Annotated in this window: 40 protein-coding genes and 1 pseudogene (1 of these 41 cut by a window edge); 19 read left to right on the forward strand and 22 right to left on the reverse strand. The window is 39.4% G+C overall.

Annotated features, from left to right (window positions below; all coding sequences use genetic code 11):
* On the forward strand, nt 1-373 hold the 3' portion of the coding sequence (locus tag AVJ20_RS05300) for a universal stress protein (protein ID WP_078189919.1). It extends 68 nt beyond the left edge of the window; only the last 373 of its 441 coding nucleotides appear in the window; its start codon lies off the left edge, out of view; its stop codon occupies nt 371-373.
* A gap of 109 nt (nt 374-482) precedes the next feature.
* On the opposite strand, the gene AVJ20_RS05305 is transcribed toward AVJ20_RS05300, so the two are convergent.
* The 6 genes from AVJ20_RS05305 to AVJ20_RS05325 form a co-directional block, all read right to left on the reverse strand.
* On the reverse strand, nt 483-800 hold the full coding sequence (locus AVJ20_RS05305; protein ID WP_111884421.1) for an MGMT family protein: 318 nt from the start codon (nt 798-800) through the stop codon (nt 483-485).
* 72 nt (nt 801-872) lie between these two features.
* Complete coding sequence (locus tag AVJ20_RS05310; RefSeq protein ID WP_162689733.1) at nt 873-1,232, reverse strand: type I secretion C-terminal target domain-containing protein; 360 nt, start codon at nt 1,230-1,232, stop codon at nt 873-875.
* 30 nt (nt 1,233-1,262) lie between these two features.
* Nucleotides 1,263-1,484 (reverse strand): Ig-like domain-containing protein, encoded by a 222-nt coding sequence (locus tag AVJ20_RS05315; protein WP_111884423.1) that lies wholly within the window; start codon nt 1,482-1,484, stop codon nt 1,263-1,265.
* Between the two features lie 27 nt (nt 1,485-1,511).
* Nucleotides 1,512-1,709, reverse strand: a complete 198-nt coding sequence (locus AVJ20_RS05320; protein WP_111884424.1) for a BapA/Bap/LapF family prefix-like domain-containing protein — start codon at nt 1,707-1,709, stop codon at nt 1,512-1,514.
* The gene (locus AVJ20_RS18985) at nt 1,684-1,875 is read right to left on the reverse strand and encodes a BapA prefix-like domain-containing protein (RefSeq protein ID WP_416240539.1); all 192 of its coding nucleotides are present in this window, start codon (nt 1,873-1,875) and stop codon (nt 1,684-1,686) included. Before AVJ20_RS18985 ends, AVJ20_RS05320 begins: the two co-directional genes overlap by 26 nt.
* A 386-nt stretch (nt 1,876-2,261) precedes the next feature.
* Complete coding sequence (locus AVJ20_RS05325) at nt 2,262-3,761, reverse strand: cation:proton antiporter (protein WP_111884425.1); 1,500 nt, start codon at nt 3,759-3,761, stop codon at nt 2,262-2,264.
* A 219-nt stretch (nt 3,762-3,980) separates the two neighbouring features.
* Between AVJ20_RS05325 and AVJ20_RS05330 the strand changes: the two genes are divergently transcribed.
* Nucleotides 3,981-4,538, forward strand: a complete 558-nt coding sequence (locus AVJ20_RS05330) for a hypothetical protein (RefSeq protein ID WP_111884454.1) — start codon at nt 3,981-3,983, stop codon at nt 4,536-4,538.
* Between the two features lie 55 nt (nt 4,539-4,593).
* Here the strand turns inward: AVJ20_RS05330 and AVJ20_RS05335 are convergent, their stop codons facing one another.
* Both AVJ20_RS05335 and AVJ20_RS05340 read right to left on the reverse strand, forming a co-directional pair.
* Nucleotides 4,594-5,499: a neutral zinc metallopeptidase gene (locus AVJ20_RS05335; RefSeq protein WP_111884426.1), complete on the reverse strand. Its 906-nt coding sequence runs from the start codon at nt 5,497-5,499 to the stop codon at nt 4,594-4,596.
* Nucleotides 5,500-5,545: 46 nt separating this feature from the next.
* Nucleotides 5,546-6,472: a DUF808 domain-containing protein gene (locus tag AVJ20_RS05340; RefSeq protein WP_111884427.1), complete on the reverse strand. Its 927-nt coding sequence runs from the start codon at nt 6,470-6,472 to the stop codon at nt 5,546-5,548.
* Between the two features lie 202 nt (nt 6,473-6,674).
* On the opposite strand from AVJ20_RS05340, the gene trpS reads away from it, so the two are divergent.
* Entirely contained in the window at nt 6,675-7,688 is a 1,014-nt protein-coding gene (trpS, locus tag AVJ20_RS05345) for a tryptophan--tRNA ligase (protein WP_111884428.1), read from the forward strand.
* A gap of 353 nt (nt 7,689-8,041) precedes the next feature.
* Here the strand turns inward: trpS and lysS are convergent, their stop codons facing one another.
* Nucleotides 8,042-9,568 (reverse strand): lysine--tRNA ligase, encoded by a 1,527-nt coding sequence (gene lysS / locus AVJ20_RS05350; RefSeq protein ID WP_111884429.1) that lies wholly within the window; start codon nt 9,566-9,568, stop codon nt 8,042-8,044.
* Between the two features lie 463 nt (nt 9,569-10,031).
* Between lysS and AVJ20_RS05355 the strand changes: the two genes are divergently transcribed.
* Nucleotides 10,032-10,538, forward strand: coding sequence for a YqiA/YcfP family alpha/beta fold hydrolase (locus AVJ20_RS05355; protein WP_111884430.1), 507 nt, complete (start codon nt 10,032-10,034; stop codon nt 10,536-10,538).
* A gap of 92 nt (nt 10,539-10,630) precedes the next feature.
* Here AVJ20_RS05355 and AVJ20_RS05360 read toward each other — a convergent pair whose 3' ends face one another.
* Nucleotides 10,631-11,176: an adenine phosphoribosyltransferase gene (locus AVJ20_RS05360; protein ID WP_078189930.1), complete on the reverse strand. Its 546-nt coding sequence runs from the start codon at nt 11,174-11,176 to the stop codon at nt 10,631-10,633.
* 526 nt (nt 11,177-11,702) lie between these two features.
* Between AVJ20_RS05360 and rubA the strand changes: the two genes are divergently transcribed.
* From rubA to AVJ20_RS05385, 5 genes are all read left to right on the forward strand, one after another.
* On the forward strand, nt 11,703-11,867 hold the full coding sequence (rubA, locus tag AVJ20_RS05365) for a rubredoxin RubA (RefSeq protein WP_005179369.1): 165 nt from the start codon (nt 11,703-11,705) through the stop codon (nt 11,865-11,867).
* Between the two features lie 77 nt (nt 11,868-11,944).
* On the forward strand, nt 11,945-13,123 hold the full coding sequence (locus AVJ20_RS05370; protein ID WP_111884431.1) for an NAD(P)/FAD-dependent oxidoreductase: 1,179 nt from the start codon (nt 11,945-11,947) through the stop codon (nt 13,121-13,123).
* A gap of 58 nt (nt 13,124-13,181) precedes the next feature.
* Complete coding sequence (gene estB, locus AVJ20_RS05375; RefSeq protein WP_111884432.1) at nt 13,182-14,120, forward strand: esterase EstB; 939 nt, start codon at nt 13,182-13,184, stop codon at nt 14,118-14,120.
* Nucleotides 14,121-14,131: 11 nt separating this feature from the next.
* On the forward strand, nt 14,132-15,037 hold the full coding sequence (gene oxyR, locus AVJ20_RS05380; RefSeq protein ID WP_111884433.1) for a LysR family transcriptional regulator OxyR: 906 nt from the start codon (nt 14,132-14,134) through the stop codon (nt 15,035-15,037).
* 761 nt (nt 15,038-15,798) lie between these two features.
* A complete protein-coding gene (locus AVJ20_RS05385) occupies nt 15,799-16,410 on the forward strand; it encodes a response regulator transcription factor (RefSeq protein ID WP_111884434.1) in 612 nt (203 codons plus the stop codon).
* Nucleotides 16,411-16,494: 84 nt separating this feature from the next.
* Here AVJ20_RS05385 and ppk1 read toward each other — a convergent pair whose 3' ends face one another.
* Both ppk1 and mtgA read right to left on the reverse strand, forming a co-directional pair.
* Entirely contained in the window at nt 16,495-18,576 is a 2,082-nt protein-coding gene (gene ppk1, locus AVJ20_RS05390) for a polyphosphate kinase 1 (protein ID WP_111884435.1), read from the reverse strand.
* Nucleotides 18,577-18,722: 146 nt separating this feature from the next.
* Nucleotides 18,723-19,400, reverse strand: coding sequence for a monofunctional biosynthetic peptidoglycan transglycosylase (gene mtgA, locus AVJ20_RS05395; protein ID WP_078193019.1), 678 nt, complete (start codon nt 19,398-19,400; stop codon nt 18,723-18,725).
* 78 nt (nt 19,401-19,478) lie between these two features.
* Between mtgA and AVJ20_RS05400 the strand changes: the two genes are divergently transcribed.
* Nucleotides 19,479-20,303, forward strand: coding sequence for a rhomboid family intramembrane serine protease (locus AVJ20_RS05400; protein ID WP_111884455.1), 825 nt, complete (start codon nt 19,479-19,481; stop codon nt 20,301-20,303).
* A gap of 128 nt (nt 20,304-20,431) precedes the next feature.
* On the opposite strand, the gene AVJ20_RS05405 is transcribed toward AVJ20_RS05400, so the two are convergent.
* Both AVJ20_RS05405 and AVJ20_RS05410 read right to left on the reverse strand, forming a co-directional pair.
* Complete coding sequence (locus AVJ20_RS05405) at nt 20,432-22,933, reverse strand: ABC transporter permease (RefSeq protein WP_111884436.1); 2,502 nt, start codon at nt 22,931-22,933, stop codon at nt 20,432-20,434.
* Nucleotides 22,930-23,661, reverse strand: a complete 732-nt coding sequence (locus tag AVJ20_RS05410) for an ABC transporter ATP-binding protein (RefSeq protein WP_111884437.1) — start codon at nt 23,659-23,661, stop codon at nt 22,930-22,932. The genes AVJ20_RS05405 and AVJ20_RS05410 overlap by 4 nt, the downstream gene beginning before the upstream one ends.
* An 11-nt stretch (nt 23,662-23,672) precedes the next feature.
* On the opposite strand from AVJ20_RS05410, the gene AVJ20_RS05415 reads away from it, so the two are divergent.
* Nucleotides 23,673-24,302 carry an arylesterase gene (locus AVJ20_RS05415; protein ID WP_078193022.1) on the forward strand — a complete coding sequence of 210 codons (630 nt, stop codon included), beginning with the start codon at nt 23,673-23,675 and terminating at the stop codon, nt 24,300-24,302.
* Between the two features lie 83 nt (nt 24,303-24,385).
* Here AVJ20_RS05415 and AVJ20_RS05420 read toward each other — a convergent pair whose 3' ends face one another.
* The gene (locus AVJ20_RS05420; protein WP_111884438.1) at nt 24,386-25,000 is read right to left on the reverse strand and encodes a carbonic anhydrase; all 615 of its coding nucleotides are present in this window, start codon (nt 24,998-25,000) and stop codon (nt 24,386-24,388) included.
* A 334-nt stretch (nt 25,001-25,334) separates the two neighbouring features.
* On the opposite strand from AVJ20_RS05420, the gene AVJ20_RS05425 reads away from it, so the two are divergent.
* Nucleotides 25,335-26,375, forward strand: coding sequence for an alpha/beta fold hydrolase (locus tag AVJ20_RS05425; protein WP_416240538.1), 1,041 nt, complete (start codon nt 25,335-25,337; stop codon nt 26,373-26,375).
* Nucleotides 26,376-26,421: 46 nt separating this feature from the next.
* Nucleotides 26,422-27,429 carry a hypothetical protein gene (locus tag AVJ20_RS05430; RefSeq protein ID WP_111884439.1) on the forward strand — a complete coding sequence of 336 codons (1,008 nt, stop codon included), beginning with the start codon at nt 26,422-26,424 and terminating at the stop codon, nt 27,427-27,429.
* Between the two features lie 37 nt (nt 27,430-27,466).
* On the opposite strand, the gene AVJ20_RS05435 is transcribed toward AVJ20_RS05430, so the two are convergent.
* Complete coding sequence (locus AVJ20_RS05435) at nt 27,467-29,662, reverse strand: TonB-dependent siderophore receptor (protein ID WP_111884440.1); 2,196 nt, start codon at nt 29,660-29,662, stop codon at nt 27,467-27,469.
* Nucleotides 29,663-29,893: 231 nt separating this feature from the next.
* Nucleotides 29,894-30,532, reverse strand: a complete 639-nt coding sequence (nfuA, locus tag AVJ20_RS05440) for a Fe-S biogenesis protein NfuA (RefSeq protein ID WP_078189947.1) — start codon at nt 30,530-30,532, stop codon at nt 29,894-29,896.
* Between the two features lie 158 nt (nt 30,533-30,690).
* Here nfuA and AVJ20_RS05445 point away from each other — a divergent pair, with 158 nt between their 5' ends.
* The 3 genes from AVJ20_RS05445 (at nt 30,691) to AVJ20_RS05455 (ending at nt 33,503) form a co-directional block, all read left to right on the forward strand.
* Nucleotides 30,691-31,308, forward strand: coding sequence for a rhomboid family intramembrane serine protease (locus AVJ20_RS05445; RefSeq protein ID WP_111884441.1), 618 nt, complete (start codon nt 30,691-30,693; stop codon nt 31,306-31,308).
* A gap of 245 nt (nt 31,309-31,553) precedes the next feature.
* Nucleotides 31,554-31,733 carry a hypothetical protein gene (locus tag AVJ20_RS18625; RefSeq protein ID WP_111884442.1) on the forward strand — a complete coding sequence of 60 codons (180 nt, stop codon included), beginning with the start codon at nt 31,554-31,556 and terminating at the stop codon, nt 31,731-31,733.
* Nucleotides 31,734-31,952: 219 nt separating this feature from the next.
* Nucleotides 31,953-33,503, forward strand: a complete 1,551-nt coding sequence (locus AVJ20_RS05455; protein WP_111884443.1) for a hypothetical protein — start codon at nt 31,953-31,955, stop codon at nt 33,501-33,503.
* A 166-nt stretch (nt 33,504-33,669) separates the two neighbouring features.
* Here the strand turns inward: AVJ20_RS05455 and AVJ20_RS05460 are convergent, their stop codons facing one another.
* Nucleotides 33,670-35,289 carry an inorganic phosphate transporter gene (locus AVJ20_RS05460; RefSeq protein ID WP_111884444.1) on the reverse strand — a complete coding sequence of 540 codons (1,620 nt, stop codon included), beginning with the start codon at nt 35,287-35,289 and terminating at the stop codon, nt 33,670-33,672.
* Between the two features lie 480 nt (nt 35,290-35,769).
* Here AVJ20_RS05460 and metH point away from each other — a divergent pair.
* Nucleotides 35,770-39,460, forward strand: a pseudogene (gene metH / locus AVJ20_RS05465) (methionine synthase).
* Nucleotides 39,461-39,496: 36 nt separating this feature from the next.
* Here metH and AVJ20_RS05470 read toward each other — a convergent pair.
* The 3 genes from AVJ20_RS05470 to AVJ20_RS05480 form a co-directional block, all read right to left on the reverse strand.
* The gene (locus tag AVJ20_RS05470) at nt 39,497-40,087 is read right to left on the reverse strand and encodes a hypothetical protein (RefSeq protein WP_111884445.1); all 591 of its coding nucleotides are present in this window, start codon (nt 40,085-40,087) and stop codon (nt 39,497-39,499) included.
* Nucleotides 40,081-43,863, reverse strand: coding sequence for a hypothetical protein (locus AVJ20_RS05475; protein ID WP_111884446.1), 3,783 nt, complete (start codon nt 43,861-43,863; stop codon nt 40,081-40,083). The genes AVJ20_RS05470 and AVJ20_RS05475 overlap by 7 nt, the downstream gene beginning before the upstream one ends.
* Before the next feature lie 183 nt (nt 43,864-44,046).
* Nucleotides 44,047-45,183, reverse strand: coding sequence for a GGDEF domain-containing protein (locus AVJ20_RS05480; RefSeq protein ID WP_162689735.1), 1,137 nt, complete (start codon nt 45,181-45,183; stop codon nt 44,047-44,049).
* Nucleotides 45,184-45,562: 379 nt separating this feature from the next.
* On the opposite strand from AVJ20_RS05480, the gene dhaK reads away from it, so the two are divergent.
* Both dhaK and AVJ20_RS05490 read left to right on the forward strand, forming a co-directional pair.
* Nucleotides 45,563-47,293, forward strand: coding sequence for a dihydroxyacetone kinase subunit DhaK (dhaK, locus tag AVJ20_RS05485; protein WP_111884448.1), 1,731 nt, complete (start codon nt 45,563-45,565; stop codon nt 47,291-47,293).
* Between the two features lie 225 nt (nt 47,294-47,518).
* Nucleotides 47,519-48,196: a DUF421 domain-containing protein gene (locus tag AVJ20_RS05490; RefSeq protein ID WP_111884449.1), complete on the forward strand. Its 678-nt coding sequence runs from the start codon at nt 47,519-47,521 to the stop codon at nt 48,194-48,196.
* A 304-nt stretch (nt 48,197-48,500) separates the two neighbouring features.
* Here the strand turns inward: AVJ20_RS05490 and AVJ20_RS05495 are convergent.
* Nucleotides 48,501-48,633, reverse strand: a 133-nt coding sequence (locus AVJ20_RS05495) for a zinc ribbon domain-containing protein (RefSeq protein WP_162689736.1), incomplete at its 5' end; no start/stop codon positions are given.

A 48,633-nucleotide genomic window follows, 5' to 3' on the forward strand; every position in this document is an offset into this window, starting at 1 on the left:
TGTCGAGTTTGCAAAAACTTTTGGCAGTAAAATTACTGTGGTTCAAGTACTGACGCTCGATCCATATATTGCTGCAGAGTATATTTCAGCAGCGCAAACCAATGATTTAATTGAACGTGCTCGTGCATCGATTTTAAATACACTTGAAGAAGCAAAAGCGAAATTTTCAACTGAAGGTGTCACTGTTGAAACTCGCTTACTTGAAGGTCAAGTGGTGCATACTGAACTGGTTAAAGCTGCAGAAGAAACACATGCGGACTTGATTATTATTGGTTCACATGGCCGTACAGGGATCAAAAAATTCTTCTTGGGCAGCGTAGCTCAAAGCGTACTAGGTGCTTCAGACATTCCTGTTTTGGTTGTACGCAAATAAGCCATTAGATTTATAGCGTGAAATAAAAAGCCTTCTGATCCTAGAGGGCTTTTTATTGACTACTTCATCAATTATAAAATTATAATTCTATGTTTAAGGCAAGGATTTTTTAAGGTATCCATTGATATTGTTTCAATGAGATGCGTCCATTCACTACAAAGACATTTTCGGCTGTCAATTTCAATTGCTGGATATTTTCGCCTTTTTCATTGCAACGCTGCGTGCTGATTTTTCCCTGAGCATTCACCACCCGATGCCATGGGATCGTTGATGTTGCATCTAGATGCTTTAGTACATAGCCAACCAGTCGTGCATGCTTCGGTAAACCCGCTAATTTGGCAATTTGTCCGTAAGTGGCAATCTTCGCCTGCGGTATCAATTGAATGACCGACAAAATTTGCATTGCCAATTCATCACACTGCTTCATCTGATCTCCTTTGAGCCGCATAAAAAAAGAGAACCCGAAGGTCCTCTTTGATTAATACTTAATTTTGACAGATTAGTACAGTAATTGGTTGTGATCGATTAGATCTTGTAAAGTCACATCGGTATTTTTCAAAGTGAGTAATTCAACTTTATCGCCAAATTTAGACCCTGTTCCATCACGATCAATGCTGATCACAGTGTTGCCCTTGCCATCCGCTTTCACCGAAACAAACTGATCAATATTCGACTGATTGACATTTTGACCTTGTAACAAGGCTCTGATATTCACTTTATCGCTTTCAGACGCATTAAAGTCATTCCAAGTATCATCCCCATTACCGCCCGTAGCATCGGCTTGATCCAATACTTTATGAATAACTGTATCAATGCCCGCTTTGGTGGTGAATTGATCATTGCCTACTTTATCTGTCACAGTGACTTCAATGGTTTCACCATTGGTTAATTAATTTTTAAATTCAACATCAAAATTCCCTGATAAATCCACTGTGCCTGCGCCAATGACTTTGCCATCTTGATCTTTTACTTCTACCGTTGTACCCGGCTCACCTTCACCTGTGACGTGCTCACCATCATCGGTGATCACCACATCTTTAGACGCGTCAGGTTTAATCGTATCCTTAGAACCACCAGAATAATCAGATTCACCAACAATAGCTGCACCCAATAAACCAGCACCATCTGCTCCCGCAATTCAGGGTAAAATTACATCCGTCAATGAATCGTTATAAAGCAGCAGTTTAATTTCTTCTAAAAGTTGATACTGAATAACATCCTCAATATCACCATTGGCTGTTGTAAATTTTGCCCAATACCATGTACCGTCTTCACCCTCAAATACCAAACTATTGTCTGGTGTCGCCTCACTAAAATAGTTTTGTACAGTAATCACTTCCCCATTTTTTTAAGGTGATTATTACGTCAGCACCATTCTTTGTAATTGAAGTAACATCCTCTTTCCGGATTTTGACTACGATGACAGAATTTTTGATAAGCCCAACTTGATTGGATTCAACTTGATACAAAACTTTATGACTTTCTTTAGAAATGACAGAAATTTACGACATAGGTAAAACCTCATTTATTTACATTAGGGCCGTTTTTATGTTTTTTTGGTTTTGTAATGAGTTATTGGTGATTAATAATTTCTTTAATTACAAATCATTAAAACCAATTTTTTTAATTGTGTGCGTTATATCATGCTTTGTGTATTTTTTTGCATAATTGTTTGAATATTTTAATATTTTTATCAATACATTTAGATTTTAGATCCATCTTTATGCAAGTAATAACAAACACTTATTTATGTGATGTAAGTCACAATAACACCAATGAATGACCAGTCATAATTCCCCCCCATTTTGATGTACCATGATGAAACATAACTATAAATAAAAAAAGGAAATGCTCAAGCATTTCCTTTTTTAAGTCAAACAAAACAGTTTTAGAAGTTTTCGGGGTTCTCCAAACGACGAACTTCTTGTACTTTTTCTGGGTTATGCACCGCAGCAACACCATCATCCGCTTTGGTATCTATTAGCGCTTCTGGGTTATAAACCGTAATGGTTTCATTACCATGGATATCTTCACCCACAATATATTGGAAGCCCTTTTTATTCATTTTATGGCACATTCTTTGGTACCAACCTTTGAAGCCTTTGGTTTCTTCATTCGGATTGTAATAAAAAGCATTCATCACAGCAGGTAAACCTAGACCACACACGAGCCCCGACATTAATACCGCAATAAATGTATATCCAATCAAAATACTACTGTATTCACTGAGTTCAGGAATATTGGCAACAGCGAGGATCAAAGCCAATGAAATGCCTCCACGAACCCCACCCCAGGATAAAATCGCAAGACTACCGTTATAGCTTTTTTTACGGAAACTCGGGAAAAATGCGAAAGATAAATAGTTTGCTGCAAAGCGCGATGCATGCAAAATAATAAACGCCACCATGCCGCCTAAAATCAAGCTAAGACTTAAATCTAAGATAAATAACTCAAGACCGATCAGGGTAAATAAAAAGGAATTGATGATTCCTTCCACGGTATGCCAGAAATGATTCACTTCCCTGATTTCTCGCTCTTGAAGAATTTCTTTCCATTTATTCCCAACGATCAAACCACCAATAACACATGCGATTGGTGCAGATGCATGTGCGAATAAAGCGACTAGATAAGAACCACTTGCCAACAACGCTGTGGTTAAAATTAAGGATTCCATTTCATGTTTACCACGGAGTAAACGTAATATTCCTAAACCAAATGCCCAACCAATGATGACTGCGACAACAATTTCATATAACAGTGTTTCAAGCGTACCAATGACGGTAAAATGTTCACCTTGCAAAACATTGAGTAAGGTCATAAACACGGCAATACACATGGCATCATTAAAGAGCGATTCGCCTTCTAATTTCACCATCAAATGATGTGGCGCACGTACAGAACTTAATACACCTTTAACCCCAATTGGGTCAGTCGCACCTAAAGCAGCGCCTAATAATAACAACACCAATAAATCAACATGATGACCAATTAAGAACTGATAACCATATAAAGCAACACCAAAAAACACCGCACAAAGCACCAAGGCAATACTGGCCAAAATACTGATCGGCTTCCAATGCAAACGTAAATCGGAAACTTTAAATTTCAAGGCAGATGAGGTCAAAATAAAACAAATCACGCCATTAATTAAAAAGTCATAAAAGTCGATATGACGAACTGCCTCTTCAATATTGTGTAAATTAATCGTCACAAATTGATTGCCATTGAGCAAACTTGCGCCCCATTGCAAAATAAAGACAAAAATTGCAGAAACAATGGGAACACCTATGGCTTGTGGAAAGCCCAAGATACGTTTATTAAAAATCGTGGTTGCAATCGAAAGTGCAAAAATAACGGTAAAAACCTGTAGAAAAAAATAATTTCCCATTTCGTTCCCAATTTTGGTGCTGTGTCGCCTACAGAGTGAGATATAGGTATTTTAAAAATAAATACTAAATTATTTGGTATTTAAAAATAAAATATTCTAACGAATTTTATCTAAATACCGTGTATAAATTCAGTTTTTTTCACATCTTTTATCAAGATCATTTAACATAGCAAGCCTGCATAGATTTTATGCATTTTCATCATCTACATGATTTCTCCTATGCATCAGACTATTAAAACTGTTTTTCGACTCTTTTTTGCTGCGGTGATCTTTATCATTACGGCGGCCCTCCTCCTCACTTGCTATAGCAAGTCACAGGAAATTTTACGTGCTGAGCACTATTTTAGTCAGGCAAAAACCATCTCACTGGATTCAACGCCCAAAGAACAATTGGTTTTGGTCTCCAATAATGAATCACCCGATCGTGCGATTTTTATCATGCTGGCGAATAATGGTTATCTTGCCAAAATGAATTGTGAAAACTATGCACAAGATATTTGTCTCGATGAATTTAATCAGCAACACACCCGACAAATTCAACACCTCGATTTGCTAAAAATCGGACAATTTCAATATATCCAAAATGTGAGTTTCACCAATAGCCGCACTGGACAAAAACAACAATTACGCTATAGCGATGCCCAATTAAAACAGTTCTATCAAAACGATATTTCAGGCCTTAAATATACTGTTTTTGGCGTAGCTTTATTTGCATTTGCCGCATTGTATGTCAGCTATCGTATTGTTCGAAACTTCAAATCATTTCTCAACAAATAAGCTTCAATCTATTTTTCAATGAAAAAAAGAGGATGTTTTGCATCCTCTTTTTGTTTTAAATGGCTTGACTAAAGGTATCACAGCTATTGATATTGCCTGATTTCAACCCTGTCTGGAACCATTTCATACGTTGTTCACTAGTGCCGTGCGTGAAGCTATCTGGGACCACTTGCCCTGTTGCACTTTTCTGTAAATAGTCATCACCAATCTTATGTGCAGCGTCCATCGCTTCTTCTACATCACCCTGCTCTAAAAATTGGGTACGCTGTTGATTATGATGCGCCCAAATACCCGCAAAGCAGTCTGCTTGCAGTTCTTGCATAACCGAATAACGATTACCCTCAGCTTTAGATGCTTGCGCACGGGCCTGCTGGACTTGCTCAGAAATGCCTAAAATCGTTTGGATATGATGTCCAACTTCATGGGCAACCACATAGGCTTGCGCAAAATCACCCGCCTGATCTTGGCGACTCAATTCTGTTTGATTTTGTTCACCCGTAATGCCCATTTGCGTACGCATATCTTTAAAGAATGCGGTATCAATATAGACCTTCTGATCTGCTGGGCAATAAAACGGCCCCATTGCAGCTTGTGCTGTACCACAACCCGAGTTGACCACACCATTAAACATAACCAACTTAGGCGGTTTATACTGGGCATTTAACTGTTCTTGGAAGACTTTAGTCCATGTATCTTCCGTATCAGCCAAAACCGTTCCAACAAAATCCATCGCTTCTTGTTGTTCAGGTGTTGGATTATCCAGACCTTTGACTTCAGCCGTTTGACCCTGTGAAGTCACTTGTTTGGTCGCCTGATATGCTTGCTGCGGGTCTACCCCAAAAAATTTCCACGCAACAAATGCCACAACCAAACCGAGAATACTGATACCACCCGCTTTTGCACCGCCACCACCGCGACGGTCTTCTACGTTTGAACTAACTCTTCGACCTTTCCAGCGCATAGTGATCTTCCTTATATAAAATAGTTGATATCCGTGCGTTTACAGATTAATCCTTTTGCGACTTTGGCCATACCTTTTGAATTAAAGATACGACGCACAGCACGATTAAACCTGCAATAAAACCTGTCACTAAATTGATTAAAGTCGGTGTTAATGCACCCACAATACTGCCAACTGTAGGAATATGTTCTGCATAATCTACAGAGCCTTCAATAAAATGGTGTAGCAAAGGCACACCATGGGTAATGATGCCACCACCCACTAAAAACATGGCAATCGTACCAACAATGGTCAATGTCTTCATCAACTTAGGTGCAAATGCTAACAAACCTTGTCCAACGGTCTTTTTAAATTGTGATGCTTGTTGAGTGAGATAAAGCCCTAAGTCATCAATTTTGACAATCATCGCGACAAAACCATAGACACCAACGGTCATTAATATTGCAATCACCGAAAGTACCATGACCTTGGTCCCAAATGCCGCAGTTGCAACCGTACCTAATGAAATCACCACAATTTCAGCAGATAAAATAAAATCGGTCCGGATGGCGCCTTTGACTTTTTCTTTCTCAAAAGTCACCAAATCCGTTTCAATATGAGTCATCTCTTCACGAGCAACTTCTTCTGTTTTGGCTTTTTTATGATGCAAACTATGCAGAACTTTTTCCACGCCCTCATAGCATAAGAACAAACCACCAATCATCAATAGTGGTGTAATCAGCCAAGGTGCAACCACACTGATCAATAAAGCAGCCGGAACCAAAATTAATTTATTAACAAAAGAACCTTTGGCCACAGACCAAACAACTGGAAGTTCACGATCCGAACGTACACCACTGACTTGTTGCGCATTCAGTGCTAAATCATCTCCAAGGACACCTGCTGTTTTTTTGGCTGCCATCTTACTCATGACAGCAACGTCATCCAGCACAGTTGCAATATCATCCAGTAAGATTAATAAGCTACTCGCCATTATTTTTATCCTTTAGGCATTTTTTAATATTCTAATTCTATTTACCGCTAAAATTGTATTTAGTTTTTTAATAATTAACAAAATATTCACCCATTTTTCAGTCAATTGTGCTGTGTCAGTAACAATCAAAAATAGAATGCCGTACAATGGTGACATTCTTTGAAAATCAACCGTAGCTTTGACTACCACTTTGGAACAGATAATGAGTACTCAAGATAATCGTCCAGTGATTTTGACTGGCGACCGTCCGACTGGACAATTACATTTAGGTCATTTTGTAGGTTCTTTACGTTCACGTGTAGGTTTACAAGATTCGCATCATCAACATCTTCTTTTAGCTGATGCTCAAGCCTTAACTGATAATGCCGATAACTTCGAAAAAGTTCGTCGCAATATTATTGAAGTCGCAACCGATTATCTTGCTGTAGGAATTGACCCAACCAAAACCACGATTTGCGTTCAATCATGCTTACCAGCATTGAATGAATTGACCATGTTATATTTGAACTTTGTGACGGTTTCTCGCTTAGAGCGTAATCCAACCATCAAATCTGAGATTCAAATGCGTGGATTTGAGCGTGACATTCCTGCAGGTTTCTTATGCTATCCAGTGGCTCAAGCTGCCGATATTACAGCATTTAAAGCATCTGTCGTTCCAGTGGGCGAAGACCAAATTCCAATGATTGAACAAACCAATGAAATTGTTCGTCGTTTAAATCGTCAAATTGGCCGTGACGTACTTCCTGAATGTAAAGCTTTACTCTCTAATGTCGGCCGCTTGCCAGGTTTTGACGGTAAAGCAAAAATGTCTAAATCTTTGGGCAATACTATTGTGCTTGACGCGACTGATAAAGATATCAAGAAAGCTGTTAATGCAATGTATACCGATCCAAATCATTTACGTATTGAAGATCCAGGTCAAGTTGAAGGTAACGTCGTATTTACTTACCTCGATGCATTTGACCCTGATAAAGAAGCTATTGCAGAGCTGAAAGAACATTATCGTCGTGGTGGCTTAGGCGATGGTACTGTGAAAAAGCGTCTTGAAGGCGTGCTAAAAGAGCTCATCGGTCCGATCCGTGAACGCCGTTTAGAATTGCAAAAAGACCCTGACTACATCATGGATATTTTAAAAACCGGTACAGATAAATGCCGTGATATTACCCAACAAACGTTAGATGAAATTAAATCTGGACTGGGTGTTTTCCACTTCTAAATTTAAAAAATTCCGTAAAATTAAGCCTTTCCATTATGAAAGGCTTTTTTACAAGCACTTTTTGTGAAGGTATTCACAAAATCTCCTTAGTTTTAACGTTAGGTAACATCACTTAACGTGAACACCAATGAAATGACTGACCGTTCACTCTATTATCTATTTATGTTTTAGGAATACCTAAATTCATAACATTTCTCCTTTACCGAACCTGTGAAAACAGATTCGTTGTTATACGCAATGAACACCCCAATCATTGCGTATTTTTTGTCTAAAAATTAATGTAAATATTTTAAATTTTTCTATTGAAACAATAAAAAACCCGCATTAAGCGGTTTTTTATTTCAAAAACTAAATTAGTTTTTATGACGCATATGAGGGAATAAGATCACTTCACGAATACTTGCAGCATTCGCAAATAACATCACCAAACGGTCAATACCAATCCCCTCACCCGCTGTAGGAGGTAAACCGTATTCCAATGCTTCAATGAAGTCTGCATCGTAATGCATTGCTTCATCGTCACCCGCATCTTTTTCAGCAACTTGGGCTTGGAAACGTTCAGCTTGGTCAATCGGATCATTTAACTCTGAGAAACCATTTGCCAATTCACGACCACCGATGAAGAATTCAAAACGGTCCGTAATATGTGGATTTTCATCATTACGACGTGCCAATGGTGAAGTTTCCGCTGGATATTCTGTGATGAATGTCGGTTGACGAAGTTTTGTTTCAACAGTTTCTTCAAATACGATGGTTTGAAGTTTGCCTAAACCAAAACCAGGTTTTACTTGCTCTTTCAGTTCATTTTTAACGAAGTTTGCAAGAAACTCACGGTCAGATACATTTTCAGCGGTGAATGTTGGGTTGTGTTCAAGAATCGCATCAAACATCGAAATTTTCTTGAATGGACCTTTGAAACTATACACTTCATCACCATAAGGCACATCAGTCGAACCTAAGATGTCGATGGCCAATTTTTCAAGCATATTTTCTGTCAAAGCCATCAGGTCTTTGTAGTCTGCATATGCTTGGTAGAATTCAATCATGGTGAATTCTGGATTATGACGTGTTGATACACCCTCGTTACGGAAATTACGGTTAATTTCGAACACACGCTCAAAACCACCAACGACCAAACGTTTTAAGTAAAGTTCAGGCGCAATACGCAAGAATAAAGGCATATCCAATGCGTTGTGGTGAGTTTCGAATGGACGCGCAGACGCACCCCCCGGAATCACATGCATCATTGGTGTTTCAACTTCCATGAAACGCTCATTGCTCAAATATGAACGAATACCTGACACCACTTTTGCACGAATTTCAAAAGTTTTACGTGTTTCTTCGTTCATGATGAGGTCTAAATAACGCTTACGGTATTTAACTTCAGTATCAGTCAAACCATGGAATTTGTCTGGAAGTGGACGGAGTGATTTGGTTAAAAGCTCAAAATGTTCAATATGAACATAAAGGTCACCTTTACCAGAACGACCAATATAACCTTTAATGGCAATAATATCGCCCAAATCGAGTGCTTTAATTGTTGCAAGAACATCAGCATCCAACTCTTTACGTGGTACATAAAGCTGGATACGACCAGTCATATCTTGGATTACGATGAATGAACCACGGTTCAACATCACACGACCAGCAACTTTTACATAAACCTTTTCGCCTGCTTCAATTTCTTCTTTTGATTTTTCAGCGAATTGATCTTGTAGGTCTTGTGCATAGTGTTCACGCTTAAATGTGTTAGGCCACGGGCTAACACCTGTTTCCTTGGCGTGCTCTTTGATGTGCTCTAACTTGGCATGACGCTGTGCAATTAAATCGTTTTCGGAAATGGCTTGTTCAGAAGTCGATTGAGCGTTATGTTGCGTCATCTCTGTCTCAAATAGTTAAAAAACGGAAGTTGCATAGCATAGCAGATTTCCTTTGAATTGAGCAGTAAGCAATGCGCGCATTTTTTTAATAAGTAGAAATTTATCGAAGTAAGATGTTTTAATCGTTATAACTTCAGGTAGACATAAAACATACCTTACAAATATGCAGTAGATAAAAAATTAAATACTCAAGCTCGAAAACCTACATTTTAACGATATCAAATGATAACTAAAAGCTTTTAAAAATACTTATAACTATCAATACATTAAAATAAATACCAATAACTTAATTCAACCTTTTAATCTATTTTCTTTAAGACTAAAGTCTTTTAAATGCCTATAAATTAGACCAAAAGCTAAATTCTCTTTTTGACAATTCTCTCTACAATGAAGTCATAAAATTGTTGAAAAATAAAATATTCAACACATCCAAAAATGTTTTAAAACAGTGTGTAGAAAAACAATGACTTCCTGCTTATCGAAAATTCTGTTTTTACATGGATTGGATTCTTCCCGTGAATCTACGAAGTTCCATGCCATCAATGCAAAACAAAAATTCTGCATTGAAGTGGACTATCGCAACTTAAATTTTCAAACTGTTGCGGATTTTTACCACGAGAGTATTGAAACCATTAAGCCCGATATCATCGTCGGGCATAGTCTCGGGGCATATTGGGCATTAAAAATGTCGCTGTTTCATCGTATTCCGTGTGTAATTGCCAATCCGAGTCTGCATCCAGACTTTCGTGACGACTACCCTGCAATTAATGAAATAGATTTGGATAACGATATTCCACAAATTGCATATATCGAACGTGGCGATGAAATCTTGGATATGTATGAGGCAGAAAAACAACTCGAAGACTATATGCAGGTTCAAGTGATGGATGGCGGACACCATCGTCTACAATGCCCTGAAAATATTAATGATTTAATCCAACATCTCGAATTAAATTACTTAAAAAAATAAATCATAAGATTAATCATAAGCAGCAACGTCGTTTTATCAGACATAAAAAAGCCTTGTCGTAGACAAGGCTTTTTACATTTTAAACCTGACGCTTAGGCAGCATCTGCTTCAGGACGTGTTTTATCATCTAAAACAGACCAGATATTTAAACCTAAATCTTTATGCAAGTCAGGCAAATCTAAGAAAATGCTTGCGCCTAAAACTTGGTGTTTACATTTTTCAGCCAATTGTTTCACTGCACGAAGCGTACCGCCCGTCGCCAATACGTCATCCACAATAATTACTTTTTGTGATTCGATTTCAGCCGACATTTCAAGACGATCTAAACCGTATTCAAGGCTATAACCAACACCGACAACAGGTGGTGGTAATTTTCCGGCTTTACGTACCAACACCAAACCTTTGCCTGTACGCTGAGCAAGTAAGCTTGCCAAAACAAAACCACGCGCTTCAACTGCAATAAAGCTATCTACTTCTGCCAATTGCTCAGCTGGAATACTTGCAATTAGGGCATCAGTTAACGATTCGATGTTATTCATAAATAACGGCGTAAGGTCAAAGAAACAAATTCCTGGTTTTGGAAAATCTTGGACAGTACGAATGTTAGACCACAATGCCGCAGCAGTAGAATTACTCATAATAGGAGAAAATAAATTAAGGAAGGAATGTGTGAATTTTAACGCGATTTGAGAGAAAAGAACAGCTAACAACCCTCCAAAATGCATATTTAAAATACAGTGAATTCACATAAGCTATTGATTATTAATATTGTATTTATTCAAAAAATATCAAATATATATTTTCCTAATCATAAAATAAAAGATTTTAGAGATTTTTTCTGCAAGACTTTAGTCTATGAAGATAGAAAAAGCGGTATTTAGAACCCAATTCACGGAAATGAATTCCAATATAGCTTTCAATAGGCATAAATATTGTCAGACAATTTTTCCCAGATCTGGGTTTTGATGATATTTATTGTCCCTCACTGCCATTCTGCTTTTAATTTCACTCATTAAACTCTTAGCCACTTTACTTTATCGTTAGAACTGCGTAAAAATTTAACATAAGAGTCTACTGTATAAGGCTAATTAACCTTAAGGTATAAACTTATACAGTTATGAAGTATTTACTGACTTAATTTTGTGTCAGTTTTTGGAGAATGGAATGAAAAAGTATCAGTGCATCGTTTGTGGATGGATTTATGACGAAGCAGAAGGGTGGCCACAAGACGGTATCGTGGCAGGAACGAAATGGGAAGATATCCCAGATGATTGGACTTGCCCAGACTGTGGCGTCTCAAAAGTAGATTTTGAAATGGTTGAAATCTAATAAATAGAATCTAAGACCATCATTGTTATGGTCTTTTTTTTGTCTTTAAAAAATATGAAATGTGTTTGGAGTTGAGTATGCACCCTATTGTCATTATTGGTTCTGGTATGGCGGGATATGCCGTTGCACGTGAATTTCGAAAGTTAAATACTGAACTAGAACTTATTATGATCTGTGCGGATGATGCCATTAACTACGCTAAACCGACATTATCCAATGCGCTCGTTGGTAATAAAACTCCTGAGCAAATCCCTCTAGGGGATGCCGAAAAAATGTCGGCTCAACTCAATATGCAAATCATCAATAAGAGTTGGGTTAAATCCATTGATGCAGCAAAACATGAGCTTACTATTGAAAGCCAAAATGGAACTCAAACACAACTATATTCAAAACTCGTTTTAGCAGTCGGCGCAAATCCAATTCGCTTAGCTATTTCGGGTGATGGCAGTGAAGACATTCACGTCGTCAACAATTTAGATCACTACAAAGCTTTCCGTAAACAGCTTGCAGCACGTGAAGATAAACGTGTGGTAATTTTAGGAGCAGGTTTGATTGGCTGCGAATTTGCCAATGACCTCCAAAATACTGGGGCCAAAGTATCGGTGGTCGATTTAGCACCGCAACCTTTAGGTCGCCTCCTGCCGTCTCATGTCGCCGCTAAATTCCAAAGCAATTTAGAAGAAACGGGCATTCAATTCGTTTTAGGTACGACTGTTGAAAAAGTCTCACGTATTGAAAATGGTGACTATCAAGTGAGCCTTGCCAATGGTCAAAGCTTAGTGGCAGATGTTGTGTTGTCTGCGATTGGCTTACAACCTGAGATTAACTTGGCAAAACAAGCCGGCATTCACACCAGTCGTGGCGTATTAACCAATAAAAGCTTAGAAACCAACTTGGCAGATATCTATGCTGTCGGTGACTGTGCTGAAGTCAATGGTACCCTTCTGCCATACGTGATGCCAATCATGCAACAAGCGCGTGCTTTGGCAAAAACCCTCAATGGCGAACATACCGCAGTGCATTATCCTGCCATGCCTGTAGCTGTTAAAACACCTGCTGCACCTTTAACTGTCCTTCCTGCACCAATTGATGTAGAAACCCAATGGGAAACAGAAGAACTTGAAGATGGCATGATTGCTCGTGCGATCGATCAAGATGGCGTATTACGTGGATTTGTACTGCTCGGTGCAACTGCTGGGAAGCAACGCTTAACTTTGACTAAGCAGGTTCCGGACTTGATTCCTGCTTCAGTTTAAGGTTTAAATACAAGGACGTCCTGATAATAATAGACGTCCTTTTTAAAGGAAAATAACAATGAATAGTGCCCTTCAGTTTAATATTTCACCTTATGCCTCTTTTATGCATGAAACTCGCGTAGAGTTAGGCAATGGCATTGAACTTCATGTCGAAGTGGGTGGTCATCCTGAAGATCCTACAATCTTATTGATTATGGGACTCGGCGCACAAATGTTGTATTGGCCCGATTTCTTTTGTAAGTCCCTAATAGATCAAGGTTACCGAGTTATTCGCTTTGATAATCGTGATATTGGTTTGTCGAGTAAAATTCGTAGCCCAGGCCCACGTCTTAACACCTTTAAATTGATGGGACGTTTTGCCTTAGGTCTAGAAAATCAAGGTGCGCCCTATGATCTATACGATATGGCAGACGATGTTGCACTGTTAATTGATCGTATGGGACTTGATAAAGTCCATATTTTAGGTGCTTCGATGGGCGGCATGATTGCTCAAATCGTGGCAGCACGCTATCCAGACAAAGTTCACAACTTAAGCTTACTGTTTACCAGTAACATCCACCCCTTACTTCCACCGCCATTTCCAAAGCAATTATTTAGTCTAATTGAAAAACCTGAATCTAACGATGAAGATGGCATTATTAACCATAGCCTGAAAGTTTTTAATATTATAGGCTCTCCAGGCTATATTAATCAGCTTGAAGCGATACAAACTGCACGTAAACTCTATAAGCGGAGTTATTACCCAGCGGGTGTACTTCAACAGTTTTTAGCAATATTATGTACAGGTTCCCTGCTGCAGTTGGATAAACAAATTCAGCATAAAACCATTGTGGTTCATGGAGCTCGTGACCGTTTGCTGCCGCCAAGCCATGGTAAGGCCGTTGCAAAGGCTATTTCAGGTGCTAAATTTGAATTAATTGATGGAATGGGGCATGATATCCCACCGCATTTTATTCCATATCTTAGCGGTTTGTTTGCTGATCACTTTAAATCATAAATTAGGACACTATGGCTGCATTACCATCCTTAAGACAGCTGTCATATCTAGTAACACTGTCAGAAACGCTACACTTTACTGAAGCTGCGCGTCGTTCTTTTGTCACCCAGTCTACTTTGTCTGGCGGGATCATGGAACTTGAGCGTTTACTAGGTGGCGTATTGGTAGAACGCGACCGTCAAAACGTGCGTTTAACTCCTCTTGGCGAACAAGTTGTCGGACGAGCCCGAGTTCTATTGGCAGATGCGCAAGACCTAATGCGTTTAAGTCGTGAAATGAGCGAACCTCTAACGGGTGATTTACATCTAGGGGTCATTCCTACTATTGCGCCGTTCTTACTTGCGCCATTATTAGAAGAAGTGCATAAGCAATTACCAAAAATTCAATTGCACTTACATGAAGCACAAAGTGAAAAAATTGTTGAGAAACTTGAGCACGGTAATCTAGATGTCGTATTACTTGCTCTTCCTTTCGATACACGTAGCTTGAAAGTTGCAGAAGTAAACAAAGAAAAATTGTTCTTGGTGTACAACAAAGCTGACCAAAATGCAGCTCAAGCGAAATCTCTAGACGACTTAGATTTATCTCGTTTAATGTTGCTTGAAGAAGGCCATTGCTTACGTGATCATGCTTTGAGTGCTTGTCCGATTGGTGAACGTAAAAATGACCATCGTTTAAAAGCAAGCTCATTGCCAACTTTGGTTGAAATGGTTTCCGCAGATTTAGGCTTTACCTTATTGCCTGAAATTGCAGTTTATACCAATATGATCAAAGCCAATGAAGATTTGGCTGTGAAAGAAATTGAAGCAAGTCCTACACGCACATTGGCATTGGTAACACGTAAGAGTACACCGCTTCAAAGTGAATTTGATGTATTGCTTCAAATCTTGCAGAAAATCACTAACAATCTGCACTAATTAATCAGTTTGAAAATTAAAGAGAGCCCTGTGCTCTCTTTTTTATTTGGCAGAAATGAATAATGCAGAAGTAATAATATTGAGATGAGTTTAAAATTGAAAATGAAAAATACATTCTCTAGAAAAAAGAAAAGGCTAACCCAAATAGGTAGCCTGATAAGGTAATATATGACTTGATGTATATCTCAATTCATCGCCTCAACAATATCTTCACACTAGCCAGATAAGTAAGAAGATAAATACATCTTAGTAAAATATAACTTTCGTTAAAATCACTAGTTTCAGGTATTTTAGATAAAGTATGTCTGATTCATTTTCAAACGGCTTTTTTTATAATAGTATTTTTGTGCTATAAAATAAACATAGATGAGAAATAAATCACATTATTTTGAAAATTTATTAATATTTATATTTAAAATAACTAAGCAATAAATCAATATTAACTCACAACATAAACAGTTCAATTTATCAGTTGTTAAAATACAGCTTTCATATTTAAATTATTGCTTTTTCAATCCACACCCAACCTTGACTATTATTTAACCAGATATTATAAAATTAAAAACGAAAAAACTATAAATCTTTGCATTCAACATAATGAAAAAGACAAAAAAACATACATAACTTAATTTTCATTATTTTACAATAACTTAATTATACTTTGATATATAAATCACTACTTCTAGGTATATTTTTCTAATTCAATTTCATGCACATTATGGAAATGCAATTTGATTAAAAATAATAAATGAGCGAAATGTATGATGAGTGAATTTTTATTACCAGTGCCTGTTTTGATCATTGATCATCAATCAATGACTTCAAAAACAGTGCTGTTTAACATCTTAGAAAATCTCGGTTATCCTGAAGATCTCATCACATTTACAGAAAACTTAGCAGATGCAGAACAACAAATTTTCAATCAATTACCCAATTTAATTTTTTTTGTGATCACTCAGCAGTCTGATATCTCTTTCATCCATAAAATCAAAAAGATTTATCCTTCGAGTAATCTCATCATTTTAGTCAATGAACAATCTACAGATTTAACCTTGCATGCCATTCAGTTAGGTGCAACCGCCTATATGTTGATTCAACAACCGTTGGAAGACACCTACAACCAATTGAAAACTATTTTAAGAGGTGGCGCTGCATTGCATCCAAGTTTTGCTAAATTTTTATTGAGTGAAACTTTTAGTCCGCAAAATGCAGCACCTAAACAGCTCAGTCTGAATCCAGCTGAATACCAAATTTTAGATATGATCAGCCATAGCGCGACTCAAGAGCAGATGGTCCGTGAGTTAAAACTTTCAACGTATCAAATTGATGGTTTTGTTAAAAATATCTACCGAAAAATTAGTAGCTACAGCTAAATTTAGTTCAGATAAATGATTCAAAAAAACTTATAAATTAAAAAAATAAAGGGAGCACTGCTCCCTCTTACTTTTCTAACGCATTTATTTAAATGCTTCTATAAGCACATGCTGTGAATTGTGTGCTTCCTCACCCTCTTGAACATGCGTACGAATCCAACGCCCATCACTTTGGAGCAACCAAGCTTGCTGATTATCTTTTAAGTAATTCACTAAACCTAATTGATAAATACGCTTTTTCAACGCTGGATCTTCAATTGGGAAACAGGCTTCCACGCGATTAAATAAATTACGATCCATCCAGTCTGCACTTGAACAGAAAATACGTGAATCACCATTATTACTGAAATAATACACTCGAGTATGCTCTAAAAAACGCCCAACAATAGAACGCACGCGAATATTTTCAGACAGCCCCGGTAAACCTGGACGCAAACAACAAATAGAACGAATAATTAAATCAATCTGTACACCTGCTTGTGACGCTTCGTACAGTTTATTGATCAACTGAACTTCTGTTAATGCATTAACCTTGACTATAATTTGCGCAGACTTGCCCGCTTTAGCATTAGTAATTTCATTATCAATATAATTGATGAGTTGAGTATGTAAAGTAAATGGTGCATGCAGCAGTTTTTTTAGCTTCGCCATTTTACCCATACCGGTCAATTCTTGGAAAATACGATGTACATCTTCACAGAGTTCTTTATCTGTGGTTAACAGGCCATAATCCGTGTAGATACGCGCATTTCCCGCATGATAGTTGCCCGTACCTAAATGCACATATCGCACCAATTTATTGTTTTCGCGGCGTACCACCAAAATCATTTTGGCATGAGTTTTATAGCCCACGATGCCATACACGACAACTGCGCCTGCTTCTTGTAATACATTGGCCACAGCAATGTTTGATTCTTCATCAAATCGTGCTCGAAGCTCAATTACAGCGGTGACTTCTTTACCATTACGTGCTGCTTCCGCTAAAACTTGCACAATCTCCGAATCTGCGCCACTTCGATAAAGCGTTTGTTTAATGGCCAAAACTTGTGGATCACGTGCAGCTTCACGCAGTAAATTAATTACCGGTGCGAATGATTCAAAGGGATGGTGCAGCAAAATATCTTGTTTTTGCATCGCACTAAAAATGTTTTCAGATTTTTTGAGTACTTTCGGTATAACAGGAATATGCGCGTCATAACGTAGATGTGGACGTTTAAAGTTTGACAGTAAACGTGCAAGGTTAACTGGTCCATCTACTTTATAGAGTTGCTCTTCTTCTAAATCGAACTCATCAAGCAAATATTCATAAATATGCTGCGGACAATTTTCTGTCACTTCCAAGCGAACGGCGCGACCAAAACGACGTGAATTCAACTCACCTTTGAGGGCTTTAGCCAAATCTTCAACATCTTCATTTAAAGCCAAATCGGCATTACGCGTCACGCGGAATTGGTAGCACCCCGTCGCCGTCATGCCGGGGAACAAATCAGAGACATGTTCATGAATAATTGCCGATAACATCACATGATGCTCTTTGCCACCAGTTAATTCATCAGGAAGCCGAACGACACGTGGCAGCGAACGTGGTGCAGGTACAACAGCTAAGTCAATCTGACGGCCAAACGCATCCTTCCCTTCTAAAGTCACAATAAAATTCAACGACTTGTTGACCAAGCGAGGGAATGGATGTGCGGGATCTAAGCTAATTGGCGTTAAGACCGGAGCAACTTGCTCTTGAAAATATTTTTTCACCCATGCCGACTGTGCAGGGGTTAACTCACCACGACGTAAGAAGCAAATGTCTTCTTCACGCAGTTTGGGTAAAATTTCTTGATTTAAAATACGATACTGGCGCTCAATTGCCGCATGCGCTGTCGCAGAAATTTCATCTAATACTTGTTTTGGTGTTAAGCCATCTGGACTGCGGCTTTCATTACCTAAGTCTAGCTGTTCCATCATTCCCGCAACACGAATTTCAAAAAATTCGTCTAAGTTACGTGAAAAGATCAGCAAGAAATTCATGCGTTCAAGTAATGGATGTATCGGATCAACCGCTTGTTCGAGCACACGCAGATGAAAGTCGAGTATCGATAACTCTCGATTAATATAACGATCATTATAAGTATATTCAGTAGGTACTTGCGCGACTTCAGCTGCAGTATTCATCTCAAACCCATATTAAAAAATGTGTGCTGTACTCAGTTTAGTATGCTTCAAATTTGTGACAATTTCATAAAAAAAGCCCATAAAGATGAGCTTTTTGTTGTAATTCAAATCGCTGCCATGCCATTTGACAAGTGTTTAGATCATTCTTAATCCGGGATATGGCTATAACGCATATATTTTTGGATCATACGTTTACGATAATTCAGCTTACGATCTTGTCGATTTTCATCATAATATTTTGGATTAGGTAAAATAGCCGCAATAAATGCCGCTTGCTCTCGGCTCAAACTCCGTGAACTTTTACCAAAATAGTGCTGAGTTGCAGCTTCTACGCCATAGATGTTGTCCCCAAACTCAACCGAGTTGAGATATACCTCTAAAATGCGTTGCTTCGTCCACATACGTTCCATCATCCATGTTGCAACGGCTTCCTGTCCTTTTCGGATAAATGAACGCTTGTTATATAAAAATAAGTTCTTTGCCAATTGCTGAGAAATGGTGGATCCGCCTGCAACCACTTTGCCTTTATCTTTATTGCGTTCTAAAGCATTTTGCATGCCTTCCCAATCAAAACCTTTATGTTGTAAAAACTTGCCATCCTCAGCAGCAACAACAGCATGTTTGACATAATCACTAATTTGGTCGTAATCACGCCATTCGTGTTTAATCGGTTTGGATGGCTCAGACCAATAATCTAAACGCATCATCATCGTCGATTCCACAGGATGCGTACGCCACCACACTAGACTACCAAAGATCCAAAGCTGCACCAAAAGCACAAGACTGACAAGAATTAACAATGTACGAACAATAAAGGCTTTCATGTCAGTGTGTTACTCCAGAAATTCTGTTTTTTCATGTTAAGCTTATTTTTAAATATTTTGACACAGTACAAGAATAGCATGTCTGAACTCAGCCCTCCTGCTGTATCAACCCGTAAGCTGCAAATCCAACTGTGGTGGATCACGGCACTCTTAATTACCATCAATGTTGGACTCTTTGCCTGGCAAGTGTTGCATGGAATGAACGTAAGCCAACCCGACACACTGGATGCTTTGCGTTGGGGTGCTGATTATGCACCTTTAACCTTTTTAGAGGAACCCATCCGCTTATTCAGCAGTATGTTTTTTCATTTTGGCCTGATTCACTTGATGTTGAATATGTGGGCTTTGTATATTTTTGGCAGTGTTGCCGAGCAAATGTTAGGTCGTTTCTACTTCCTCGGCCTGTATGTTTTAGCCGGACTGATGGGAAGTTTATTGAGTGGGTATTTAACCATTCAGGACAGCTATGCATTATTGGCCGAAGGTGCAGCCAATCAGCAGCTTTTCCCGAGTATTGGTGCAGGTGCATCGGGTGCAGTGATGGGACTGGGTGCCGCGCTGACGATTATTTCGCTGCTCCCCATGTTACCTAAACAGCAATTTTATCTGGATAAAAAAACCTTATTGATGGTGATGGGCATTAACCTCGCAATGGGCTTTATGATCAGTGGGATTAACAATGCCGCGCATATTGGCGGCATGTTGATGGGGGCTGCGTTGGCTTTCATTTGGTATGTGGGACAAAAAGTACATCAATCCCTAATCATTCAAATGATCGGTCTAATCGCCGCGGCAGTCGGATGCTATCTGTTTTATCTACATTGCCAACAATTAATCCAACCGATTTTACCGCTTTGGGAACACTTTATCCTACTGATGAAGCAATCTCTCGCAGCACGTTAAACAGTGGAATGAACCCTGTGGCTATAACACAGACATGTTGAAAACACGTCAAATCATGTCTAAACCTGAACTACGCACTGGGTTCTTGCTCCACTCTTAACTTGCTCAGCTCTTAACCATCTCCACCCTTAACTATTTAGTTCACGTAAACTTTCTAAGGGTGGAATATCGCAAAGATAACTTAAGCGATAACGTCCAATCAATGTACAGACTAAGGTCATTACCAGTGGGAGGATCAACCAAATCTCTGCATGTAGCTGGATGGTCAGTTCCATTTTATAACTGACAATCGCACTGATCACTTCAGCAAAAATACATGCCACAACGCCCGAAATTAGCCCCATCAAACCGACTTCCAAACTCAGCATCGACTTTAACTTTTGCTTGGAACTGCCGAAGGAACGCAGTAATGCCACTTCTTTTTTGCGTTCATCCATAAATAAATTCAAACATGCTACCAAGACCAAAATGCCTGAAATACTGACCAACAGCGCCAAGATGGTAATAATTTGAACCAATACGCTGACGATGCGTTTGATCTCATCCAAAATCAGACTAACATCAATAAACACGGTATTCGAAAACTGCTGAATCAGATCAATTAACTGACTTTTATCTTGCGGTGGAACATAGAAACTCCCCAAATAACTGCCTGCATTTTCATCCATGGTTTTGGGAGAAAAAATAAAGAAGAAGTTTGGACTAAAGCTTTCCCACTCTACACTGCGAAGGTTGATCACCTTGGCTTGCAAAATCCCTTCAGGAAGGCTAAAACTCAGTCGATCTCCAATTTGAATACCGAGCTCTTGTGCGGTTTTCACCTCTAACGATACTTCATTGACTTGTTGAAACTGCTGACTACCCGCGATGATTTGATTATCTTTTGGAAAAGTTGCAGCCTGTGTGAGATTCAATTCACGGCGTAATGAATTATTGCTTTTAATTAAAGCATCCGAAAAAGGGAGATCATTTTTGGCAACTAATCGTCCACGAATATTCGGGTACATCGGCGTCCCTTGCCAACCATGCAGCTTAAGTTGTTGATTAAAATCCTGCAACTCAAATGGCGGTAATCCATAGACAAATTGGTTAGGTGTTCCGTGTGGCAATTGTTGTTGCCAACGTTCCAGTAAATCTGTACGCAATACCGCTAAAACTGTAATCAGACTCAGCCCCAATGCTAATGCAGTAATTTGAAATGCCGTTTGATACGGTGTGCGTATATACGCTGAGATTTTCGTCCCCCAACTTTTCAAGGCCTTTAAACTGAGCCAGACCATCATATATAGGCCAACACATAGGAAGATGATAGCGCAAATCAGCCACAGGGTGAGTTGAAAATTTTCAGTTAAAACCACACAAAACACCACCAAACTGAGTGTACCGAAACTGAGCATCCAAAGCATGGAACGTACAGAACGCTCTTGTTGTCGTATCACCCGTGCTGGCGGTGTCCCTAATAATTGCCAAAGACTTGGAAGAACAAATCCTAATAGAACAATCGCACTGGTGAATATTGCAATTGGAAGCGGACCAAGCAGCATAGACAGGGCTGAAAACTCTAATTGTAAATTTGGAATCAACTGTAGCATCAGTTGCAATAAGCCATAACCCAATCCCAGACCAATCAAACTTCCAAACAGGATTGAAAGCCCGAGTACAACCAACAGTAAAGCCAGATAAGCACTTAATATTTGCTGTTTGGTCGACCCAATACAGCGCATCAGTGCAATGGCATCCTGATTTTGTTGGACATAGCGCTGACTGGTTAATGCGATGGCGATACCACAAAGTAGAATGGTTAAAATATTCGCCAGTTGTAAAAACGTTTCTAGGTTTGCAATCGGCTTCATCAAGCGGGTATTGCCTTCACTGGCATTTCTCAATTTCAAACTGCTTTGAGCTGCATCCGGAACCTGCGCATGATCTGAGTTAGCAGCACGGTCTTCACTTTGATCACCAAATTTCTGCTTATACAGTTTTTCAAATCGCTGGGTATTTTGTGCATCTCCTGCCATTAACAGGCGATATTCAATCCGACTCCCGACTTGGATGGCATTGGTTCTCGCCACCTCAGACTGCGCAATCATAACTGTCGGTGAAAAACCACTGAAACCGAGTTCCTGATTGGTGTCATGGATGATTTTGGCACTGACTTGAAAAGCAGCATCGGCAATATTGATCTGATCTCCAACCTTTACACCCAATAAATCCATGGCACGAGGACTTAACCAGACCTCACCTGCTTGTATAGAACGGTTTAGTTTCGGTTCTGTTTCGAGTTCACCTCGTAATGGAAATGCAGCATCAACGGCTTTGACATTGACCATGACAAATTGCTGATCAGTGTGCGCCATGCTGCTAAATAGCGTGACATTCGATTGTTTTAATTGCTGTGCTTTGGCTTGTTGTTGCCACTCTTGTGGAATTGGTTCATTGGCTGTCAGCACCAAGTCTGCTGCCAACATTTCAGCAGCTTGTAGCGCTACTGCATTTTGAATTTGTACATTGCTAAACTTTAAAGCAGTGGTAGCACTGATCGCCAAGGTCAGTGCGATCAATAATAAATACACACCCGTGGTTTTAAAACTCAGTTGTAAGAGTGGTCGAAACAGTGCCAAAAGATTCATGCAGCATCTCCTGTTCGATGCTCAATCAATTGACCATTGACCAATTCAAAGTGGCGCTGACATTGACGGGCCAAATCGGCATCATGCGTCACCAATACCAAAGTGGTTCCCATTTCACGATTTAACTGAAATAACAGTTGTTCAATTTCCTGTGCCGTCGCACTGTCTAAATTACCTGTCGGTTCATCTGCAAAGATCAGATCGGGTTCACTCACCAAAGCACGGGCAATCGCAACCCGTTGCTGCTCACCACCCGATAAAACTTTAGGGGCTTGATGCGCTTGGCGTTCTAGTCCGACCTTTGCTAACAGTTTTAATGCTTTTTCTTCGGCAGCTTTGACCTGAAAATTTGCTTGTAACCGTAGCGGCAGCATGACATTTTCCAGTGCCGTTAAATGTGGCAACAACTGGAAAGACTGAAAGACAAAACCAATATGGGCCAAACGGACTTGAGCACGCTGTTCTTCATTTAATAGATGAATGTCCTGACCACAGACCCGTAACTGTCCAGAACTGGCCTGATCTAAGGTCGCCAAAATCCCCAACAAGGTGGATTTACCTGAACCAGAACGACCGGTAATCGCAACTTGTTCCCCTGCAAATATTTCAAGATCGAGTTGTTCAAAGATCGATAACTGTTTTTGTGGAAGTTGTATCTTTTGTGTCAATTGCTGTGCAGAAATAATCGCCTGTGGCATGATGTCAACATCTGTCGTGAGTTGGGTCATATCTTCCCTATATGCAAAATCGCATTCAAAATAATCGTCTATTGAGTTACTTGCTGGCTATTGCACTGATGTTCTGCCCGATGCTGCTCTCTGCCAAAACCATTATGATTTTGGGCGATAGCTTAAGTGCAGGTTATGGTGTTTCAGTGCAGCAAGGTTGGGTCCACTTATTACAAAAACGGCTAGACCAACAGTATCCGAAACAACATAAAGTGGTCAATGCAAGTGTCAGCGGTGAAACCACCAGTGGTGCTTTGGCACGACTCCCTAAACTATTGCAAACCCATCGTCCAGACCTTGTGGTGATTGAGTTAGGTGGTAATGATGGTTTGCGCGGACAGCCCCCTGCACAAATTCAAAAAAACTTAGCGCAGCTGATTCAAAAAAGCCAACAGGCCAAATCGAAAGTCATTTTATTTGGAATGAAAATTCCACCGAATTATGGCAAGGCATATAGCCAAGCTTTTGAAAATAACTATCAAGTGTTGAGCCAACAGTACAAAGTCAAATTATTACCTTTCTTTATGCAAGGGGTTGCGGGACATAAAAACTTAATGCAACAAGATCAGATTCACCCGAATGCCAAAGCGCAAACAATTTTGCTGAACAATGCTTATCCATTGATCAAAGCAAGTTTATAAATTTAGTGGGTGAAAATGGATTCGTTAAAAAAGGCGCATCATTTGAGCGCCTTTTTTTAAATCTTGTATTTACTGTAGTTTGCTTAGAAATCGTAGAAGCTTACTTCACCCGTTTCGAGTGAATACTCAGCGCCCACCACTTTTAGTTTGCCTTGCGCAATTAAGTTTTCGAGGACTGCTGAACCATGACGCAGTTGATTTACTGATGCAAAAACGTTTGAACGTACTGCATGCATTGAAAGTTTTTCGAGGTCATCTTTCAATTCAGTTTGCATAAGTATTTCTACAGATGGACGAACGCGATTCACAATCGACATCAAGTTCGCTGATGGTGGTGTCGCAGGGTTAGTTAAAGCTTCAATCGTAGAATGAATCGCGCCACAGTGTGTATGGCCCAATACAATGACCACAGGACAACCGAAGCTTTCTGCTGCAAATTCCACGCTACCGACTTGAGACGGTGCCACAATATTACCTGCAACACGAATCACGAATAAATCGCCTAAGCCTTGGTCAAATACCATTTCAGCAGGAACACGTGAGTCTGAACATCCTAAAATAATCGCAAAAGGTTCTTGGCTTTCGGCCATTTCAGCACGTTGTTGATGCGTCAAAAGCTTTGGGTGATTCGTTTCACCGTCTACAAAACGTTGATTCCCTTTTTTTAAACGATCTAAAGCTTCTGCTGCTGTTAGCATGTTCTAATTACCCTTATCCGAAGTTGCAATATTTTAATCCCAGTCGAATCGATTGTCACTTGCAAAAACAATTGCTGTGAATTTTTTCTACGACGATGCAACTTGATAGAAAATGCTACTCCACATTCATCAAAAAAAATTATTTTTTCTGTAATGGTTCACATTATTAAAACGCAAGTTTAACCACGTCAAAAAAGCAATGGATGACAAAGGTCATTTTTAATTTACAATATATTTCATAAATATACGCTTTTACTATTTCAGCCCATTCTGATAATAGTCATATAAATGATCTAAAAAATATATCGATTCGATTTAACTGGGGTAAACGTCAATGAAAGGACATCATTCACGCGTTTTTGGCTTTTTTAAGCTAGCAACAATTTGCTGTATGACGTTTACTGCCAACCATACTTTGGCTGCAAATCCGTCTCCCATCAGCAAAAACCTGGCTATACCCTCTATCGTGCAAAACTATTTGAGCCAAGAACGTAAAGCGGCTGGTTTAGTTACACATAGCGTTCAAGTCGGCAATGTGAATTGGAGTTATAGCGAAGGCGGTCAACGCTCTAAACCTACCATCTTGCTGATTCATGGTTTAGGCGGCACACGTGATAATTGGAATCGTGTTGCGCATTATTTAACACCGAACTATCACGTGATCATCCCCGACCTTCCGGCCAATGGCGATACACATGTGCCGGTCGATTTTGATGTCTCAGTGCCGAATGTCACGGAACAACTACGCCAGTTTGTCCTTAAAATAGATATTGAAGATAAACTGAATGTTGCAGGTCACTCATTGGGTGGTTCCATTGCCACGGTATATGCCTCTCAATATCCTTTTGATACCCAAAGTTTATTTTTACTCAACAGCGCGGGCATTTATAAACAGGCCAATACCAGTTACACCCGCGACCCGTATAAACTTAAAAATTTAATCGTTTCAAAACCGGGTGATTTAGATGATGTCATGCATAAACTCATGCAAAATCCGCCCAATGTTCCGACACAGCTTAAAGAAGCGCAGGAGAATATCTTAATTGCGCGTGCGCCCTTCACCAGTAAAATGATCGATCAAGTCGTCACGCTCAATCGAATCTACACCCCTGAAACTTTTGCCCGATTAACACGAACGGTGGAAGCACCAACCCTGATCCTTTGGGGCAAACAAGATAAAATCTTTAATGTGGAAGTGGCTGGCGAACTCAAGTCTTTACTGAAACGTGCAGAAACCCCTGTGATTTTAAATAACGTCGGTCATATGCCAATCTTAGAAGCCGAACAACAAGTTGCAGACCATTACTTACCTTTCCTTGCGAAAAGTCAAAAGTTTAAAAACCCTTTGGTAGATAAACTGATTCAGTTAAACTGAGCATTCGCCATTTTTAGATACCCATGACTGGGACTTCAGGGAAAGTATGCAGAAAAACCCGATGATTGAGCAGTTGATTGACGCTCAACTGAACTTTTTAGATCAGAGCTTTTCACACAATGATACCGTAGCCACTGAATTCACCCATTTTTATCAATGGTTTCGTAAACAATCTTTGCAGCAGATTTGGAGTTTTGATCAAATCAATGCTTTGTTGCAGAAACAAATTTTAAATACCCCTGCAAGTCAATTTCTGATTGAGCAAATTGCTGAACATATCAAATTTGCACTGATTCATCCTGCAAATGACAGCACCACGATTGCCGAAATCATTCCTGTGTTGACCATCGATAAAATTGCGCAGTATGTGGCAAGTAAACAAGGACATCGTCAGCGTTTAATTCATACCATGGTCAACAATCCTGCATTTTCAGCCATGATCAGTCAGTTGATTCAACATGCGATACAAGATTATTTAGACAACTCAGTGATTGCAAAATCGGTACCCGGTGTTTCACGATTTATGAAAATGGGGAAATCGGTACTGGAAAATGTCACAGATACCAATTTAGATAATGCTGTCAGCAAATACTTGCAAAAGAATATTTTAAAGCTCAGTCAAATGAGTGAAACCGTGTTAAATCAGCACTTTGATGATCATAAGCTGTACCACTTTCAAGCCAATTTATGGCATAAAATTAAAGCGCTGCCAGTTTCGGTATTAAAGAACTATGTTGAAGTTCAGGACTTGCCGCAAACGGTTGCGATGGGTCATGAAATTTGGGACTTTATGCGACAGTCTGAGTATATGAAACAGCAAGTGCATGATGGCGTATACGCTTGGTACGTGCGTAATGCAGAACGCCCTTTTGATTTATTGCTGCGTGATTTAAATATTGATGAAGCACTGATTCAGCATGAACTTCGAAACTTACTCAATCCTATCGTTCAACAAATGATTGAGTCGGGTTATTTGCGTGAGCGTTCACGTCTCTATTTAGAACAATTCTACTACTCAAGTGAAGCACTGAAAATTTTAAATATCCCAACATAAAAAAAGCCGCGTTAAGCGGCTTTTCTTTTGGAAGTACTTAGAACTGGTATTTCAAACTTGCATAATAAGCTCGACCCGGCTCGTTATATGTTTGGTTGACCGTTTTATCACGCAGTTTTTGCTCATCAAATAGGTTATTCACACCGATACGAGCACTTAAAGCCGCATTAAATTTATAACCAAAGTTAATGCCTGCAATGCCATAACTTTTCACGCTATCCATCGCCAAGCCATTTTTGCTTTCAAGACTGGTTTCTGCATATTGACGTGGTTTTTGACGACCATATTGGGTATAGACAAAGTTACTGTCTAATCGATCCGTGATGTTGTAGTTCAAAATAGAGTTTAGTGTGTAATTCGGAATAATCGAAAGCGGGTTGCCTGTACGTTTATCTTCAGAGTTGATCATATAAGTAACGTTATTGGTCCACGTGATATCACCCCAGTCCAAAGAAATACTTCCTTCAACACCTTCCACCAAGGCTTCTGGCGTATTCATCCAACGCAGTACATTATATGTTGTTCCATTTACTTCTAGTTCTTCTAGACGTGTATCCCCTGCAACGATCTTATTTTTATAATCATTACGGAACCATGCAAAGCTTGCATTTACGATGTCTTTTTCAAACTGTACACCTAATTCTTTATTCACTGAAGTTTCAGGTTTGAGATCGCCATTACCTTGTAATAGACATTGGCTCAGCCCAATCGGACAGCCATTACCGCGAGTGCTTAACAGATAACCTTCCGCATTTTGGTACATATTAGGTGCTTTATACGCCTTAGCTACACCACCTTTTAGTGTCCAATAGTCACCAAGTTTTTGCGTAATATTGAGACTTGGACTCCAGCTATCTCCCGATTTACTATGATTATCATAACGCAGTGCCAAAACAACATCGGTGCTTTCGCCCAAATTCATATTATTTTCAATATAGGCCGACGCAATCCGTGAATCCATTTGTGAACGGTCACCTGAAGTCAGCGCATCACCAAAACCGCCTGCGCCAGCTTGTGTATTAACCGTATCGGTAAAGTCATCTTCGACCCACTCAGCGCCTAAAGTTAATACTTGTGGGACATACCATTGGAACGGCAGATTGGCTTCTGCATTAAAGCGAATGGTTTCTAGATGTGACGTTTGTTTATTCTCGAGATTATTAATTTGTCCCTCAGTACTACCGCCTGTCCCTTCAGGTAGGCGTTTATTTTTAGTTTTATCATATTGCGCAATGAGTTTACTATCACCCCAACCCCACGTGCCTTCATGGGTTAATGCAAAACTATCACGATAAATGGTATTGGTTTCTTCACCGATTAAAGCCGATAGAATAGGCGCTTTGTTTGGATCGGCTGGATCAAATACACTGTTTTGACTGTCACCTGCAAAACGGTTGCCTTGGCGGCCAACACTTGCGTCAAACATCAAGACTTGTTGATCGTTCAACTGCCAAGCCAAACGCCCAGCGATATCTTTATTTTCAACGCCTTCTCGACCCGCCATACGCGCACCATTGTCCATTAAGGCATTAATATCCGCAGCATCTGAATCGGTTTTGTTATAACTACCGTATAAACGATATGAAAGGACATCTTTAAGAATTGGTCCGCTTAAGTTAAAGCTTTCACGGTGACTTGCGCCCTCTTTAGCGTCTTCAGGTTGATTGGTAAAAACCTCCACAGAGCCATGCACTTCATTGGTCACTTTCTTGGTTTTAATATTGACCACACCACCCATCGCACCTGAACCATAACGCGCTGCTGCTGGACCACGCAGCACTTCAATCGATTCAATGGCATCTGCAGGTACCCAGTTCGAATCGCCACGAGTATCACGCTCACCGCGCCAGCCATAACGTACTGAGTTTCTCGAATTTACAGGCTTGCCATCAATTAAGATCAACGTGTTTTCAGGCCCCATACCACGGATATCAATCTGACGGTTATTACCACGTTGGCCTGTGGCACTGTTACCAGTCAAATTCACACCCGGCATACGGCGCACATACTCTGAAATATCATTCACAACCGGCATTTTTTCTAAATCTTCTGCCGTAATTTTTGAAGCACCTAATGATTGTTTAACCTGTTCTGCTGCAGTAACAACAATGGTTTCCATCTTCGTTACGGATTCATCTGATGCTTCAGTGTGCACATCTTTTGCATGCGTCAAACTTACCAATGCACAGAGTATTGAAAGTGTAAGCGTTGATTTTAATAGTTGTTTGGTCATTGAGTGCTTCCAAATAAACGTATTTATGGAGAAATCTAGAATAATGTGTTGCACATTGTAACCAACACAAATAATATTGCAATTAATTTTAATAATCATTCTCATTTATATTTGTGATATCGCTTATCATCTCGATGTTAAAACTTCAGAAATCATTTAAAAATCTTCGTTTTTTTGATTTAGACAATAAAAAAGCCGCAACATTGCGGCTTTTTTATAACAATACTGAACTTATTTGAAATAAGCACCTTCAGTATTACTATGATCTGTTTGATCAACAACGCGCATTAACTCAGGTACATGCTGCTTCAATGTTGTTTCAACACCTTGTTTCAAGGTTAAATCGATTGAAGAACAACCTTGGCAACCACCACCGAATTTAAGCACTGCAGTTAAACCATGTTCTGCATCTTCAACCACTTCTACCAGTGCACAGTTACCACCATGACCTGCAAGGCCAGGGTTAATTTCTGACTGTAGAACATAAGTGATACGCTCTTCTACAGAGGCATCTGGACCCACACGTGGCACTTTTGAGTTTGGTGCACGGAATGTTAACTGACCACCAAAACGGTCTTTGTTATAGTCAATCACCGCATCCAAAAGATATGGAATAGACGGTGTGTCAATAAATGCAGGGAAATCTGGATAGTCTTGTTTATAGTCTGTAGGCACAACTTCTTCTGGTGCACTGTAAGCCATACAACATTCAGCACGTGGCGTACCCGGATTTTCCACAAAAACACGTACACCAATGCCCGGTGTATTTTGTTTATCCAAAAGATCTTTCAAATACTCTTGGGCATTCGGAGTGATCAATAGGTTTGGAATTTCTTCAGCAACTGCTGTGCTGTTGTTCTCAGTCGACATTACAATATTTCCTCAAGCTGAAGTCGCTATTTTAACTTAAGATGCGGGGCATTAGAAAAAAATCAACTAAAATTGTCGGAATTATTCTGAAAGTTCACGCTTTAGGCAGATTTAATGGCATTATTGAGCATAAATTTTAACAAGTAGAATAGTCATATATGTTGGGCCTACCCTTTAACCACACCGTGACCATTATCCTGATTACGGTGGTGATTTCACTGATTGCATTTTCAAATCAGAAAGTGATGAATCGTTTGTTATTTTGGCCGCCAGCCCTCAGTCGTGGCGAATATGACCGATTTATTAGCCATGGTTTTATTCATGCAGATGGCGCGCACCTATTGTTCAACATGATTACCTTATTTTTCTTTGGTAGCGTGATTGAAAGTTTTTATCGCCAATATTTCTTCGACATGGGCTTTGTATTGTTTTATTTAGGCGGTTTGATCGCTGCGATTATTCCGAGTTATTTAAAACATAAGCATGATACCCATTGGGCAAGTTTAGGGGCGTCTGGGGCGGTGTCTGCGGTACTTTTTGCGTATATTTTGTTTGAACCGTGGAAACTGATTTTTGTATTCTTTATTCCTGTTCCTGCGATTATTTTTGCCGTGCTGTATGTGGCTTACAGTATCTGGTCAGGTAAACGTGGCAACAGCAACATTAACCACAGCGCACACCTTTGGGGCGCAGCGTATGGTGTAATCATGACAATTATTCTTGAACCGAAGCTCATTCCACATTTCTTAAGTCAGTTATTAAACGTTCCTTTCTAAACGTTAAGTCTAAAAAATCAGCTGGATTTAACCTAAAAATGACAGCCTAAACCGTTTCAGTTTAGGCTTTTTTATTGTGCTGCGTTAAGCAGCATGTCCTTTGATCTTTTCTTTAGCCAATTTCCCACATCTACAACACCGCACTTTGAATATCGAGCTATACAATTTCACAGCAGATTGAAACGCTATCTTCCCTTGCCCTGATTTAAACTGAAATGACACAGAATAAAAAAGGGAAAATTCCAATGAAAATAGTCCTGATGTTCTCAAGTTTGCTGTTGACCTGCGTGTTGAGTGCTTGTGCCGTTCACACCCGTGAAGGCAGTATCGTGGTCGACCCAGATCGTAATCACTATCCTTATAATTACTCAGATCGCCATGGCGACTTTTGCCCGCCCGGACAGGCTAAAAAAGGCCGTTGTTGATTTGCCGTTATTGATTTCATGCCCTCTTCTTTTAAGCCTTCAAACCGAAGGCTTTTTCAATTCCGACAATAAAAATTGACGCTGTATATTCTACGAAAGTTCACAAAAGCACATGATAAATCATATAAATCTGGCACTTTATGCCACCCTATTTTTTAATTTGGCATAGATAATGTATACATCTGTATATTAATGACAAAATTAGCTGAGATATTTTGCATGTCGAGTTCAACTGAAGGTCTTCAATTTCCCATTTCGGCTTCAAACCAAAAGCCGAGTACATCTAAAACTGGTCGTGAAATTATCGCTGAAGCCTTAGCTGCAGTTGACCATCACTCTTCTGTACGTGCAAAACAAGAAAAAAACTGGCGTAAAAAATATCCTGAATATTTTAAAGCCTTGGTTGAACAAGGAATTCAATCATCTGAAGCTGCGATCAACATTGCTGAGCAAGGTTTAAATAAAGCGCATCACGTCTTTGAGTTTTATCGTAATCAAGAAAAGTATACGCTCAAAGATGCAGTAGCTTTGACTGCACATCCGCTGCATACCGTGAAATTAAAAGGTGAAAGTGACGCAGCGCCTGAGTGGTATGTGCCCTATCATGGTCAAAAACTTCAAGGTGAGGCTTTACTGGCTCAGATTCAAAAATGGCAAGATGCTGGCATCATTGAAGCCAGTCATGCCGACGCATTACGTGAAGCCATTGCACACCCAGAATGGTTCGATTTGTCAGATCGGACTATGGTGCTCTTTGGTGCTGCCTCCGAAGCAGGCCCTCTGACGTGGTTAGCAAAATGGAAAGCCAATATTGTAGCTATCGACCTCAATAATGAACGTGTTTGGGATCGAATCTTAAGCACGGTTCAGGCCGGTAATGCCACTTTATATGCACCAAGTCTCGACGCTGTGCATGAAGACACACCCATTCAAGAACTAAAACACAAATTGGGCGCCAATTTACTGACACACATTCCTGAGATTGCACAGTGGCTTGCACAAAGTGAACATCAGCTTGATCTGGCTGCAATTGCTTATTTAGATGGTGAAAAGCATGTTCGTGTTGCAATGGCAATGGACAGCATCATGGCTTATGTCAGTCAACAAAAAGCTGACACCAGCTTGATGTTTATGTGTACTCCAACCGATGTCTATGCTGTTCCAGAAGAGATTGTTACGGCAGCGCAAGCCAAATTCCAAAACCGTGCTTCTGCACAAAAACTATTGACACAAAGTATTGCCAAAGTCACAGGTCAGCATTTCTTTAAGCAAAATAATGAGCAAACCACCACAGCAGACAATGGAAAATCCTATGGTATTGCTGACTGTCTGGTGGTGGAACAAGGTCCAAACTACGCACTCGCAAAACGTATCCAACAATGGCGCGCAACTGTCGCACGTCAAAATGGTCAGCGGGTTAGTATCAATATTGCGCCATCCACCACGACCCGCTCAGTGACGAAGAATCCATTATTAAAAGCCGCATTTAATGGTGCGAGTTTATTTGACGTGGAATCGTTTCAACCTGAAACCACTAATGCACTCATGGCGGCTTTATGGATTCACGACTTGAGAAACCCTCAATCGGTTGCTAACCCTGAAACAGCGCTAGACCATCCATTAGAACTCATGATGCATGGTGCCAACCATGGTGGCTTATGGCGTGTGGCTTATTTGGCGCGTACTGCCTTACCTTTTGCAGCGCTGTATGGTTTTGCTGAAGAGAAATTGCCCGTGAAAAAAGTATTGGGACTGTTTAAAAAAGCGTAACTGCATTGGTTCAAATAAGTGTTGAACTTTGCAAAGCTTCAACTCGCTAGTTTGATTGTTCTAATTCAGCTCTCAGTCATCCCATTAAAATCGGTGATGTCTGAGATACAGCCATAAAAAAAACGCTGCCGAAGCAGCGTTTTTTTATATCTGGAATTTGAGTTGCTTAGAACACTTTCAAGAATAACCAGTACAAGCAACCTGATAGACAGATCGTTGCAGGTAAAGTGAAGACCCAAGCTGATAGAATGGTTTTCACTGTTGCAAAGTTCAGACCCGATTTATTCGCGACCATGGTACCTGCAACCGCAGAGTTAAGTACGTGTGTAGTCGATACAGGCATACCAAAACCATCCGCAGCAGCAATCGTTGACATAGCAACAAGCTCGGCAGACATACCCTGACCATAGGTCATGTGGTTTTTACCAATACGCTCACCTACAGTCACGACAATACGTTTCCAACCCACCATGGTTCCAAGACCCAGTGCCAATGCAACAGCGACTTTCACCCATGTTGGAATGTACTGTAAGAACGAGTCTAAGTGACTACGATATTCCTTCACAGTCTTTTGTTCAGCTTCTGCCATTGCTGGTAGTTGCTCAGCTTTATCTAGACGTTTAAAAGCAGTAGTACTTAAGTACATGTCATTACGAATCGAAGATACTTCTTGTTCAGGAATATCTTTTAAGTCGCCATACTGTGCAACACGCTCACCTAAATGATCGGTCAAACTTGCTAAAGCTGGCACAACTTCTGGGCTGACTTCTTTGGTTTGAATGTATTTGGTGAGTACATCACGCGCTTGTGCATCAGGAATATCCTTATGCTCTGCGTAGATCGCAGTCGCAGTTTGAGCAGATAACTGATGGAAAGATTGAATATGTTGATTATCTAAGTTCTTATTCAATGAATAAGCCAATGGCACACATCCGATCAAAATCAGCATGATCAGACCCATACCTTTTTGACCATCATTTGAACCGTGCGCAAAACTTACACCTGTACAGGTAAAGATCAAAATTGCACGAATCAGTGGTGGTGGCGGCTTATTGCCTTCTGGTGGCTGAAACAATTCTAGCTGTTTGCGGAAAATACGCTTCACCAACAAGAAAACGAGTGCTGCAAATGCAAAACCAATCAGTGGCGAGAACAATAACGCCTTACCGACTTTAAGCACCTGCTCCATATCTACACCGCTCGCACCACCGCCTGCATTTAACAGGTAGTTCATGATGCCAACGCCAAGAATAGAACCAATCAAAGTATGCGAACTAGACGCAGGGATGCCTAAGAACCAAGTTCCTAAATTCCACAAAATCGCTGCGATCAACATAGCGAAAACCATGGCAAAGCCAGCACCTGAACCGACATTCATAATCAATTCAACAGGTAACAAGGCAATAATGCCGTAAGCGACTGCACCACTGGCAACCATTACGCCTAGGAAGTTACAGAAACCCGCCCACATTACCGCAACCGGTGCTGACAAGGCGTTGGTATAAATCACTGTTGCTACTGCATTTGCAGTGTCATGGAAACCATTTACAAATTCAAAGCCAAGTGCGATGAATAAGGCTGTGCCCAATAAAATCATTGAATAAAGACTTAAAGGCGGAACATGCGCTAAATCGGCAGTCACCTGAAAACCAATATAAATCAACGTTGAAATAATCAGCGTCAAAAATACCGGCATAAAGAATTTCGGTGTAGGCACATGAACATTCGTGGACTTTTGAGGAGTCGACGTGTGCGCTGAATCTACGGGAGTTTGTTTAGAATTCATGCAGGCAGGAATAGAGGATTTTAAAATCCCCATATTGTTCAATTTAATTATGACAATTATATGACAAAGCGGTGTCATATAAAGCAATTTTTCATGCTTTATTTGTTTTTTTTTAAGTGTTAAAAACCGACTTCCCTACTCTACTTTCATAAAGTAAATCAGTTATTTAATCTGCGTATTTAAACTTTATTTTCTTTAAAACCCAATGTTTCAACTTATATTTCATCTGTCATGTTTTTTTGTCATTTTGCATAGCCCTAATGGATGTTTTTTAATCTTGCCTGAGCAATATGACAAATTCATGAAGCTTTCCATACATTTATATGAAATTGGAATATGAAATTATCAAGTTGCAATATTGCTCATTAATTCAACAAGCTAATAATTGCGCGCTGTGAAGATGATTGAATATCAATAAAACTGCAATGAATTCTGTTAATATATTTGCCGATTTTATATTCCATCGGATTGGGGTTATTTATGTCCACGCTTGCCACCCTAAAAGAGCTGCTCGCTCAACGGATTCTGATTATCGACGGTGCAATGGGCACCATGATTCAGCGTCATAAACTCGAAGAAGCTGACTACCGTGGTGAGCGTTTTGCAGATTGGGCATCTGACCTCAAAGGCAATAATGACCTATTGGTGTTGACTCAGCCGCAAATCATTCAAGGCATTCATGAAGCCTATCTCGATGCTGGTGCAGACATTATTGAAACCAACAGCTTTAACGGCACAAAAGTTTCAATGTCTGACTACCACATGGAAGATTTGGTATCAGAGATCAACCGTGAAGCAGCGCGTATTGCCAAAGCCGCTTGTGAAAAATACTCATCGCCTGAAAAACCGCGTTTTGTAGCAGGTGTGCTTGGCCCGACTTCACGTACTTGCTCGATCTCGCCAAATGTAAATGACCCAGCATTTCGTAACATTACTTTTGATGAGTTAAAAGAAAACTATATTGAAGCTGCGCATGCCCTGATTGAAGGCGGTGCAGACATTCTTTTAATTGAAACAGTATTTGATACTTTGAACTGTAAAGCTGCCATTTTTGCAGTGAAAGAAGTCTTCAACCAAATTGGCTACGAATTGCCATTGATGATTTCAGGCACGATTACCGATGCCTCTGGCCGAACTTTAACTGGCCAAACTGCTGAAGCGTTCTGGAACTCTGTGCGTCATGGTGATTTATTGTCGATTGGCTTTAACTGTGCCCTAGGTGCAGATGCCATGCGTCCGCATGTAAAAACCATTGCTGACGTTGCCGATACTTTTGTTTCGGCGCATCCGAACGCTGGCTTACCAAATGCCTTCGGCGGTTATGATGAAACCCCTGAACAAACCGCTGCCTTTATTAAAGAATTTGCAGAAAGTGGCTTGATTAACATCACTGGCGGCTGCTGCGGTACAACGCCGGATCACATCCGTGCTATTGCCAATGCCGTAAAAGACATTAAGCCACGCCAAGTGCCAGAAACTAAGCCTGCTTGCCGTTTAAGCGGTTTAGAGCCGTTCAACATTACAGAAGATTCGCTGTTTGTAAACGTCGGTGAACGTACCAACGTGACAGGTTCTAAAAAAATTCCTACGTTTAATCCGTGAAGAAAACTTTGCCGAAGCTTTAGAAGTTGCACAGCAGCAAGTTGAAGCCGGTGCTCAGATTATCGACATCAATATGGATGAAGGCATGCTGGATTCAGAAGGCGCAATGGTGCACTTCCTGAATCTTGTAGCCTCTGAACCTGAAATTTCACGTGTGCCGATCATGATTGACTCATCTAAATGGGAAATCATTGAAGCGGGCTTAAAATGTGTACAAGGTAAAGCAGTTGTTAACTCGATTTCCTTAAAAGAAGGCTATGACGAGTTCGTTGCAAAAGCGCGTTTGTGCCGTCAGTATGGCGCTGCGGTGATTGTGATGGCATTTGATGAAAATGGTCAGGCCGACACTGCTGCACGTAAAAAAGAAATCTGTAAACGTTCTTATGATGTATTGGTCAATGAAGTGGGCTTCCCTGCTGAAGACATCATTTTTGACCCTAACGTGTTTGCCGTGGCAACAGGTATCGAAGAACACAACAACTATGCTGTGGACTTTATTGAAGCAACAGGCTGGATCAAGCAAAACTTACCACATGCGATGATTTCAGGCGGTGTGTCTAACGTATCGTTCTCTTTCCGCGGTAACGAGCCTGTACGTGAAGCGATTCACTCAGTGTTCTTGTACCATGCCATCAAGCAAGGCATGACCATGGGTATCGTCAACGCAGGTCAAATGGCGATTTATGATGATATTGATGCTGAACTGAAAGCTGCGGTTGAAGATGTGATCTTGAACCAAAACCAAGGTGAAAGCCATCAAGAAGCTACAGAAAAGCTGCTTGAAGTTGCTGAGAAATACCGTGGTCAAGGCGCTGCGCAAAAACAAGTGGAAAACTTGGAATGGCGTGAGCTTCCCGTAGAAAAGCGCCTTGAGCATGCTTTAGTGAAAGGTATCACCACCTTTATTGATGAAGATACTGAAGAAGCACGCCTGAAAGCTAAACGTCCACTCGATGTGATTGAAGGTCCGCTGATGGACGGCATGAATGTGGTGGGTGATTTGTTCGGTTCAGGCAAAATGTTCCTGCCGCAAGTGGTGAAATCTGCACGTGTCATGAAGCAAGCCGTAGCTTGGCTCAACCCATTCATTGAAGCGGAAAAAACAGCTGGCCAATCTAAGGGTAAAGTCCTGATGGCGACTGTTAAGGGCGATGTGCATGACATCGGTAAAAATATCGTAGGCGTGGTGTTAGGCTGTAACGGCTATGACATCATCGACCTTGGCGTGATGGTGCCTTGCGAGAAGATTCTGCAAACTGCCATTGATGAGAAAGTCGACATTATTGGTCTATCTGGCCTGATTACGCCGTCACTGGATGAAATGGTTTTTGTTGCGAAAGAAATGCAGCGCAAAGGCTTTAATGTTCCATTGATGATTGGCGGTGCAACCACTTCTAAAGCGCATACGGCAGTGAAAATTGATCCACAATATTCAAACGATGCAGTCATTTATGTTGCCGATGCATCTCGTGCGGTGGGTGTTGCAACAACTTTACTTTCTAAGGAAATGAAGCCAAAGTTTGTAGCAGAAACCCGTGCTGAATATGAAAAAGTCCGTGAGCGTATTGCTAACAAACAGCCGAAAGCAGCCAAACTGACGTATGCTGAATCGGTTGAAAATGGCTTAAAAATTGACTTTGCAGCCAATGCGCCTGTGAAGCCAAACTTTATTGGTACGCAAACGCTGACCAATTATCCATTGGAAACATTAGTTGAATACTTTGACTGGACACCGTTCTTCATTTCTTGGAGTTTGGCAGGTAAATTCCCTGCTATCTTAACTGATCAAGTTGTAGGTGAAGCAGCAACTGACTTGTATGAACAAGCACAGACCATGCTAAAAGACATCATCGACAACAAACGTTTTGATGCTCGTGCTGTGTTTGGTATTTACCCTGCAAACCGTTCAGCAGCGGATTCGGTTGAAGTGTATAGCGAAGATGGTCAATCGGTTACGCATACCTTCCATCACATTCGTCAACAGTCTGATAAAGTGACAGGTAAACCAAACTTGTCATTAGCGGACTTTATTGCGCCTAAAGGTGTCGCAGAAGACTACTTGGGCGGTTTCACTGTATCGATCTTTGGTGCAGAAGAAATGGCCAATGAGTACAAAGCTAAAGGCGATGACTACTCTGCAATTCTTGCACAATCTTTAGGTGACCGTTTTGCGGAAGCGTTTGCGGAGCATTTGCATGAGCGCATCCGTAAAGAGTTCTGGGGTAACCAAGCGTCTGAAACCTTAAGTAATGAAGAATTGATTAAAGAGAAGTATGTGGGCATCCGTCCTGCACCGGGCTACCCTGCTTGTCCTGAGCATTCTGAAAAAGCGCCATTGTTTGACTGGTTAGGTTCTACCGACAAGATTGGTACGCAATTGACTTCTAGTTTTGCAATGTGGCCGCCTTCATCTGTCAGCGGTTTCTACTATGCAAACCCTGAAAGCCAATACTTTAACGTGGGTAAAATCGCAGGCGATCAGCTTGAGGATTATGCGAAACGTAAAGGCTGGACTTTAGATGAAGCGAAGCGTTGGTTAGCGCCAAATTTAGATGATTCTGTTCAGTAATTAGTTTGAAAAAATCCCCTCGAATGAGGGGATTTTTTAAAATAGTATTTTATATAAGCTAGATTTTTCTAATATTCGCAACTCTTGGATTCTCACACACATAAACATACAGAATAGTGCAATAGTCAAAATAATAAAGTCCCATACAATCCAATTCAAAATACTAAGCAGATCTCCTTTTTCAAATAGGTTATTAAATTTGACGATCATTTTATTAAAATTTAAAAATTGCCAAGATACATAACTAAAAAATAGGCTATAGATAAGAAAAAATGATACCGAGAAAAGGTTGAGTTTTACTTTATTAATTTTTACATCTGAATAATCTGAAGAAACCTTTAAATAAAACCTATATTTAGTAACTAGATACGCTTTTTGTTCTAACTTTTCATCATAGAAAAAGAGATCTACAATTTTCGCCTTTACGCCCTTCATATTAAGTAAACTTTCAGCAGCTCTATCTCGATAAATTTCGCGAATCTCATAATTTCTATAAAATTTCATCTCATATTCTTCCAGCGAATTATTAAATTCACGGACATGGTTCGACCTATGTTTACTTATAGAAATTACAGCAGCTAACAATGCACAAAAACCTGCAATAATTGCAGCAATAATTGTCACCATTCAAATTTCTCACTTCTTTGTTTTTCTCTCGCTATATCTTGTTTAGCCTGTTTATCAATAGCAACTAACCACTCTTTTTCTTTAGAAACAATAAGTGATTCAAGTTCAGGAAAGAACGGTATTATTTTATCTTTCAAAGAACTAATATACAGCAACCTAGTTTGCATAGCTTGCGACCAAGAGCCTGAAAAAACACCTCTCATTCTCAATATATGATTTTCAAAAAGTATATTTATAAGCTTAGACTTATGATTACTCATATTAATTAAAATGATCAATAAGTTTTTCCAAACAATATTATCTCCATTTCCCTCACTAACTAACTCTCTTCTGCTATCCACATATAGCATTGCATTTTCCACCCAAAAATTTATTTTTTCTTGATCTGTACCAATCCAATCAAGCACCTCTTTTTCATCTGCATAAGCCAGTACTTTGTCTACGTCATTCTGATAAAATTTGGACATAAAATTTTGATCTTCAACAAAATCAGTAATAAATTTGCCCGTATTATTTTCGATCAGCATTTTTAATAATTTAAATTTTTTATCTTCTCGACGAAATGAAATATAAGATTCAACACTAAAAAACTCTTTAACATCATTAAATATTTTAGCTTGGTAAAACTCGCCACAATCTAGTAAAACAAGTAAAGTATCTTCGAAGTAATTGAAAGCATCCTGAGAACTTACAAATTCAGAGACATAGTTTAATAAAATAGGTTGATATTTTACCGATAATTTATTTTGCAAATGGCATTCTGTCATAAGCTCATATTGAACTAACTTATGAGCATCAATGGAAATCAGGGCATCAACAACTAATTCAAATTGCTTGCTTGAGATTTTTTCATGTTTTTTTAACCAAGCTAAACTTAAAGCACGATCTAAACTAAATTTCCCTGTAACCAAAAATTCAATAAAAATTTCAAAATCTTGGTCTGTTTTACAACTATCAAATAAACTTATACCAATTATTTTATTGAATCGATCATCATTGACCAAACCTTTAACCAAAACTCTATATTGATCGATATTCTTAATTCTAAAGCCATTCAAAATTCCAACGATAAACTCAGAAGAATGTAAATTTTCATCTACACTTATCGTTTTTAAAATCTGAAGTAAATCATTTGCTAACTCAAAGGCAAATACACAACCCTCACCTAATCTTTGCAAATACTGATCACCTTGCCAACCATTTTTTGCATTAAGCAATATTTCAAAATTAGCTTTAACAATCTCTATATTCTGAAGCTCATCAGATATATAACTAATTAATTCATCATAATTATCAAATTCTGGGATTGGAATTGCATAATCTTCATTACTATCTTTAGTTAGACGATATAAATAATGATCATCTACCAACACATAGGATTTAATTAATTCTGAAATATTATTTTTCTGGGGTCTTAAGCTTTGCTCTAAAACCTCCAAATCTGACAATAATTTTGGTGCTTTAGCTTTTAGCTCATCACGATTCCATTGAATTATATTTAATAATTGTGAATGAGCCTCTGGGAAATATAGTCTCTGATTGAATCTTTCTAAATATTTTTTAGCAATATCAACTTTCCCGCATTTCCATATTACATGTTTAAGATTATTAGTAAAAACCTCTCGTGCTTTGCTAACATTTTGACTATCTAGTTCATCTAATAAACTCAGCAAAAACTCAACCCAGTCTAAGATTTCATCATGATTCTTCGGCTGATAGCCATATTCACTTAGTTGAGAACTTTCAAATGATTCTCTTATAAAAAATCCATAATCATCAAAATTGAGCGCTTTAGATAAACAATCTAAAAGGATCGACTCGTATTCCGGCTTCCTTTGTAATTGAGTCAGAACTACCTTTTTTTGCTCTAAATCAGCCATTGTTTCTGATGTATAGAGCCTAAATAATGAAGTTACTAAATCTAGAATAGAATTGTTTCTTTCACCTTCTTTTTCATCTTTAGCAAAATAAATGAGTAACTCAGACGCTTTTTTAAAATTATGTGGTTGATAAGTTAAGGATCTAACTAATCTAGAAATTTCAACAAAATGAGTATTTTCTCTAGTTAAAAAACTAGGATCAGTATTATGTTTTTGTTCTAGTAATTGTAAAATTTGATCTACCGATATATGAGTAAGTAATCTAATTTTAACCAAATCTTGTGCATCATATTCATCATTTAACAGTTTTCCCCCCAACCATTCAGTAGAAGAAAACCATAATTTCACTAATTCTTGTACCTTAGGAACATCATGTAAGTAGCTTAAACGTTTAATACAGGACATTTGCAAACGTGCAGGCATATTTTGTATAAACTCATCTAGATGCTTCGGCAAACGTCGTGAAATACATTCTTTAGCTAAATGATTAGCTAGGACATGCGGTAAAATAGCACGCCATATCCCACGCTGTTGAACAATGTCTTTAGTTTTCAGCTCTTCAATTCTTTCAATTACATCATAACTATCAACTCTTGCAAATTTCGATACACAATCCAATTCAGAATTTTCTTCACCTACGTCCTCTAAATTAAAGGAATAAACTAAAGCAAAATTTTGAGCAACTTTATATAACTCATCATCACGCTGTCCTCTCTGCCAGAAGAGCCGTTCAAATAATTCAGAACTTGTGAGTAATGCTAAGTTATCAGTACGTTCAATATTTGAGGCTATTGCTAAAGCTAATCGATAGTTACCACCTGAAAAATCAGCAATTTTCCTTGCGTTTAAATCATTAATATGTGGGTAATGATGCTCAATAACTTTTTTTATAATTTCAGGGCTATTTGGCTTTAATTTATAAACTTCTGTACTTTCCGGTAAATCATCCTGAACATCATATTCAATAGTTAATAATGCAATTTGAGTATCTTTAATTTTTTTCGTTAGACTGCCATGTGTATCTTGCCCGCAATTATCTATAATTAAAATATAGGGCTTCTGTTTCTGTATTAGCTCTTCAACAAAATGCTGAGGTTGCGGATTAGGCGAATCACCAAAGTCACAATACCAAACATTTTTGATATCTAGACTATTAACTCCAACACGATCATCGAAAAGAGCTTGAGCTAAACGAGTTTTACCTACACCTGAGAGTCCAACTAATCTTATAGACGTACCACCTACTAATAATTTTTCTCTAATCGCATTGATACCATCAATCACACTCATTTCATTTTTATTAATATCTTTAGGTAGAACAACTTTAATATCTTCATCAACTAAATATTCTGCTTCAACGTTATCCTTTGTATTTGACCAATCATCGTAGCGTTGCCAACCTTCAAGCTTTTGCTGTGTAAAGAAGTATTTAGCTAAATCGCTATGCTCTAAGCACACAAATTCAGATTCAAAAAATGATGCTTCTCGCCATTCAAGCTCAATCATTAATTCTTTAGCTTTAGCGTTAATATCTAATAATGCCTGTGGAGACATCATTTTTTGCTCGGCTCTATTGTATGCTTCACCCCAAAACTGATTTGTATATACCAATATTTTTGTTAGCGAGGGATGATCTCTTTTAGCTTTCTCTAACATTTCTAAAAAGTCATCTTTATGACTAGAAAGTTTTGTAAAGTAAAACTTCGCTTGAAAGCCTATAACCTCATCACTTCTTTCGATTGGATTTTTTTCAATACCTGACTGATTCTTAAATCCAAACCATCCCTTGGGTAAATCAAATTCGCGACAAAACAATAAATAAGCAAACCATTCAAACGTCATCTGTTGATTATTTGAAAATTTTGCTGAAAAGACTTCCCAATTTGGTTGGATCATTAATTTTTATCCATTTAATTTATAAAGACAAATTAAGTCAAAAATTCATTTTTTACAAATCACTCTCACCCCAGCCCTCTCCCACGGGGAGAGGGAGCATTCATTACGAATTCAACCCCATCATATATTTAATAATGGATATTCCCTCTCCTTTTAGGAGAGGGTTAGGGAGAGGTCAATTAATCATGCTAATACAGCAAACTGCACCTGATTCCGCCCATTTTCTTTCGATTTATATAGAGCCTGATCCGCCAAACGCGTCACTTCATCCATGCTCATACCGTCTTGCGCAGTAGCAACACCAAAACTCGCAGTTACTTTCAAAACACTTTGATTTGGCAGAGTGATCTCCAATGCTTCAATAGCCTGACGGCAGCGTTCCGCAATTTCTAAAGCCTTTGACAAGTCCTGATCGGCAAGTACCAAGGAAAATTCCTCCCCGCCAAAACGGCCAACCTTATCTTGCTCACGGACTGCATGTCTGAGCACATGGGCAACTTGGCGCAATACTAAGTCACCCGCTTCATGCCCATAACTATCATTAATTTTTTTAAAATGATCTAAATCCAAAAGAATCATCGAATATTTTTGGAAATTCTTTTGATGTCTTTTATTCACAAATTCAGATAAATAACGACGGTTATATACTCCCGTTAAACCATCAATTCGGCTCAAAATTTCAATCTTCTGATCTCGATTACGCCACTGACGCAGCAATATTTCAAAAAATAATGCTGAAGTAATTAATATCGGTGAGTAAAGGATCAACATACTTTTAAGCCAAAAACTATTGCTGTACAAATCACTTTGATTTAGCTGATCACTAAATAAAGGCGCATAAGCCAATGAACCAATGGCGGTGAAATAACACATCGCCCCAAAAACCAAAGTCACAATCACCATAATGCTATAAATGACTTTGGGTTTATAAAATACAAAACCAATCAGCAAAATATTCAAAATTCCGCCCATAGATGCAGGGCTATAAAGGCCAACACTTTTGGCTGAATACAGCAGCAGTAGCCCAAAAAATAGTGGAATAAACCAGCCCATAACATGACGGAACTTCGCATTTTGCTTAAATGCTAAAGCAAGTAAAAGTACAAAGGCGGTTAAAAATATCTGACACCATGTGGTAAAAATACGCTCATCATGATAGCTCTGACTAAACCAAATTTGGTTTGCAGACTCGTAATTCACCACATACCAACCCAAATGCCCAAGCAAGATCAGCAGCGCAAATACAAGTAAAAGTATGCCCTTATTAAAATCTGGCCAGTAAATGAATACATCGTCTGTCTCAAATAAATGAAATTTCAAAGACTTAAAATTTTCACTTATTTTATTTTTTATTCTTAGCATTTTGCCCATATATATTTATAAATCAAAAAATTAAATGGTTTTCACAACTGATATCCTTTTATTCAGATTTAAGGATTCCTTTTCTTTATAGCACCATTAAGATTGCTGATCTGCAAAACTTTAGACCACTTTTAAACAAATTATTTAAGCGCTTTGTAAATTTGAGATTTTCCCTGTCTGATGTTGCAAGTCTTTATTTTTAGAATGTCATTCAATATAAAAACTCAACCTTTAATCAAAAAATTGCTTTTTTACACTTTTATGTCAGCAAACATTATGTTTTTCGATAATAATAAACTTTTTACATTCTCCCCTATAAATACAGATTGGTACATCCATGAAAAAACTCATGAACGGTGCAGAAAACATCGTAATTGAAATGTGCAAAGGCTTTGTTCTTGCGCATCCTGAACTCGCATTTAACGAGTCACACAAAATCATTTCACGTAAAGAAAAACACAACAACGTGGCATTGATCAGTGGCGGTGGTAGCGGTCACGAACCTGCCCATGCAGGTTTTGTCGGTACAGGCATGTTAGACGCTGCCGTATGTGGCGATGTGTTTGCATCTCCTTCGCAAATTCAGGTCTATAAAGCCTTACAGCAAGTCGCAACTGACAAAGGCGTGTTGATGATCATCAAAAATTATTCTGGCGATATGATGAATTTCCAGAATGGTGCAGCCCTCGCAACTGAAGACGGCATCAAAGTTGACTATGTGAAAGTGGCAGATGACATTGCGGTTAAAGACAGCCTATATACAGTCGGTCGGCGTGGTGTTGCAGGTACAGTATTTGTACATAAGATTGCAGGCGCAGCGGCATCAAAAGGTTTAGAACTTGCAGACGTAAAAGCGATTGCTCAAAAAGCTGCGGACAACGTCATTAGCCTTGGTTTTGCCTATAGCTCTTGTACCGTTCCTGCCAAAGGCACACCAACCTTTACTTTGGCTGATGATGAAATGGAATATGGCGTCGGCATTCATGGTGAACCAGGCATCCGCCGTGAAAAAATCTTGCCTTCTAAAAAAATGGCACAGCGCATCGTAGATGATTTATTCCTCGACCGCCCTGACATGAAAGAAGTTGCAGTCTTGGTCAATGGCTTTGGTAGCACACCGCTGCAAGAGTTGTATGTCTTTAACCATGATGTATGCGAACACCTTGCACGTAAAGGCATCAAAATTTACCGCACATTTGTCGGCAACTATATGACCAGTATCGACATGAATGGTGCATCTGTGTCCTTGCTTGCTGTCGATGATGAATTGAAAACTTACCTCGATGCAGCAGCCAACACCCCTGCATTTAAAATGGATGGTTCAGCAGCACAACCTTTAACTTTCGCAACTAAAGATGCTGCCACCGAAGCTGTGGTAAATACCCAAGTTGAAACACAGCCTGAACATGCGGTGATTAGCAATGAACAATTCACCATCGAAAACATGCGCTATGTGGTCGATGTCATGTCTGCCTGTATCATTAGAAATGAAGTGCCATTCTGTGAACTAGACGCGCATGCAGGTGACGGCGACTTCGGTATGAGCGTGGCGAAAGGCTTTAAGCAATTAAAACGTGAATGGCAAAGTCTGATTCAAGCGCAGCAGATGGATGAATTCATGCTGAACTGCTCAATGATCATTATGGAACACTGTGGCGGTGCATCTGGCCCAATCTGGGGTTCAGCATTCCGTGCAGCAGCGAAATCAATTCAAGGCAAAACTGCTTTGAGCGTTTCAGACTTTGCCGAGATGCTGCAAGCAGCGGTCAAAGGCATTCAAACTACAGGTGAGCGTTCATTTGGACGCGGCGCAGTGGTGGGTGATAAAACCCTGATTGATGCACTTGTGCCATGCGCAGATTCTTGGTCTGCCCATACAGATAAAACCTTTAAAGAAAACTTTGTACTTGGTGCAAAAGCGGCGGTTCAAGGCGCTGAAAATACCAAAGAGATTGTAGCGTGTATGGGACGTGCGGGAACTGTAGGCGACCGTAGTCTTGGCTATCCAGATGCTGGCGCACATGGTTTAGGTGTAATCTTTACGAATATTGCAGAACATATTAAATAACTGAACATCTTTAAAAATTGCCAGACCACATCAAAAGCATCGATTCGTCGGTGCTTTTTTTATGGCTATTTTAAAGCACTTTTTTTCATCAAATATCTCATTCATACAATACCTTTAGTATGAAATCCTTTTTCGAATAGTGCTTAAAAATTAACACAATTGAGCTGCTTTATCGCCCAGCGCTTTGCTAAGTTAAAAACACATAACGATAAAAAAGGATGAGACATGGATTTCACTCAAATTTTCATCCATGACACTACATGGACTTTTGCTGCCGAAGTGATTTTGCGTAGCGTCATTATGTTCGTTTTAATCATCGTATTCTTACGCCTAACAGGCAAACGCGGCGTGCGTCAGTTATCCATCTTTGAAGTTGCCATCCTCCTTGCTTTGGGTTCAATTGCAGGAGACCCGATGTTTGAAGAGGAACTCCCCCTCTTACAAGCGCTCATTGTGATGACGGTAGTGATTGGTTTATACCGCGTAATCACTTGGCTAATGATGAAATACCAGCCCTTTGAAGATTTAATTGAAGGTAAAGCCCTCTACATTGTGGAAGATGGTGAATTGGTCTTAGAAAAGATTAAACAAGGTAAAATGTCACATGATGAATTCTTCTCTGAAATGCGTCAGCAAAATGTGGAGCATCTTGGACAAGTTCGAGTTGGTTTATTAGAAAGTGATGGAAAATTTAGTATTTTGTTTTATCCACCTGAGCAGGTACGTTATGGACTGCCACTATTTCCGAAACCCTATAAAGCGGTTCGAGATATCAAAATGCATCAGCTGTATGCCTGCACACATTGCGGTAAAACTATGTATATCCACGGCGCACAGGATGTTTGCCCACGATGTGGATGCTGTGACTGGGCTGAAGCGATTAATACACAGCGTTTAGCTTAAGCATTCAAGGCTAAAACTTTAAAATTCTGTGCCGCTTCAATTAAATACGTCATCAAAATACAGTAAGATCCAACGACCATCACCACAGACCCACCCTTGAATGTTTTATTCGCCATCTAAAAGTGCAGCAGCAGAGATTTCATTGGTTAATATCTGTGCATCATTTCAGTTCAGGCAAGACATCCAGCTTTCATCTTTTGAAGACCACAAGATGCTCAGACAGACTCCCAAAAATGTATCATTCGTCAATTTTCAGTTCCATTATCGCGCTAACATCTATCAATCAGTTGACATCCTCATCCCCTTAAAAGAGGGTGATTCCTACAGCTAGACGCTTATGCCCAAGCGCAAGAATGTTTAGAGCTGAGTTTATATCTCGATCATGAGCTGTACGACAGCTCATGCACTCCCATTCTCTTATTCCAAGATCTGTCCTA

The organism is Acinetobacter sp. CFCC 11171, from assembly GCF_003268405.1.
Taxonomy (GTDB): Bacteria; Pseudomonadota; Gammaproteobacteria; order Pseudomonadales; family Moraxellaceae; genus Acinetobacter; species Acinetobacter amyesii.

Bases quoted from the DNA above. Each gene is read 5' to 3' on its own strand.
- AVJ20_RS05305 (WP_111884421.1), bottom strand. From the start codon at position 800: ATGAAGCAGTGTGATGAATTGGCAATGCAAATTTTGTCGGTCATTCAA.
- AVJ20_RS05325 (WP_111884425.1), bottom strand. From the start codon at position 3,761: ATGGGAAATTATTTTTTTCTACAGGTTTTTACCGTTATTTTTGCACTT.
- AVJ20_RS05330 (WP_111884454.1), top strand. From the start codon at position 3,981: ATGCATCAGACTATTAAAACTGTTTTTCGACTCTTTTTTGCTGCGGTG.
- AVJ20_RS05335 (WP_111884426.1), bottom strand. From the start codon at position 5,499: ATGCGCTGGAAAGGTCGAAGAGTTAGTTCAAACGTAGAAGACCGTCGC.
- AVJ20_RS05340 (WP_111884427.1), bottom strand. From the start codon at position 6,472: ATGGCGAGTAGCTTATTAATCTTACTGGATGATATTGCAACTGTGCTG.
- trpS (WP_111884428.1), top strand. From the start codon at position 6,675: ATGAGTACTCAAGATAATCGTCCAGTGATTTTGACTGGCGACCGTCCG.
- lysS (WP_111884429.1), bottom strand. From the start codon at position 9,568: ATGACGCAACATAACGCTCAATCGACTTCTGAACAAGCCATTTCCGAA.
- AVJ20_RS05355 (WP_111884430.1), top strand. From the start codon at position 10,032: ATGACTTCCTGCTTATCGAAAATTCTGTTTTTACATGGATTGGATTCT.
- AVJ20_RS05360 (WP_078189930.1), bottom strand. From the start codon at position 11,176: ATGAGTAATTCTACTGCTGCGGCATTGTGGTCTAACATTCGTACTGTC.
- rubA (WP_005179369.1), top strand. From the start codon at position 11,703: ATGAAAAAGTATCAGTGCATCGTTTGTGGATGGATTTATGACGAAGCA.
- AVJ20_RS05370 (WP_111884431.1), top strand. From the start codon at position 11,945: ATGCACCCTATTGTCATTATTGGTTCTGGTATGGCGGGATATGCCGTT.
- estB (WP_111884432.1), top strand. From the start codon at position 13,182: ATGAATAGTGCCCTTCAGTTTAATATTTCACCTTATGCCTCTTTTATG.
- oxyR (WP_111884433.1), top strand. From the start codon at position 14,132: ATGGCTGCATTACCATCCTTAAGACAGCTGTCATATCTAGTAACACTG.
- AVJ20_RS05385 (WP_111884434.1), top strand. From the start codon at position 15,799: ATGATGAGTGAATTTTTATTACCAGTGCCTGTTTTGATCATTGATCAT.
- ppk1 (WP_111884435.1), bottom strand. From the start codon at position 18,576: ATGAATACTGCAGCTGAAGTCGCGCAAGTACCTACTGAATATACTTAT.
- mtgA (WP_078193019.1), bottom strand. From the start codon at position 19,400: ATGAAAGCCTTTATTGTTCGTACATTGTTAATTCTTGTCAGTCTTGTG.
- AVJ20_RS05400 (WP_111884455.1), top strand. From the start codon at position 19,479: ATGTCTGAACTCAGCCCTCCTGCTGTATCAACCCGTAAGCTGCAAATC.
- AVJ20_RS05405 (WP_111884436.1), bottom strand. From the start codon at position 22,933: ATGAATCTTTTGGCACTGTTTCGACCACTCTTACAACTGAGTTTTAAA.
- AVJ20_RS05410 (WP_111884437.1), bottom strand. From the start codon at position 23,661: ATGACCCAACTCACGACAGATGTTGACATCATGCCACAGGCGATTATT.
- AVJ20_RS05415 (WP_078193022.1), top strand. From the start codon at position 23,673: ATGCAAAATCGCATTCAAAATAATCGTCTATTGAGTTACTTGCTGGCT.
- AVJ20_RS05420 (WP_111884438.1), bottom strand. From the start codon at position 25,000: ATGCTAACAGCAGCAGAAGCTTTAGATCGTTTAAAAAAAGGGAATCAA.
- AVJ20_RS05425 (WP_416240538.1), top strand. From the start codon at position 25,335: ATGAAAGGACATCATTCACGCGTTTTTGGCTTTTTTAAGCTAGCAACA.
- AVJ20_RS05430 (WP_111884439.1), top strand. From the start codon at position 26,422: ATGCAGAAAAACCCGATGATTGAGCAGTTGATTGACGCTCAACTGAAC.
- AVJ20_RS05435 (WP_111884440.1), bottom strand. From the start codon at position 29,662: ATGACCAAACAACTATTAAAATCAACGCTTACACTTTCAATACTCTGT.
- nfuA (WP_078189947.1), bottom strand. From the start codon at position 30,532: ATGTCGACTGAGAACAACAGCACAGCAGTTGCTGAAGAAATTCCAAAC.
- AVJ20_RS05445 (WP_111884441.1), top strand. From the start codon at position 30,691: ATGTTGGGCCTACCCTTTAACCACACCGTGACCATTATCCTGATTACG.
- AVJ20_RS18625 (WP_111884442.1), top strand. From the start codon at position 31,554: ATGAAAATAGTCCTGATGTTCTCAAGTTTGCTGTTGACCTGCGTGTTG.
- AVJ20_RS05455 (WP_111884443.1), top strand. From the start codon at position 31,953: ATGTCGAGTTCAACTGAAGGTCTTCAATTTCCCATTTCGGCTTCAAAC.
- AVJ20_RS05460 (WP_111884444.1), bottom strand. From the start codon at position 35,289: ATGAATTCTAAACAAACTCCCGTAGATTCAGCGCACACGTCGACTCCT.
- AVJ20_RS05470 (WP_111884445.1), bottom strand. From the start codon at position 40,087: ATGGTGACAATTATTGCTGCAATTATTGCAGGTTTTTGTGCATTGTTA.
- AVJ20_RS05475 (WP_111884446.1), bottom strand. From the start codon at position 43,863: ATGATCCAACCAAATTGGGAAGTCTTTTCAGCAAAATTTTCAAATAAT.
- dhaK (WP_111884448.1), top strand. From the start codon at position 45,563: ATGAAAAAACTCATGAACGGTGCAGAAAACATCGTAATTGAAATGTGC.
- AVJ20_RS05490 (WP_111884449.1), top strand. From the start codon at position 47,519: ATGGATTTCACTCAAATTTTCATCCATGACACTACATGGACTTTTGCT.